Source organism: Mycobacterium sp. SA01, assembly GCF_041287105.1.
In the GTDB taxonomy this organism is placed as follows: domain Bacteria; phylum Actinomycetota; class Actinomycetes; order Mycobacteriales; family Mycobacteriaceae; genus Mycobacterium.
Genome location: NZ_JBGGNO010000015.1, coordinates 57672 through 115342 on the forward strand (window position 1 = coordinate 57672; position 57671 = coordinate 115342).

Annotated in this window: 47 protein-coding genes (2 of these 47 cut by a window edge); 28 read left to right on the forward strand and 19 right to left on the reverse strand. The window is 67.6% G+C overall.

Annotation, left to right across the window (positions count from 1 at the left end; all coding sequences use genetic code 11):
• The 4 genes from AB4879_RS06760 to trmB all read right to left on the reverse strand — a co-directional run.
• Window positions 1-2809: the 5' portion of an Ig-like domain-containing protein gene (locus AB4879_RS06760; RefSeq protein ID WP_370506976.1), read on the reverse strand. It extends 701 nt beyond the left edge of the window; 2809 of the gene's 3510 nt are visible here — the first part of the coding sequence; it begins with the start codon at window positions 2807-2809; its stop codon lies beyond the left edge, outside the window.
• A gap of 476 nt (window positions 2810-3285) precedes the next feature.
• Window positions 3286-6327 carry an MMPL family transporter gene (locus AB4879_RS06765; RefSeq protein ID WP_370506977.1) on the reverse strand — a complete coding sequence of 1014 codons (3042 nt, stop codon included), beginning with the start codon at window positions 6325-6327 and terminating at the stop codon, window positions 3286-3288.
• A 49-nt stretch (window positions 6328-6376) separates the two neighbouring features.
• Window positions 6377-7066, reverse strand: a complete 690-nt coding sequence (locus tag AB4879_RS06770; RefSeq protein WP_102807835.1) for an NYN domain-containing protein — start codon at window positions 7064-7066, stop codon at window positions 6377-6379.
• Entirely contained in the window at window positions 7063-7857 is a 795-nt protein-coding gene (trmB, locus tag AB4879_RS06775) for a tRNA (guanosine(46)-N7)-methyltransferase TrmB (RefSeq protein WP_370506978.1), read from the reverse strand. Before trmB ends, AB4879_RS06770 begins: the two co-directional genes overlap by 4 nt.
• A 93-nt stretch (window positions 7858-7950) precedes the next feature.
• Here trmB and AB4879_RS06780 point away from each other — a divergent pair, with 93 nt between their 5' ends.
• The 6 genes from AB4879_RS06780 to AB4879_RS06805 all read left to right on the forward strand — a co-directional run bounded on the left by AB4879_RS06780 (window position 7951) and on the right by AB4879_RS06805 (window position 15745).
• The gene (locus AB4879_RS06780) at window positions 7951-8859 is read left to right on the forward strand and encodes a hypothetical protein (protein WP_370506979.1); all 909 of its coding nucleotides are present in this window, start codon (window positions 7951-7953) and stop codon (window positions 8857-8859) included.
• Window positions 8856-10286, forward strand: a complete 1431-nt coding sequence (locus tag AB4879_RS06785; RefSeq protein ID WP_370506980.1) for a hypothetical protein — start codon at window positions 8856-8858, stop codon at window positions 10284-10286. Before AB4879_RS06780 ends, AB4879_RS06785 begins: the two co-directional genes overlap by 4 nt.
• A gap of 154 nt (window positions 10287-10440) precedes the next feature.
• On the forward strand, window positions 10441-12267 hold the full coding sequence (locus AB4879_RS06790; RefSeq protein WP_370506981.1) for a phosphoenolpyruvate carboxykinase (GTP): 1827 nt from the start codon (window positions 10441-10443) through the stop codon (window positions 12265-12267).
• A 48-nt stretch (window positions 12268-12315) separates the two neighbouring features.
• Complete coding sequence (locus AB4879_RS06795; protein ID WP_081845105.1) at window positions 12316-13221, forward strand: DUF4436 domain-containing protein; 906 nt, start codon at window positions 12316-12318, stop codon at window positions 13219-13221.
• Between the two features lie 52 nt (window positions 13222-13273).
• On the forward strand, window positions 13274-14806 hold the full coding sequence (fadD4, locus tag AB4879_RS06800) for a fatty-acid--CoA ligase FadD4 (RefSeq protein WP_370506982.1): 1533 nt from the start codon (window positions 13274-13276) through the stop codon (window positions 14804-14806).
• Window positions 14807-15745 (forward strand): enoyl-CoA hydratase/isomerase family protein, encoded by a 939-nt coding sequence (locus AB4879_RS06805; RefSeq protein WP_370506983.1) that lies wholly within the window; start codon window positions 14807-14809, stop codon window positions 15743-15745.
• Here AB4879_RS06805 and AB4879_RS06810 read toward each other — a convergent pair.
• Entirely contained in the window at window positions 15742-16497 is a 756-nt protein-coding gene (locus AB4879_RS06810) for a GntR family transcriptional regulator (RefSeq protein ID WP_370506984.1), read from the reverse strand. The genes AB4879_RS06805 and AB4879_RS06810 overlap by 4 nt on opposite strands.
• A 6-nt stretch (window positions 16498-16503) precedes the next feature.
• Window positions 16504-17661: an acyl-CoA dehydrogenase family protein gene (locus AB4879_RS06815; protein WP_370506985.1), complete on the reverse strand. Its 1158-nt coding sequence runs from the start codon at window positions 17659-17661 to the stop codon at window positions 16504-16506.
• Window positions 17662-17737: 76 nt separating this feature from the next.
• Here AB4879_RS06815 and AB4879_RS06820 point away from each other — a divergent pair, with 76 nt between their 5' ends.
• The 14 genes from AB4879_RS06820 (at window position 17738) to AB4879_RS06885 (ending at window position 31850) form a co-directional block, all read left to right on the forward strand.
• Window positions 17738-18751, forward strand: a complete 1014-nt coding sequence (locus tag AB4879_RS06820) for a MaoC family dehydratase (RefSeq protein ID WP_370506986.1) — start codon at window positions 17738-17740, stop codon at window positions 18749-18751.
• A 117-nt stretch (window positions 18752-18868) separates the two neighbouring features.
• Entirely contained in the window at window positions 18869-20047 is a 1179-nt protein-coding gene (locus AB4879_RS06825) for a CoA transferase (RefSeq protein ID WP_370506987.1), read from the forward strand.
• The gene (locus AB4879_RS06830; protein ID WP_370506988.1) at window positions 20041-21330 is read left to right on the forward strand and encodes an amidohydrolase family protein; all 1290 of its coding nucleotides are present in this window, start codon (window positions 20041-20043) and stop codon (window positions 21328-21330) included. Before AB4879_RS06825 ends, AB4879_RS06830 begins: the two co-directional genes overlap by 7 nt.
• A 415-nt stretch (window positions 21331-21745) precedes the next feature.
• On the forward strand, window positions 21746-21988 hold the full coding sequence (locus tag AB4879_RS06835; protein ID WP_370506989.1) for a hypothetical protein: 243 nt from the start codon (window positions 21746-21748) through the stop codon (window positions 21986-21988).
• A complete protein-coding gene (locus tag AB4879_RS06840; protein ID WP_370506990.1) occupies window positions 21985-22893 on the forward strand; it encodes an ABC transporter substrate-binding protein in 909 nt (302 codons plus the stop codon). The genes AB4879_RS06835 and AB4879_RS06840 overlap by 4 nt, the downstream gene beginning before the upstream one ends.
• Window positions 22890-23960: an ABC transporter substrate-binding protein gene (locus AB4879_RS06845; RefSeq protein WP_370506991.1), complete on the forward strand. Its 1071-nt coding sequence runs from the start codon at window positions 22890-22892 to the stop codon at window positions 23958-23960. The genes AB4879_RS06840 and AB4879_RS06845 overlap by 4 nt, the downstream gene beginning before the upstream one ends.
• On the forward strand, window positions 23957-24850 hold the full coding sequence (locus AB4879_RS06850) for an ABC transporter permease (protein WP_370506992.1): 894 nt from the start codon (window positions 23957-23959) through the stop codon (window positions 24848-24850). The genes AB4879_RS06845 and AB4879_RS06850 overlap by 4 nt, the downstream gene beginning before the upstream one ends.
• Window positions 24847-25665, forward strand: coding sequence for an ABC transporter ATP-binding protein (locus tag AB4879_RS06855; protein ID WP_370506993.1), 819 nt, complete (start codon window positions 24847-24849; stop codon window positions 25663-25665). The genes AB4879_RS06850 and AB4879_RS06855 overlap by 4 nt, the downstream gene beginning before the upstream one ends.
• The gene (locus AB4879_RS06860; RefSeq protein WP_370506994.1) at window positions 25662-26564 is read left to right on the forward strand and encodes a carbon-nitrogen hydrolase family protein; all 903 of its coding nucleotides are present in this window, start codon (window positions 25662-25664) and stop codon (window positions 26562-26564) included. The genes AB4879_RS06855 and AB4879_RS06860 overlap by 4 nt, the downstream gene beginning before the upstream one ends.
• Complete coding sequence (locus AB4879_RS06865; RefSeq protein ID WP_370506995.1) at window positions 26561-28084, forward strand: amidohydrolase family protein; 1524 nt, start codon at window positions 26561-26563, stop codon at window positions 28082-28084. Before AB4879_RS06860 ends, AB4879_RS06865 begins: the two co-directional genes overlap by 4 nt.
• Entirely contained in the window at window positions 28081-29463 is a 1383-nt protein-coding gene (hydA, locus tag AB4879_RS06870) for a dihydropyrimidinase (RefSeq protein WP_370506996.1), read from the forward strand. The genes AB4879_RS06865 and hydA overlap by 4 nt, the downstream gene beginning before the upstream one ends.
• Window positions 29460-30167 (forward strand): GntR family transcriptional regulator, encoded by a 708-nt coding sequence (locus AB4879_RS06875; RefSeq protein ID WP_115318180.1) that lies wholly within the window; start codon window positions 29460-29462, stop codon window positions 30165-30167. The genes hydA and AB4879_RS06875 overlap by 4 nt, the downstream gene beginning before the upstream one ends.
• A 35-nt stretch (window positions 30168-30202) precedes the next feature.
• Entirely contained in the window at window positions 30203-30613 is a 411-nt protein-coding gene (locus AB4879_RS06880) for a gamma-glutamylcyclotransferase (protein ID WP_370507117.1), read from the forward strand.
• The gene (locus AB4879_RS06885; protein WP_370506997.1) at window positions 30594-31850 is read left to right on the forward strand and encodes a Zn-dependent hydrolase; all 1257 of its coding nucleotides are present in this window, start codon (window positions 30594-30596) and stop codon (window positions 31848-31850) included. Before AB4879_RS06880 ends, AB4879_RS06885 begins: the two co-directional genes overlap by 20 nt.
• A gap of 32 nt (window positions 31851-31882) precedes the next feature.
• Here AB4879_RS06885 and AB4879_RS06890 read toward each other — a convergent pair whose 3' ends face one another.
• Genes AB4879_RS06890 through AB4879_RS06900 form a run of 3 tightly spaced genes read right to left on the reverse strand, consistent with a single transcriptional unit; the run spans window position 31883 to window position 35038 of the window.
• Complete coding sequence (locus AB4879_RS06890) at window positions 31883-33046, reverse strand: acyl-CoA dehydrogenase family protein (protein ID WP_370506998.1); 1164 nt, start codon at window positions 33044-33046, stop codon at window positions 31883-31885.
• Window positions 33046-34146, reverse strand: a complete 1101-nt coding sequence (locus tag AB4879_RS06895; protein WP_370506999.1) for an acyl-CoA dehydrogenase family protein — start codon at window positions 34144-34146, stop codon at window positions 33046-33048. Before AB4879_RS06895 ends, AB4879_RS06890 begins: the two co-directional genes overlap by 1 nt.
• Before the next feature lie 4 nt (window positions 34147-34150).
• Window positions 34151-35038, reverse strand: a complete 888-nt coding sequence (locus AB4879_RS06900) for an alpha/beta hydrolase (protein ID WP_370507000.1) — start codon at window positions 35036-35038, stop codon at window positions 34151-34153.
• Between the two features lie 128 nt (window positions 35039-35166).
• Between AB4879_RS06900 and AB4879_RS06905 the strand changes: the two genes are divergently transcribed.
• Together AB4879_RS06905 and AB4879_RS06910 are read left to right on the forward strand one after the other, a co-directional pair.
• Complete coding sequence (locus AB4879_RS06905; RefSeq protein WP_370507001.1) at window positions 35167-37110, forward strand: flavin-containing monooxygenase; 1944 nt, start codon at window positions 35167-35169, stop codon at window positions 37108-37110.
• A gap of 7 nt (window positions 37111-37117) precedes the next feature.
• Entirely contained in the window at window positions 37118-38143 is a 1026-nt protein-coding gene (locus tag AB4879_RS06910; RefSeq protein WP_370507002.1) for an alcohol dehydrogenase catalytic domain-containing protein, read from the forward strand.
• A gap of 21 nt (window positions 38144-38164) precedes the next feature.
• Here AB4879_RS06910 and AB4879_RS06915 read toward each other — a convergent pair whose 3' ends face one another.
• Complete coding sequence (locus tag AB4879_RS06915; protein ID WP_370507003.1) at window positions 38165-39802, reverse strand: amidohydrolase; 1638 nt, start codon at window positions 39800-39802, stop codon at window positions 38165-38167.
• A gap of 101 nt (window positions 39803-39903) precedes the next feature.
• Here AB4879_RS06915 and AB4879_RS06920 point away from each other — a divergent pair, with 101 nt between their 5' ends.
• The 3 genes from AB4879_RS06920 (at window position 39904) to AB4879_RS06930 (ending at window position 43703) form a co-directional block, all read left to right on the forward strand.
• On the forward strand, window positions 39904-40890 hold the full coding sequence (locus AB4879_RS06920; protein ID WP_370507118.1) for a glycoside hydrolase family 6 protein: 987 nt from the start codon (window positions 39904-39906) through the stop codon (window positions 40888-40890).
• 140 nt (window positions 40891-41030) lie between these two features.
• Complete coding sequence (locus tag AB4879_RS06925) at window positions 41031-42227, forward strand: alpha/beta hydrolase fold domain-containing protein (protein WP_370507004.1); 1197 nt, start codon at window positions 41031-41033, stop codon at window positions 42225-42227.
• 57 nt (window positions 42228-42284) lie between these two features.
• Window positions 42285-43703: a wax ester/triacylglycerol synthase family O-acyltransferase gene (locus tag AB4879_RS06930; RefSeq protein WP_370507005.1), complete on the forward strand. Its 1419-nt coding sequence runs from the start codon at window positions 42285-42287 to the stop codon at window positions 43701-43703.
• Here AB4879_RS06930 and AB4879_RS06935 read toward each other — a convergent pair.
• From AB4879_RS06935 to AB4879_RS06950, 4 genes are read right to left on the reverse strand one after another with little or no spacing between them, the layout of a single operon-like run.
• Window positions 43700-44641 (reverse strand): DUF4436 family protein, encoded by a 942-nt coding sequence (locus AB4879_RS06935; protein ID WP_370507006.1) that lies wholly within the window; start codon window positions 44639-44641, stop codon window positions 43700-43702. The genes AB4879_RS06930 and AB4879_RS06935 overlap by 4 nt on opposite strands.
• Window positions 44634-45920, reverse strand: a complete 1287-nt coding sequence (locus AB4879_RS06940) for an alpha/beta hydrolase (RefSeq protein WP_370507007.1) — start codon at window positions 45918-45920, stop codon at window positions 44634-44636. Before AB4879_RS06940 ends, AB4879_RS06935 begins: the two co-directional genes overlap by 8 nt.
• Window positions 45889-47526: an acyl-CoA ligase FadD12 gene (gene fadD12, locus AB4879_RS06945; protein WP_370507008.1), complete on the reverse strand. Its 1638-nt coding sequence runs from the start codon at window positions 47524-47526 to the stop codon at window positions 45889-45891. The genes AB4879_RS06940 and fadD12 overlap by 32 nt, the downstream gene beginning before the upstream one ends.
• Window positions 47526-48266, reverse strand: a complete 741-nt coding sequence (locus tag AB4879_RS06950; RefSeq protein ID WP_370507119.1) for a 1-acyl-sn-glycerol-3-phosphate acyltransferase — start codon at window positions 48264-48266, stop codon at window positions 47526-47528. The genes fadD12 and AB4879_RS06950 overlap by 1 nt, the downstream gene beginning before the upstream one ends.
• Window positions 48267-48421: 155 nt before the next feature.
• Between AB4879_RS06950 and AB4879_RS06955 the strand changes: the two genes are divergently transcribed.
• On the forward strand, window positions 48422-49204 hold the full coding sequence (locus tag AB4879_RS06955) for a crotonase/enoyl-CoA hydratase family protein (RefSeq protein WP_083117445.1): 783 nt from the start codon (window positions 48422-48424) through the stop codon (window positions 49202-49204).
• 1 nt (window position 49205) lies between these two features.
• Here the strand turns inward: AB4879_RS06955 and AB4879_RS06960 are convergent, their stop codons facing one another.
• The 3 genes from AB4879_RS06960 to AB4879_RS06970 are packed head-to-tail and all read right to left on the reverse strand — an operon-like array spanning window position 49206 to window position 52263.
• The gene (locus AB4879_RS06960; RefSeq protein ID WP_370507009.1) at window positions 49206-50255 is read right to left on the reverse strand and encodes an acyl-CoA dehydrogenase family protein; all 1050 of its coding nucleotides are present in this window, start codon (window positions 50253-50255) and stop codon (window positions 49206-49208) included.
• Entirely contained in the window at window positions 50252-51415 is a 1164-nt protein-coding gene (locus tag AB4879_RS06965; RefSeq protein ID WP_370507010.1) for an acyl-CoA dehydrogenase family protein, read from the reverse strand. The genes AB4879_RS06960 and AB4879_RS06965 overlap by 4 nt, the downstream gene beginning before the upstream one ends.
• 5 nt (window positions 51416-51420) lie before the next feature.
• Window positions 51421-52263, reverse strand: a complete 843-nt coding sequence (locus AB4879_RS06970; RefSeq protein ID WP_370507011.1) for a PaaI family thioesterase — start codon at window positions 52261-52263, stop codon at window positions 51421-51423.
• A gap of 274 nt (window positions 52264-52537) precedes the next feature.
• Between AB4879_RS06970 and AB4879_RS06975 the strand changes: the two genes are divergently transcribed.
• The gene (locus AB4879_RS06975; RefSeq protein ID WP_370507012.1) at window positions 52538-55051 is read left to right on the forward strand and encodes a hypothetical protein; all 2514 of its coding nucleotides are present in this window, start codon (window positions 52538-52540) and stop codon (window positions 55049-55051) included.
• A 52-nt stretch (window positions 55052-55103) separates the two neighbouring features.
• Here AB4879_RS06975 and AB4879_RS06980 read toward each other — a convergent pair whose 3' ends face one another.
• Window positions 55104-55733, reverse strand: coding sequence for a TetR/AcrR family transcriptional regulator (locus AB4879_RS06980; RefSeq protein ID WP_370507013.1), 630 nt, complete (start codon window positions 55731-55733; stop codon window positions 55104-55106).
• Window positions 55734-55871, reverse strand: a complete 138-nt coding sequence (locus tag AB4879_RS06985; RefSeq protein ID WP_199189913.1) for a hypothetical protein — start codon at window positions 55869-55871, stop codon at window positions 55734-55736. It abuts the gene before it with no gap.
• A gap of 262 nt (window positions 55872-56133) precedes the next feature.
• Between AB4879_RS06985 and AB4879_RS06990 the strand changes: the two genes are divergently transcribed.
• A protein-coding gene (locus AB4879_RS06990; RefSeq protein ID WP_102807809.1) for an acyl-CoA dehydrogenase crosses the window boundary here: on the forward strand, window positions 56134-57671 show its 5' portion. The gene runs 292 nt beyond the window's last position; only the first 1538 of its 1830 coding nucleotides appear in the window; the start codon lies at window positions 56134-56136; its stop codon lies off the right edge, out of view.

Sequence of the window (57671 nt, forward strand, 5' to 3'; positions counted from 1 at the left end):
CTGGCAGCGTGCCTGGCATTGCGGTGAGTCCGCTCGGTCCCACCTTGACGAGCGAGGTTTGGTGGCCGCCGGCGGAATCGGGGGTCTCGACCATCAGGTACGTCGTGTCGCCGACGACGATCACGTCGAAATCGCTGTGGGAATTCACTCGTCCCGACGCCGGTGCGCCGATCGGCGTGACACCGTGGGCCGTGACCGATACCAACTGGAGTTGATATCCGGTGGACGGATCGTCCGTCTCCATCACGAGATACGTGGTGTCGCCGATGGTGACCGGAGCGATGCCCGGATACCCGGCGAGCGGGTCACCCCATCGGGTCAGAGCGTTTTGCTCTACCGCGGTCAGGAAGGTCCTGGTGTAGGCGTAGGTCCCGTCGGAGTTCCAGTAGTACCTCGCCGTCGTGATCAGGTATGAGGTGTCGCCGACCACCACGACGAACGGATCGCCGCTTACCGTGCCGAGGATGGCCGTGCCTATCGGCGCCACACCGTCCGGCCGCAAGGCAGTCAGGTGGGTCTCGTATCCCACCGAGGAATTCCACGTTTCGGTCACCAGGTAGGTGGTGTCGCCGACGACGACCGGGCGCACCGCCCACCGGTATCCCGGGATCGGGTCGCCGATCACCGTGACCCCGCCTGGTATCGGTGCCAACGTCGTCACCACGGACTGCCACGTCTCGGTGGCACCGGAATCGCCGATATGCGAAATGAAGTACGTGGTGTCGCCGACGACGATTGGATCCCCGCTCAGCTCGCCGGGAATGGACCCCACTGGTATGGCGCCGGCAGACGTCAACGCCACCGCCTGGGTCACGTTGCCCGACTGCGTGGGCACAAGCAGATACGTGGTGTCGCCGACGATGATCGGATCGCGCCACGCCCAGCCGGGAATCGTCACGGTGGGCGCCCCACCGTCAGGGCCCAACGCCGTGACATTGGTGTCGTAGCCAGTTTCGTACGTGCCGGACTGCGTCACAACGTATGTGATGTCGCCCTTGACGATTGAATAACCGCTGGAGTCTTCGTAGAACTCCCCGGGTATCGACGTCGTCGACGTCACGCCGTTGGGTTCCACCGCGTTCAGATGGGTCTGGTAGCCGGTGTCGTACGTGCCGGCACGGGTCACCAAGTAGGTGGTGTCGCCGACGACGAGCGTGCGGCCGTAGAAACTTCCGGGTATCGACGTTGTCGAGGTCACGCCGTCGGGTCCCAGCGTGGTCAGCTGGGTTCGGTAGCTCCATTCGTCCGTGCCGACATCGGTCACGAGGTAGGTGGTGTCGCCGATGACGATCGTGCGGTCGTAGAACGCGCCGGGTACCTCTTGCGTTGAGGTCACGCCGTCGGGTCGCAGCACGGTCAATTGGGTCTGGTAGCCGGATGCGTACGTACCGGTCTGAGTCACCAGGTAGGTGGTGTCTGCCACGGTCAGCGGTTGCCTGGCGTAGCCAGGAATGGGGTCACCGAGGGGCGTCAGGCCGTCTGGGCCCAACGTCGAGAGGTGAGTCTGGAAGCTGGATTCGTCGCCGCCTGTCTGCGACGTGACAAAGGTGGTGTCGCCGATAACGAACGCCTGGCTCACCAACCCGGATACCGCGTTGCTCCCGTCGGGAGTGCTATAGCTGCCGTCGGCGTGGATGACCGCGGCCAGATACGAGACGGTCTGATCGTCGGGGCTGCTGAACAGGTCGCCACGGTAGGCGAAGACGTAGGCGTTGCCGGTGCGGGCATCGACGAACGACAGCACCGGTATCGTGTCAGCCGGCAGCGCGAGCGCAGCGCGCTCGACGCCGGTGATCTGTTCGCTCACCGCGATCGGTGCGGTACTCGCCACACCGTCGGTTGCCACGACGGCGAACGTGAGCTTCACCGCCGCAGGCGAATTCGGCGCAAAGGAAGCAGCCAAGACCCGGGTGCGCGGGTTCGGCGTGAAGATCCATTCGCCGGTCTGTTCGTCCAGTTCGAAGGCGCCCAGTGTGGGATCCGGTCCGGTGCCCACGTGATAGGTCAGGGCCTTGTCATGGGTGACGTTGAAATGCCCACGGATCGTTCCGGTGACGGGATCGGTTTCGTCGATCGAGTACGGCTGTGTTTGGTCGATGACGGGCGGGTGGGCGTTGACCGTGATCGAGGTAGTACCCACCGCCGTGCCACCGTGGCCGTCTGCCACGGTGTAGCTGAAAGTATCTGCACCGTAATAATTTTCAGCAGGTGTGTAGGTGAATGAGCCGTCGGAGTTCAGGGCGAGGCTGCCGTGGCTGGGTGCTTGGGCCACCGTGACGCTCAGCGTGTCACCGTCGGCGTCGGTGTCATTGGTCAGCACATTGCCGGTGAGTTGGGTGTTCTCGGTGACCGCGAAGCTGTCGTTCACCGGGGAGGGGGAGTGGTTGACCGGTGTGGGCACGGGCACCCGCGCCCGGTGGATCGTCGCGGCCACGGGAGCTCCGATGACCGGAATCATGCCGACGACATCAACCGCCATGTCCTGGATTTCGTCGCCCATGTCTGCGGTGTCGCCGCGCATCGCCGCGAGGGTGAAGTCGGCGAAGTCCGACAACAGGCTCAATCCGTTGACGACCGTTCCCACACCGGGGACCCAGCCGACCGACATGTTGATGTCGGCGACGGCCTTCTCGCGAGCAACTTCGGCCTGCGAGTTCACAAGGGCGGCCGAACGCGCTGGCGATGTCGGGGTGTCGCGGCGGTTGGTGGCAGCCAGCGCCGCCGCCAGCACCTCGGCACTCGGCGCCCGGCCCGGGGTTTGGTCGCCCGACGGTTTGGACGCGACGGCGACGGGCCGCTTTGACTTCACGGACCCGAGTGCGTTGAGCGCGCGCGACGGTTGAACACGAGCGCTGACCCCGGTCTTCGGTGAGCCTGTCCGCGAGGGCGTGGTGGTCGCCTTCGGCCCGGGTGATGCCGATGAGGCTCGACCAGCCGAGGATCCACCTGCGGCAGCGCCAGAATCACTATCGGCCTGCGCGATCCCGGTTGTGCCGGCCAGCGCCGCACCGATTCCCACGGTGATGGCTCCGGCACCCAGCCACTGGAAGGGGATCAAGCGGTGGTTGTTCTGACGTGAGGCGCGTGCGCGCTTGTGTGACTGCTGCCCCGGCACGGACTCCCCCGAGTTACCTGTGAGATGACTGAAAGTTACTTGTGAACAATTTTCAGCACTATGTATAACAGGCAACTACGCGCGAGGGAGGCACACACAGCAAATAGATTCGCCGAGTCGGAACTGAGAGCCACGTTCACGCCGAATCGTCGCTCCGAGGTCTGGATGGGCTACAGGCGCCCTTCGCGGCGCAGCAGATCCGCCGCGCTGACCCCGCCGGCCCCGCCGCCACGACGCGGACGATCCTCGCCCTCTTTCTTGCCGCGCGAGTTCAGCTTCTCGGTCGCCACCTCGGAGTCGCCCTGATCGGGCCGGCTGACCGGGATCGCGCGGGTCTCCTCGGCGCTGATCGCGGGGGAGACGTCGTCAGCGACGTTCTTGTCGCGCTGAGTGGGGATCGCGGTGGTGGCATCCTCCGGCCCTGACATGGCTTGGGTCGGTTGTGCCGACGGCTGCTGCGGCGGGGTGGCACCCGGCTTGGTCATTCCCCGGGCGCTTCGCTCCTGCCCACCGGTACCCCGCAGCTCACCCAGCCACGACTCGATCTCCCGATCCGGCGCCGGTGGCGTGGGCGGGCGGGTGCTCTTGGCGGCCGAGGCAGCGGTGTTCACCGCGTTCTTGACGGCGTTCTTGGCCACCGAGAATCGCGTGGTCGGTGCTTCGGCGATTCCCCGGTCGCTGCGCTCCTGCCCGCCGGCGGCGATCTCGGTGCGGGCTTCGACCGGATCGGGCATCCGCGCGGTTCCGGCGGCTGACGGGGCTTCCTGCGGCGGTGGCGGGTTGCGGTACTCGGCGCGGCCGACGACACGCGGCATCGCGCGGCCCTCGACGGGATGGGTCGGGTCGTGCGCCGGGCGTCGGGCCTCGGCTGCCGATACCGGCGCACCGGCACCCACCAGGGCGGGATCCGGTTCCCGCACGATCGGCCGCTTGCGCTCGTCGGTCAGGTGGGTCTCCCCAAGGCCGATGCGCACCTGCAGGCGCTTCATCCAGCGCGGCGCCCACCAGCAGTCGTCGCCGAGCAGCTTCATGATGGCCGGGACCAGGAACATCCGGATGACGGTGGCGTCCAGCAGCAACGCGATCAACAGACCGAAGGCCAGATACTTCATCACCACCAGGTCGGAGAACGCGAACGCGGCGACCACCACGGCGAGTACCAGCGCGGCACCGGTGATGAGGCGGCCGGTGGTGGCCGTGCCGATCCGGATGGCCTCCGCGGTGGACAGGCCGCGCTCACGGGCCTCCACCATCCGGGACACCAGGAACACCTCGTAGTCCGTGGACAGACCCCAGATCACCGCGATGATCAGACCGATCATCGGGGCGAACAACGGCTGTGGCGTGTAATTCAACAGCCCTGAACCGTGTCCGCCCTCGACGAACATCCAGGTCAAAATGCCCATTGTGGAGCCCAGCGTCAATGCGCTCATCAATGCGGCCTTGATGGGAAGCACCACCGAGCCGAACGCCAGGAACATCAAGACGGTGGTGGTGAGCACCAGGATCAGCACCATCAGCGGCAGCTTGTCGAACAGCGTCAAAATGCTGTCCTGAGCCAGCGCCTGGGTACCGCCGACCAGGACCGTGGTGCCCCTGGGTGGGGTCAGCGCACGCAACTGCTCGATCTTCTGGGGTGCGGTACTGCTGTCTATCAGGCCGTTCTGGATCACCCGTACGGACGGATCCTTTGATCCGCCGTTCTGGGCCGAGCGCTCCTCCCACATCTTCGACGGGTCGTCGCTGCCGGCGAAGCCGGACACCGTCTGCGCTTCGGCACGCAGATCGTCGAGCTGCTGTTCGGTGACCGGTGAGCCGTTGTTGGTTTTGATGACCAGGGTCAGCGGTTCGGTACGGAAACTGGAGAACTCTTTGTCGAACTGCTCCTGCGCGCTGCGCACCGGGTTGTCCGGCGGCAGGTATTTCTCGCTGAGCCCGCCCAACGCCAGCTGCCCCATCGGGATGATGAGCAACGTCATGATGATCACGATGGGAGCGGCAAAAGCGATCGGCCGCTTCATCACCACATTGACCAGGCGGCCCCAGAATCCCTTTTCGACCTCCTCGCGGGTCTTGGTCTTCTGGGTTTTCTCGATGAACCAGTCGATGATCTTTCGCGAGAACGGCCAGTTGGCCAGGAACGGCACTCGGAGCAGAGTCCGCACCCCCAGGGCGTCGACGTTGGCCCCCAGAATTCCCAGGACCGCGGGCAGCACCGTGATCGACAGGAAGGCCGCGAGCAGCACCGAAGCGATGATCGCGTAGGTAATCGACCTCAGGAAGCCAAGTGGGATCAGCAGAAGCGGTAGTGAGGACGCCACGATGATGACCGAGGAGAACGCGACGGTGCGGCCCGACGTCATCACCGACCGGCGTACCGCCGCTTCGACGTCGTAACCTTCGGCGAGTTCCTCTCGGAACCTGCTGACGACGAACAATCCGTAGTCGATGGCTATGCCGAAGCCCATCATCGTCACGACGGGTTGGGCGAAGAAGTGCACCGGTCCGAACTCGGCAGTCAGCCGGAGGATGCCGAGCGCCCCGCCGATGGTGAGGCCGCCGATGATGGCGGGCAACGCGGCCGCGACGGCGCCGCCGAAGACGAAGAACAGGACCACCGCCACCAGTGGGACGATCGCGATTTCGGCGCGGGCCTGGTCGGTGCCGATGGTCCCGGTGAGCTCGCTGGCCAGCGGATTGAGGCCGGCGAGTTGGATGGTGCCGCCGTTGACCTTCTTGAGCGCCGGCTCGATGGTCTGATAGTTCTTCAGGATCGTGTCGTCGTCGTCGCCCTTGAGCGGGATGCTGATGAAGGTATGACGTAGATCCGCCGTCTTCATCTGATTGACGGTCGGGTCGGTGGTGTCGGGGGCTTTCAGCCAGCCGACCCAGCCCACGATCTGATCGGGATAGTCCTTGACCACCTGGTCGAGCTCATCGGTGACTGTCTTCTGCCAGTTCTTGTCGGTCACCTTCTCGTCGCCCGGCGGCGTCAGGATGGCGACCACGTGGCTGGTGCGGTCACGGCCGTACACCTCGTCGGCGAGGGTCGACGCCCGCACCGACTCGCTGCTGTTGTCGTAAAAACCGCTCTGGGTGACGTGCTTGCCCAACGAGGCCCCGTAAACGGCGCCACCGAGGCATAGCGCGACCATGACCGCGATGACTATGTATCGATGTCGATACACAGTTCGACCCCACCAGGCGAACACCTAAGCTCCTAACCAAATCTTCTGCGACCTGCGCATCGGTTTCTCCTACTCAGACGCGCGATGTCAGTAATGAGGACAGCGGCCGGAACGGTTGTAGCCATGCCCCCTGCTCTGGGAGCGAATCTAGGCCGATTCGCGGCAGCGGCTCTCGGAAAACACCAGGAATGTCCTCCAGGTCGACAAACTCCAAGGTATCCGACGCTAACGCCCAGCTGGCATGTTCGCGAAATCCGAGCACGTAGGCGGGGGTGCCGGCCTTGGCGATTTCCTCCAGCGGCGCGCGGAACGCCTGTCCGTCAGCCGAGGCGACCAGCACGGCGGCCAGACCTTCGGTGCGACGCATCTCGATGTGGGCCAGCATGTCGGAGTCGACGTCGCTGTCCTCGTCGATCTTGGGCTTGGCGAACACCGCGAAGCCCACGTTGCGCAAGGCTTCCACCCAGGGGCGGACGACGTCCGCGCTGCCGGGCGCGATGTTGGTGAACACCGTCGCCTCCGGTTCCACCGAGACTTCCGGATGGCCGGCCGACAATTCGGCGGTGCGGTTCAGGAGCCAGCGGCCCAGCGCGTCGAATCGCGGCCGGTGCGCGGCCGTCGGTCGACCGCCGAGGATCGACCCCAGGCCCATGTCCAGGTTGGGCGCGTCCCAGACCAGAAGCACCCGCTGGATCGGCGGACTCACCGGCTGATCCCCGCTGTCCGGCAGTGCGGGCGCCGTCGCGTCTTCGATCACACTCATCGTTGCCTCAACCACAGAAGTTCGGCCACCGCGCTGCCCGCCTCAGCGGCCTTCGTCTCGTATTTGGTCGTCGGGCGCTGCACCGAGATCGGCAGCTCGTCACCGGGCTGTACGCGGCGCAGCAGGGGTTCGGCATCACCGGCCTCGGCGATCTGCTCGGCGTAGCCGGCGTGGTCGGTCGCGGCGTGGAGCACGCCACCCGGCCGCAGCCGGTCGGCGATCAGTGAGATCGTGGCCGGCTGCAGCAGCCGTCGCTTGTGGTGCCGTGATTTCGGCCACGGGTCGGGGAAGAACACCCGGACCCCGGTGAGCGAGCCGGGGCCGAACATGTTCTCCAACACGTCGAGCGCGTCGCCGCGGACCAGCCGGATGTTGGACACACCTTCGCGGCCGACAGCGCTGAGCAGCTGAGCCAGGCCGCGCTTGTAGACCTCGACCGCGACGACGTCGATGTCCGGTTCGGCCATCGCCATCGCCAGCGTCGACGTGCCGGTTCCGCAGCCGATCTCCAGCACGACGGGCGCCTGTCTACCGAACCACGCCGTGGTGTCCAGCAGCCCCGCAGGCTTCGCCGGGGTGAATCCCTGGTCGCTGCGCTCCTGCCCGTCGACCTCACGTGCCATGGTGCCCATCTCGGGCCACAGCCGGTCCCACGCGTCCTGCTGTGCGTCGGTCAGGGTCGAGCGCCGCGAACGAAAGCTGGTGATCCGGGGATAGGGATGCGCCGGCCAGGCATCGGGCGTGGCTGAGCCACCGTGGCGCTGCGCATGCATCCGTCCATGGTCGCTCATGAATAGAGGTGTACCCGCTCCGTGGTGCATATTGATACCCAACAGTTGCCTTCTCCTGGTAGTGGCTCGCGCCACACGCCCGCTGATGCCAGCATGTCCGATGTGGTGGGGCTGCCGGTGCGGGTCAGGGTGGTCGGCAGGCCCGGGTGCGGCCGGCGCACGGTGACCCGCGTGCTGCATGGGGCCGGTGTGGCGGTGCTGGCGCCGACCGAGGCTGCCGACCTGGACGTTCACGTGTTCGCCGAGACGCTGAAGCCCGAAGATCGGCGCGCGCTGACCACCTCGCCGCGGCCCGTCATCGCGGTCCTCAACAAAGCGGACCTGACCGGATTCGGCGGTCGCGGGCCGGTCGCGGCGGCCGCCGAGCGCTGCCGGCTGCTCGGCGATCGCGTGGGTGTGCCGGTCTATCCCCTGGCGGGACTGGCCGCGGCCGCCGCGGTGGACGACCGGATCCTGGACGACGAACTGCTCGGCGCGCTGCGGACGTTGACGGCCGACCCGGCCGACCTGGGTTCCACTGACCGGTTCGCGGCCGGTGAGCATCGGCTGCCCACTGCGGTGCGGCAGCGACTGCTCGTCGACCTCGATCTGTTCGGTATCGCGCACGCGGTGCTGGCGCTGCGCAACGGCGCGGATCGAGCCGGAGTGATCGCGGCGCTGCGCCAGGCGAGCGCGCTGGACGGACTGCTCGCCGGGCTCGCGGCGGCCGCGGCACCGGTGCGCTACCGCCGGTTGATCGAGGAGTTCGCCGATTCGGCGGCCGACGAGGTCGTCGCCGCCAGGATGGCCGCGGCGATCGAGGTGGTGCAGGCCACGGGGATGACCGTCGATGCCGGCGTCAGCGCCCACGCCCACCTGCGGCGCGCTGTTGTCTGGCAGCGGTATTCACGCGGGCCGGTGTCGCGGCTGCACAGCCGCTGCGGTGCCGACATCGCCCGCGGCTCGCTGCGGCTGTGGGAACGCGCGGGCGGCGTGCCGGAACCGGTGGAGCTGACGCCGTGACCGACGTCGAGTCCCTGGTGGCGCAGATCGATGCGGCCCTGCCGATGCCCTCGATCGTGCGGCGCGACGTGGTGCTGGTGGCCGGTCCGTGGCTGAGCGGGACCAGCAGTGTGGTCACCGCTCTGCGGGAGCGGTTGCCCGAACACACCGTGGTCGAAGCCGACGAGCTGGCTGCCGGCCAGGCGCCCGCCGCGGTGGTGTTCGTGGTCTCGGCCACCGCGCCGCTCACCGAGTCGGACTGTGCGCTGCTGGACGCCATAGCTGCCGACACCGCTGCGGTCATCGGGGTGGTGGCCAAGATCGACGTCCATCGCACCTGGCGTGATGTGCTCGATGCCGACCGTGCGCTGCTGGCGCAGCGGGCGCCCCGTTACCGCGACATGCCGTGGGTCGGCACGGCCGCCGCGCCCGATTTGGGCGCACCCGTCATCGACGAGCTCGTCACCGCGCTGCGCGAGACGCTCACCGACGAGACCCGAGATCGACGAAATCGCTTGCAAGCCTTGAAGAATCGGCTGTTGACGGTGCATCGGCGGCTGGAGCTCGACGTCGCAGGGGCCGGCCGGGAGGCACGGCTGGCCGCCCTGCGCACCGAGCGCACCGCGGCGTTGCACCGGTACCGGGTGGACAAGTCGCAGCGGTCCATCGCGCTGCGCGCCCAGGTTCAGCACGCCCGCGTTGCGCTGACCTATTTCGCCCGCAACCGGTGCGCCTCGGTGCGAACGGAGTTACAAGAAGACCTGGCAGGCGTGAGCCGGCGCGGCCTCGCCCATTTCCCCGACGAGGTGCGGCGCCGGGCGGCCGAGGTGGCCGACGACGTCGCCGCCGGCGTCGCCCGGCAGCTGGCCGACGTCGGCGAGGAGCTGGGTCTGGCGGTCGAGCCGGTGGACTCCCGTCCCGCGGTCGCGGTGGGCACCGCGCCGTCGCGGGCCCGCGGCGCGGAGACCCGATTGATGCTGCTGCTGGGCGGCGGCTTCGGTGTCGGGGTGGCGTTGACCCTGAGCCGGGTGTTCGCCGGCCTGGCGCCGCAGTGGGCGGTCGGCGGCACACTCGGCGGCGCCGTCATCGGGGTCGCCCTGACCGTGTGGGTGGTCGGGGTCCGCGGCCTCTTGCATGACCGGGCGGTCCTCGACCGGTGGGTGGTGGAGGTCGTCGGCAGGCAGCGCACCGCGCTGGAGGCATGGGTGGCCACCCGAGTGGTGGCGGCCGAGGCGTCACTGGGCCGTGCGGCCGCCGAACGTGACGCCGCAGACCGCGCCCGAACCGGCGACACCATTGCCCGCATCGACCGCGAGATCCGCGAACATACGACCGCCGGCGCCCGCGCGGTCGCGGCCCGCGCCCGGCATGTCCCAGTGATTGAGAGTGCGATGGCTGCGGTCCGCGATGAACTCGACGCGCTGAATACAGCCAAACAGGCCAATTAGTGGGCTTCTGAATCGTTCCTGTGAGTGATCGGACATAATCCCGATTAACCGCGGGTATCTCACCCGCGTTAACCTATTTTTCAGGGAGGACCGTGTCTCGGCGCGGAATCCGGCCTGCGTCCTGGCCATAAAAATAAGCAGGAGATTGACAGCGATGACTTCAGCGACCATCCCCGGTCTGGATAACGCACCGACCAAGCATCAGGGCCTGCTCGCTTGGGTCCAGGAAGTCGCCGAACTCACGCAGCCCGACCGGGTGGTCTTCGCAGACGGCTCCGAAGAGGAGTACACGCGGTTGTGCGACGAGCTCGTCGCCGCCGGAACCTTCACCAAGCTGAGCGACTCCGAGGAGCCGAGCTCCTATCTCGCGCGTTCGGCGCCGTCGGACGTGGCCCGCGTCGAGTCACGCACGTTCATCTGCTCGGAGCGGGAGATCGACGCCGGCCCCACGAACAACTGGATGGACCCGGCCGAGATGCGCGGCCTCATGACCGACCTGTACCGCGGCTCGATGCGCGGCCGCACCATGTATGTGGTGCCGTTCTGCATGGGCCCGCTCGGTGCCGATGACCCCAAGCTCGGCGTCGAGATCACCGACTCCGAATATGTGGTCGTCTCGATGCGGACGATGACGCGGATGGGCAAGGCCGCGCTGGAGAAGATCGGCGACGACGGATTTTTCGTCAAGGCGCTGCACTCACTCGGTGCGCCGCTCGCGCCGGGCGAAGAGGACGTGCCGTGGCCGTGCAACGACACCAAATACATCACCCACTTCCCGGAGACCCGCGAGATCTGGAGCTTCGGTTCGGGTTACGGCGGCAACGCGCTGCTGGGCAAGAAGTGCTACTCGCTGCGCATCGCCTCGGCCATGGCACACGACGAGGGCTGGCTGGCCGAGCACATGCTGATCCTCAAACTGATCTCCCCGGAGAACAAGGCGTACTTCGTCGCCGCCGCGTTCCCGTCGGCGTGTGGCAAGACCAATCTCGCGATGCTGCAGCCGACCATCCCGGGCTGGCGCGCCGAGACCGTCGGTGACGACATCGCCTGGATGCGGTTCGGCAAGGACGGCCGGCTGTACGCCACCAACCCGGAGTTCGGCTTCTTCGGGGTCGCGCCGGGTACCAACTGGAGCTCGAACCCGAACGCGATGAAGACCGTCGCGGCAGGCAACACCGTCTTCACCAACGTCGCGCTCACCGATGACGGCGGCGTGTGGTGGGAGGGCCTTGAAGGCGACCCGCAGCACCTGATCGACTGGAAGGGCAACGATTGGACGCCGGCCTCGGATGAGAAGGCTGCGCACCCGAACTCGCGCTACTGCACCCCGATGTCGCAGTGCCCGACGCTGGCCCCCGAGTGGGACGACCCGCAGGGCGTGCCGATCTCGGCCATCCTGTTCGGCGGCCGTCGTAAGACCACGGTGCCGCTGGTGACGCAGGCCCGCGATTGGCAGCACGGCGTGTTCATCGGCGCGACGCTCGGCTCCGAGCAGACCGCCGCCGCCGAGGGCAAGGTCGGCACCGTCCGTCGTGACCCGATGGCCATGCTGCCGTTCCTCGGCTACAACGTCGGCGACTACTTCGCGCACTGGATCAACCTCGGCAAGAACGCCGACGAGTCGAAGATGCCGAAGATCTTCTTCGTCAACTGGTTCCGCCGCGGCGACGACGGGCGCTTCCTGTGGCCGGGCTTCGGCGAGAACAGCCGGGTGATGAAGTGGATCATCGAGCGGGTCGAGGGCAAGGCCAACGGCTCCACCACGCCGATCGGCATCGTGCCGAGCGCGGGCGACCTGGACCTCGAGGGCCTGGACGCCGATCCGGCCGACGTCAACGAGGCACTGGCGGTCAACGTCCAGGAATGGCGCGACGAGCTCCCGCAGATCGAGGAGTGGTTCGAGTTCGTCGGGGAGAAGCTGCCGACCGGGGTCAAGGACGAGTTCGAGGCGCTCAAGCAGCGCCTTGCCGAAGCCGACTAACTTCCGTTACGGCCAGCTCGGCCCCTGACCCCAGCTAATATCCGTTCGGTGGGGGTCCCGTCGGCGGATGCGCCGGCGCCGGCGCGGAATGCGCCAGCGCCCGCCCAGTCGTGGTGGCGCCGGATCGCCACCGTCGGCGTCATTCTCGCCATCTATATCGGGTCGGTGGCGGGCTACTTCTGGATCGACAGCTCGGCGCACTCGCTGAAGCCCACCAATCTGGACACCGCCAACGAGACCGTTGTCCTGTTGGAGCTCACGGCCATTCATCCACTCGACAATCGGGTGGATGTCGAGGTTCTGGTGATACCGCAGAAGGGCTTCTTGGATCCCGAGTTCGGCAACCTCACCACCGACATGGTGGTGCGGCTGTGTCCGTGCATCGAGTTCGGGGAGCTGACCTTCCCCAAGGGTCAGGTCCCCAAAGTCGCCAAGACATCGCTATTGGCCACCGGCGACGCCGACAGGTGGCCGTTCGACAGGTACACCACCGACACCATCGGCGCCGACGTGTATGTCGGGTCGGGCGACCAGCGGCGTTATGTGCCTGCCCGGGTGGAAGTGAGCGGATCGCTGTACGGCTGGGATGTTCGCAGCGATCGGACGGGGCCCGCCACCCACTCCGGCGGCGCCGACGACAACGCGACCGTCACGTTCTCCCGATCGCGCGGCCCGCTGGCCCTGATCTTCGGGATCTGCCTGGTGCTGCTGATGCTGCCGGCGCTGGCGCTGTACGCCGCGATCGAAATGCTGCTGGGCAAGAAGAAATTCCAGCCGCCGTTCTCGACGTGGTTCGCCGCGATGCTCTTCGCGGTGGTCCCGATCCGCAACGTTCTGCCCGGCGATCCGCCGCCGGGGTCCTGGATCGACGAGGCACTGGTCTTCTGGGTGTTGGTGGCGTTGGTCGCGGCGCTGGTCATCTACCTGGTGTCCTGGGCTCGGCACAGCGACTGACTAGCGGCACCTAGTTGACGCCTGTCAATTCGGGCTGTCGTACAGTGCTCCCATGCAGATCCGCGAGCATGCGCAGGCCACTCCCGACAAGCCGGCAGTCATCCTGTATCCGTCCGGGAAAACCGTCACGTTCGGCGAGATGGAAGCCCGGGCCAACCAGCTGGCACACCTGTTCCGGCAGGCCGGGCTGCGTGAGGGCGACTCCGTCGCGATCCTCATCGAGAACAACGAACACTTCCACACCGTGTTGTGGGCGGCGCGGCGTTCCGGGCTCTACTACGTGCCGATCAACACGCACCTGACGGCGGCCGAAGCCGCGTACATCATCGACAACAGCGAGGCCAAGGCCGTCGTCGGCTCGGCCGGGCTGACGGACACCCTCGCCGGGCTCGCCGCGGAGCTGCCGGCGATGCCGCCGCTGCTCATCATCACCGACGGTGAGCTCGACGGCTGGCGCAGCTACCCGGAATGCGTTGCAGACCAGCCGGTTACGCCGATCGACGACGAGATCGAAGGCGACCTGCTGCAGTACTCGTCGGGAACGACGGGGCGCCCCAAGGGAATCAAGCGCGAGCTTCCGCACCTGCCGCCCACCGAGGTGCCCGGCATGATGGCCGGACTCATCGGATTCTGGATGAACCCCGATGCGGTCTACATCAGCCCCGCCCCGCTGTATCACACCGCTCCCTCGGTGTGGTCGATGCAGACGCTGGCGGCGGGTATCACCACCGTGGTGCTGGAGAAGTTCGACGCGCAGGGCTGCCTGGACGCGATTGCGCGCCACAAGGTCACCCACGGCCAGTTCGTCCCGGTGATGTTCACCCGGATGCTGAAACTGCCTGAAGATGTCCGTAATTCGTACGACATCTCGAGTCTGCAGCGGGTCATGCACGCGGCGGCACCCTGCCCGGTCGAGATCAAGAAGCAGATGATCGATTGGTGGGGCCCGATCGTCGACGAGTACTACGCCTCGTCCGAGGCCATCGGGTCGACGTTGATCTTCGCCGAGGACTGGCTCACCCACCCGGGGTCGGTCGGCAAGCCGATGATGGGCGGACTGCACATCCTCGACGAGGACGGCAACGAGCTGCCGCCCGGCCAGGCGGGGGAGATCTATTTCGAAGGCGGCATGGACTTCGAGTACCTCAACGACGCCGAGAAGACCGCCAAGTCGCGCGACAGCCACGGCTGGAAGACGGTCGGCGACATCGGTTATCTGGACGAGGAGGGTTACCTCTACCTCACCGATCGCCGACACCACATGATCATCTCGGGCGGGGTGAACATCTATCCGCAGGAAGCCGAGAACATGCTCGTCACGCACCCGAAGGTGATGGACGCCGCGGTGTTCGGCGTGCCCGACGAGGAGATGGGCCAAAGCGTCAAGGGCGTGGTCCAGCTGGTCGACTCCGCGGACGCGACGGAGGAATTCGCCGCCGAGCTGCTGGCGTGGTTGCGTGATCGGCTCTCGCACTACAAGTGTCCGCGGTCGATCTCGTTCGAGTCCGAGCTGCCCCGCACCGACACCGGCAAGCTGTACAAGCAGGAACTGATCGTCAAGTACTCGCCCGCGCCGACCGGCTAGATGCGTCTCGTCGACCTGTCCGACCCGCCGCCGATCGGGGTCACCGGTCCGCCGGGCGTCGTCGTTGCGGTCGGCGAGCCGTCGACGCCCGAGGGTGAATTCTGGCTTGACACAGCCACCTTCGCCTTGGCCGAGAAGGAGCAGGAAGACCGCCGCTACGTCGCGGTGGAGTCGGTGAGCGACACCGTGGCCCTGCTTCGGGACCGTTGCCGGCACTGGCCGCACGCCAGCGCTGTCTGCGACGACGTGTTGCGGTCGGTCGACGTGACCGGCCCGGCGCTCCCCGGCATCATCACCGAGTCGCTGGCGTACTCGACGCTGCAGTCCGGGCCGGAGTTCGCCCGTTGGCTTGACTCGCGGGGTCCGGCGTCGCTGCCTGACATCGCCGACCCGGTGCTCGCCGAGCGTGACGGCGGTACGCTGCGTATCCGATTCAACCGGCCGCAGCGGCACAACGCGTTCAGCACCGACGCCCGGGCGCTGTTGCTGGAGGCGCTGACCGTCGCGCTACTCGATGACACCGTCACCGAGATGGTGCTCAGCGGCAACGGCGCATCTTTCTGCAGCGGTGGGGATCTCGGCGAATTCGGCACCTTCGCCGACCCGGCTTCGGCGCATCTGGCACGGACCCGGCACAGCCCGGCCTTGGCGCTCGACGAGCTGAGCCGGCGCCTCGGCCGGGCCTGCCGGGCCGACATCCACGGTCGCGTTCTCGGCAGCGGACTGGAGATGGCGTCGTTCTGCGGCTGGGTGAGCTGCCATCCCGACGCGGTGCTGGGGCTGCCGGAGCTGACGCTGGGCCTGATTCCCGGCGCCGGTGGAACCGTGAGCATCACCCGGCGAATCGGGCGTTGGCGCACAGCCTATTTGGTGCTGTCCGGCCGGACCGTCGATCCGGCTACCGCGCTGGCGTGGGGTCTGGTCGACGAGGTCGCCTAGCCGGAGCGGCGTAGCGTGACTCGGTAGGTGTACTGCTCGGGCAGGAAGTGGCTGACCGACAGCTCCACCGGGGTGCCGGTGGTGTCGGAGTAAAGCCGGTCCACCCGCAGCATCGGATGGTCTCGCTCGCAGCCGAGCGCCTCGGCGACCAGCTCGTCGGCGGGTGCAACCGTGATCGACTGGGCCGCTTCGGCTATCGGCTGATCCAGGTGCGGTTCCAGGACACCGATCACGGTGTCGGTGCCGACCGCGCCGTCGGCCAGCTCCGGGGAGTCGAACACCAGCCGGGCGATGTGCTCCGGTAAGTGCACCGTGGTCACCACGAACGGAATCTCATCATGGACACGCCGGAACACCACGGTATAGACCACGTCGTGCTCCAGGCGCAGCCGGCTGGCCGCCGTCACGTCGACGCGGCGCGAAAGTCCCTGCAGCACTTCCATACTGGTGTCCTCGGACAGGCTCATCAGGTCCTCGATCGAACCGAGCTGCCGTAGATATCCCCGGGTCGCTGCGCTCCTGCCCGCCGGAAGATATCCCCGGTTGGCGTACGTGCCGCGGCCGGGCACCCGGTACACCACACCTTCGGCCACCAGATCCTGAAATGCGCGGCGGACCGTCTGCCGGGACAGCCCATGCTCGGCGACCAGCTCCGACTCCGTCGGCATCCGCACGCCGTCAGGATAGGCCCCGGCCGCGATCTCGTCGCGAAGCCGTTGCCGCAGAACCTGATACGCGGGTTCGGGTTTCATGGCCGGTCAGATGCCTCCGCGCGCGACGAGCTGACCCGCGATCACGTTGCGCTGGATCTCATTGGTGCCCTCACCGACGATCATCAGCGGCGCGTCACGGAAGTACCGTTCGACGTCGTATTCGGTCGAGTAGCCGTAGCCGCCGTGGATACGCACCGCGTTCAGCGCGATCTCCATCGCCACCTCGGAGGCGAACAACTTCGCCATCCCGGCCTCCATGTCGCACCGCTCCCCACTGTCGTACCGTTCGGCGGCGTAGCGGGTGAGCTGACGGGCGGCAGTCAGCTTGGTGGCCATGTCAGCCAGGTAGTTGCCGACTGACTGGTGCTTCCAGATGGGTTGTCCGAAGCTCTCCCGGTCCTGGGCGTAGGCCAGCGCGTCCTCCAAGGCCGCGGTAGCCACGCCGAGGGCACGCGAGGCGACCTGAATACGGCCGGTCTCAAGGCCTTTCATCATCTGGCCGAAACCGCGTCCGGGCGCACCACCCAGGATCGACGTGGCCGGCACCCGGCAGTCGTCGAAGGCCAGCTCGCAGGACTCCACGCCCTTGTAGCCGAGCTTCGGTAGGTCACGAGAGATCGTCAGCCCGGCGGTGGGCGACTCGACGAGCACCACCGAGATGCCCTTGTGGCGCGGCGTGGCCTGCGGATCGGTCTTGCACAACAGTGCGATCAGACCCGACCGGCGGGCGTTGGAGATCCACGTCTTGGCTCCGTTGATCACCAGGTCGTCGCCGTCGGCGCGGGCGACGCACGCCATGTTCTGCAGATCCGAACCGCCGCCCGGCTCGGTCAGCGCCATCGTCGCGCGCACCTCACCCGTGGCCATCCTCGGCAGGTAGGTCTGCTTCTGCTCCTCGGTGCCGAAGATCTCCAGCAGCTTGGCCACCACGGTGTGCCCGCCCATCGCGCCGGCCAGGCTCATCCAGCCGCGGGCGAGTCCCTGGGTGACCTCGACGTAGCAGGGCATCGACACCGGGTTGCCGCCGTACTGTTCGCTGATCGCGAGGCCGTAGATCCCGATCTGCTTCATCTGCTCGATCCATGCCTCGGGGTAAGTGTTGGCGTGCTCGACCTCGCGAACCGAAGGCTTGACGTCGCGGTCGATGAACGCCCGCACCGTCTCCACCAGCATGGTCTCTTCGTCGTTGAGTGCAGTGCTCACGTGGGCCGCTCCAAGAAGTCGTGAAATGTACGGCCATATTGACATGCAGGGCGAGGAAGCACCAGGATGAGCGACTGTGACTTTGTACGGCCATATTGGTGGAGGCGAGTCAGGCGGACCGTATTTCGATGATCTGGTGGTCGGCCAGGTCTTCGACTGGGCACCGTCGATGACGCTGACCTCGGGTGCCGCCGCCAGCCATCAGGCCATCGTCGGCGATCGGTTGCGGTTGTCCCTGGACGCCGGGCTGGCGTATGCCGTGGTGGGTAGCACCGCTGAGCTGGCCCATCCGGGGCTGGTGTGTGACGTCGCGATCGGCCAGAGCACGCTGGCCACCCAGCGGGTCAAGGCCAACCTGTTCTACCGGGGGCTGACGTTCTACCGCTATCCGGTCATCGGCGACACCATCTTCACGCGGACCGAGGTGGTCGGGCTGCGGCAGAACAGCGCCAAGCCCGGACGGGCGGCGACGGGACTGGCGGCGCTGCGGATGACCACCATCGACCAGGTCGGCCGGCTGGTCCTGGATTTCTACCGGTGCGCGATGCTGCCGATGAGCCCGAACGCCCTGGACACCGGGCACGCCGACGACCTGTCGGTGATCGGCGCCGAGTTGCCCGCGCCGCCGCAGCCGACAGCCGACTGGAACGCGGTGGCGTTCCGCGAGCGGGTTCCCGGCCCGCACTTCTACCCTGACATGGCCGGTTCGGTTCTGCGCAGCACCGGCGACGTGGTGAGCTCCGCGCCGGAGCTGGCCCGGCTGACCCTGAACATCGCTGCCACCCATCATGATTCGCGGGTGGGTGGCCGGCGCCTGGTGTACGGCGGGCACACCATCGGGCTGGCGTTGGCCCAGGCCGGTCAGCTGCTGCCGAATCTCGCGACGGTGCTGGGGTGGGCGTCGTGCGACCACACCGGTCCGGTGCACGAGGGCGACACGCTGTACAGCGACCTGCACATCGAGGCGGCCGATCCGCTGCCCGGCGACCGGGGCGGGGTGCTCACCCTGCGTTCGGTGGTCTATGCCGTCGCCGACGAGGGCGACGACCGGCAGGTGTTGGACTGGCGGTTCACCGCCCTGCATTTCTGATCCGAGAGACAAAACCCGAACGCAGTCCCGGCCGTCACCTATCTCGATACCGAGATCGATCCGGCTGTTGTCGCAGGATCTCTGCGGGGGCCGTCCGGCGCGCGCGACAATGGTCGGGTGAGCGACGCCGGCGCCGACTGGGCCAACAGTGGCCTGGCCTGGTTGACCGGCCGGTCTGACGGTCCGCCGGACCACTCCCGGGCGGCAATGCTGACCCGGGCCGACGCCGTCGCCGCCGAGCTGACTCATCTCCTGGGCATCCCGGTCGATGTCGCCACCATCCTCACCGGACGGGCCGCTCTGCTCGGCCTGCATCGCAACGGCCGCGTCTCGGCCGGCGGGGCCACCCACCTCATGCCGACCCGGGACGGCTGGTGGGCCCTGACCCTGTCGCGCGCCGACGACATCGAGGCCGTCCCCGCTCTCGTTGAAGCCGACTCGGTGCCCGACCTGTGGTCCGCGGTCCAGGAGTGGGCCGCCTGTCGTCGCGGCGACGAGGTTCTCGACCGGGCCACGTTGTTGGACCTGCCCGCCGCCCGCCTCGGCGAGACGACGCCGGCGGCGCCGGTGGTGCGAACTTCGGGGCCGCGCACCGGACCCCGCACGGCACAAGGCCTATTGGTCGCCGACCTGTCGTCGATGTGGGCTGGCCCGCTGTGTGGTCGGCTCCTCGCGACGGCGGGGGCCACCGTCGTCAAGGTGGAGAGCCCGAGCCGCCCCGACGGCACCCGCTCCGGGAACGCGGCCTTTTTTGATTGGATGAATCACGGAAAGCTGTCCTACGCAGTTGATTTCGACGGCGGGAGCCTGCGCGCACTGCTGGCGGCCGCGGACGTCGTGATCGAAGGCTCACGGCCCGGTGTGCTGCAGCGGCGGGGCCTGAGCTCCGAGTCGCTGCCCGGCCCGGCCGGCCGGGTCTGGCTTCGTATCACCGGTCATGGGTCGCAGTCGCAGCGTCCCGCCTTCGGTGACGACGCTGCTGTCGCGGGGGGACTGGTCGGCACCAGCTCGAACGACCCGGTGTTCTGCGCCGACGCCATCGCCGACCCGCTGACCGGTCTGGAAGCCGCACTGGCCGTTGCCCGTTCGCTGCGCCGTGGTGGCGGTGAGACCCTCGACGTGGCGATGGCCGCCGTCGCGGCCACATACGCGGCCTTGCCCACCGGGCCGTCGCTGTCACCGATCCAGGTGCGGCAGCCTCATGCTCCGCCGCCCAGCCCGCCGGCATCGGCGCTGGGCGCAGACAACGCCGCGGTGGAAGCACTTGTCCAGCAGCGGAACTCGGTGCCATGCTGATCCAGCGAGCCCACCTGTTGGACGGGCGAATAGTCGACATCAGGGTAGCCGCCGCCATCGACGAGATCGCCGACTCGTTGACCCCCCGCCGCGGTGAGGACACCTTCGACGCCGCGGGCGGCACCGTTGTCCCGGGCCTGCACGATCACCACGTACACCTGCGGGCCGCGGCTGCGGCGCTGGACTCCGTGCAGGTCGGCCCGGCGCTGGTCCATAGCCGTGCGGAATTCGCCGCCGTGCTCGCCGCCGCGCCGGTCGGCGAGGACGGCTGGATCCGGGCCGTCGGCTACCACGAGTCGGCCGCGGGCCCACTGGACCGCAGTCTGCTCGACGAGCTCACTCCTGCTGTGCCGGTACGCATTCAACATCGCAGTGGCGTGCTGTGGTACCTCAATTCCGCGGGCCTTTCCGCGGTGGGTTTGCCCGATCATCCCGACGGCAGGCTGCGCAGCTACGACAACTGGTCGGATGCGGTTGCGCGCCGCGACACATCGCTGGCCACGGTCAGCAGGCGGCTTCTCGGCTATGGCGTCACCGGCGTCACCGATGCCACCCCAAACCTCGGCGCCGACGACATCATCACCCTGACCGAGGAACACCGGCACGGCGGGTTGCGTCAGACCGTGCATTGGCTGGCGCCGGGAAAGCGCATCCTGCATGATGATTCGCTCGATCTCGAGGAACTCGCCGGGTGGATCGCCGCACAGCACCGCGACAACAGAGCTGTCGCCCTGCACTGTGTGACGGCGGCCCAGCTGGTGGTCACACTGGCGGCGCTGCGGGTGGCGGGCACCCACCCCGACGACCGGATCGAGCACGCGGCGGTGGTTCCCGACGACGCTCTCGCCGACCTCGCCGACATCGGTGTGCTGGTGGTGACCCAGCCGAACTTCGTCGCCGAACGTGGTGATCAGTACCTGATCGAGGTCGACGCCGCTGACCAGCCCGCACTGTGGCGACTGGCATCACTGCACCACGCTGGGGTACGGGTGGCCCTGTCGACGGACCAGCCGTTCGGTGATGCCGACCCGTGGGCCTGCATGCGCGCCGCGGTGCACCGCACCACCAAGACCGGGGCGGTGCTGAATGCAGACGAATGCGTCTCGGCCGCAACGGCACTGACGCTGTTCACCGGGCATGCCGAGCGCCCCGACGTGCCCAGGACCGTCGAACCGGGGCAGTCCGGTGACCTGTGCGTGCTGAGCGCAGCGCCCGCCGAGGTGCTCGACGCTCTCGACGCCGAACTCGTGACCGCCACCGTCATCGGCGGCCACCTGCACTAGCCGAACGGTCGGTGTCGGAGTAGTCGTGCGCCGGCGGCGGTCGGCGATCGTGGTGAGGAACCGTTAACACGGAGCGCCGGTCTGGGTAACGCGATCGAAACGGCCGCCGCCTCTAATAGCTGACATGCGTTGTATACAGGACACAACTGGTCGGCTGACCGTTGTCGAGTGGCAGGGTGTAGCCCCCGATCACGCATTCGAGCACCTTGACGGGGTACTGAGCCGACGCCTGCACATCGCGGCCGGTAGTAGTCGCCCGTGCTGCGGGGCACAGACCGAACTGGTCGCGGTGGACAGCGCCGACAGCACCCTGCCGGCTGGAATGCGTGAGGTCCTCGCTGAGCTGGTGCCCGGTAGCGCAGTTGCTTCCACGGATTTAGCAGAAGTCGTAGGCGGCTGGATCGCGGCGCCGGGCGTGAACATTCGCGTCCGCGCGGTCGCCGACCTCGGCGGCCCGGCGATCGCCATCAGCTACGACGATGCGGCGGCGCTACTGGCAGCGGACCGCGACAGTCGGTTCGTCGTGCGCACCGTCGCCGTGCTGGCCGGGGCACAGGAGCACACACCTCCGGGGTGGCGCCTCGTTGCTGTCGATGCGGAGTCGGTGGGCCTGCGAACCAGCTCGGCTGCCGGACACCGCGCGGGATGTGCGGCATGAGCGACACCCTCGTCCTGACCCACGGCTGTTCGCTGTCCAACCTTCCGCTGTTCGTTGCAGTCGGCGAAGGCTTCTTTGCTGACGAGGGGCTGCGGGTGGAAGCGCCCTACTTCGACGACATCACTTCCACCGCAGAGCTTCTCGCCACCGGCGTCGCCGATCTCGGAACCGCAGGCTTCACCCAGCCGCTCATCGACTCGTGCCGACCCGACCCGCCGATCCTGGTGGCCGGCAGCGGGTTGATGGGGGTCTTCGTGCTCACCCGCGAGCCGATCCCAGACGCCGCAGAGCTGGCCGGTGCACCGGTCGGCACCTTCCGCACCGACCCGATGGAGGTGCTGCTGCACGACGTCCTGGCCGCCGCCGGCCTGGCCATGACCGACGTCGAGATCCGCTATTTCGAGGTCCTCGACGAGGCCATCGAAGCGTTCCAGGCAGGTGAGCTGGCCGCGCTGACGCTGGCCGAACCCTACGCCGGCCGGGTGCGGGCCGCAGGTGGCCACGTCCTCAGCGACGGCACCGATGTGTGGGGAGATCCCTTTCCCGACACCACCCTCGTGGCATCCAGCCGGTTTCTGCGAGATCGTCCCGATCAGGTGCGTGCCGCCATCCGCGCGATGCTGCGCGGTTACGACTTGATCGTTGCCGATCTCCCGGCTGCCCTGCGTCACGCGCGTGCCTACTTCCCCGGCTACACCCTCGACGAACTTGCCGACGCCGTCGCACGGCAGCCCTCGATGGTCGACATCCGCGACCTCGCGGCCACCGTCTACGGGAGATGGGACACCCTGCGGTCTCTGGATCTGGTGCCTCAGGACGCCGAACTGCCGCTGCACGCGGTCAATCTCGACCTGCTCACCGTCGAGCTGGCCGCCCTACCCGCCGCCAAGGAGATAAACCGATGACAGACACATTCAACGCATCGCTGAACCGCCGCAGGTTCTTTCGCAACGCCGCGATTGCCGGCGCCGCGGTCGCCGTACCGGCTTGGCTGGTCAGCGGCTGCTCCGGAGCCGGTAGCGCGGGCAACGCACCCGCGCCCAACGCCGCCGGTTTGACCACGCTGAAGGCCACCCATGGCACCGGATTGTGCAACCTTGGCATTTTCTTGACCAAGGAACGCAAGCTCAGCGAACCCGACGGCGCCGCTATCGATTTCGTCGTCACACCCACCAATGCCGACATCGTCACGCTGTTCGGAGCCGGCCAAGTCGACATGTCGCTGATCCCGTACACCCAGTTCTTGACCCTCTACGACGCCGGCGCGCCGGTGACGATCGTCGCCGGTGGTGGTGTGGAGGGCTGTTCGATCGTTGCGCAACCGGGTATCACCTCGGCCGAGGACCTGAAAGGCAAGACGCTGGGCACGTTTCAGGCCGACACCCTCGAGATGCTGCCGTACGACTACCTCAAGAAGGCCGGCCTGTCCTTCAAGGACGTCAATGTCCGCTACTTCGGTACCTCGCCGGAACTCGCGCAGGCGTTCATCAGCGGCTCCATCGACAGCATGAGTCACATCGAGCCCTACGTCACCCAGGCGCTGAATGCCCGCAGCGGTTCGGTGCTGCTCTCCGACGGTAAGGACGTCTACGGCCCGGGCTACACCGATTGTGTTCTGGCCGTGCGCAATCCGTTGTTGACGGAGAACCCAAAGGCAGTCAAGGCGGTGATCAAGGGCCTGTTCGAGGCGCAGCAGCAGGCCGAGACCGATCGTAGGGCCGCGGTCGCGCAGGTAGTGGGCACGTACTTCAAGACCAGCCTGGACGACGCGCTGGCCGCATCGACCAAGCAACCCAATGTCGTCGACCAACGGAACAAGACCCAGTTCATGCTCGAGCGTGCGGTCGGCATGCAAGACCTCGGCTATCTCAAGAAGCTACCGGACGAGAAGATCGCCAACTGGTCGTTGCTGGAGGAAGTCATCAACGAGAACCAGGGCCTGTACGACTCACTGAAGATAAAGACCGCATGACCGCCATCACGCACTTCGACCTACCAGCCCAGCGGACCGCGGCAGCTACGTCGCGACGAACGCGCAGCCGATACCGCCGGCTGGGCGCCGCCGCCGCATGGTGGCTGGCGTCGGTGGCCCTGTTTGGCGGAATCTGGGAACTGGCCTGGCTGATGGGATGGGCGCCCGAACTGCTCCTACCACCGCCGCACATCTTCCTGCAGCACTTCAGCAGCCAGGCCAAGTTCTTCGACACCTCGACGATCGGTGCGCAACAGGCGAGTCCGATCGTCGCGGTGGCGACCACGGTGCTCGCCACCGTGTTGCGAGTTCTTGCCGGTCTGGGTCTCGGCTTCCTCGCCAGTCTCATCACCGGCGTGCTGATCAGCCAGTTCCTGACGGTTCGGGGCCTGGTGCTGCCCACGATCACGCTGCTCGCCCCGATCTCTCCCATCGCGTGGCTGCCGGTGGCGATCTTCCTGTTCGGCATCGGCAACGGACCCGCGGTGTTCATGGTGTTCATCGGCGTCTATTTCGTGATGACGCTGGCCACCATCGCCCTGATCAACGATGTGCCCGCGACCTACATCAATGTCGCGCGCACCATGGGCGCATCCCAGCGTCAGATCCTGTTTCAGGTAGTACTGCCCTCGATTCTGCCGGGGCTGCTCCAAAGCCTGCGGCTCAACCTCTTCGCCGCATGGATGGTGGTGTTGTTGGCTGAGGCGGTTGGCGTCGGCAGCGGGCTCGGCCAGGTGGTCATGCTCGCCCGCAACACCTTCAACTCAAGTCTGGTGTTCTTCACGATGACCGTCATCGGTATCTCCGGCTACCTGCTCGACATGGGATTCCGGCAGCTGCAGAGCCGATTGCTGTGGTGGCAGCCGACCGGCAGGGGAGCGCAGCGATGACTTCCGCAGCTGCCGAAGCAAAGCCGGCCACCGGGGCGGTGAGTTGCCGCGCCGTCAGCAAGGTGTTCGGCGACAACGGATCCGAAGTGGTCGCCGTCGACTCGGTCAATCTGGACGTCGCCCCGGGAGAGTTCGTCGTGATACTCGGCCCCAGTGGCTGCGGGAAGAGCACGCTGCTGTCGATGATCGCCGGCCTGGAGCCGATCACCTCCGGTGAGATCGTCGCCGATGGCGCACCGGTCACGGGTCCCGGACCTGACCGATGCATGATTTTCCAGCAGTCCTCGCTCTATCCATGGATGTCGGTCGTCGACAACGTCAGCTTCGGGCTGAAGCTGCGGGGTGTGCCGAAGGGCGAACGTCGCGAGATCGCGCGGGATCTGTTGCAAACCATGGGACTCGGTGATTTCGCCAATGCCCATCCAGACGGATTGTCCGGCGGAATGCGCCAGCGTGCCGCGATCGCCCGCGCCCTGGCGATGCAGCCCCGGGTGGTTTTGATGGACGAGCCTTTCGCAGCTCTGGACGTGCAGACGCGTGCAAAGTTGCAGAACTACGTCGCCTCGCTGCGCGAGGAGAGCGGAGCCTCGGTCCTGTTCGTCACGCACAGCATCGACGAGGCGGTAGCGCTGGCAGACCGCATCGTGGTGTTCACCGCGCGCCCTGGCCGGATCAAGGCGATGGTCGAGGTGGACATGCAGCGCCCTCGTGATCCGCGGTCGCCGGAGTACCACGCGCTGCACGATCAGCTCGTCGATCTGCTGGCCGATGAGGTCGACCGCGCCTTCGCCCAGCAGGAAAGGGCGCGTGGGTGAGCCCGATCGTCATTGCCGCGGTCCAACTTCCGGCGTGTGAAGAGGACTCCGAAAAGAACCTGGCGGTGGTCGAGGCAGCGCTCGCCGATGCGGCCGCCGCCGACGCCGACCTCGTCGTGTTCCCGGAACTGGCTACCACGCCGTACTTCTGCGGAGAACAGCCCGGCACCCACCGTGACCGAGCCCAGCCGGTGCCGGGCGCGCATGCGGATCGTGTCGCCGCGTGCGCGGCGGAACTCGGTGTGGCGGTGGTACTTCCGCTCTTTGAGCGCGACGGTCTCATCAATGACGGGACGGGCACCTACCACAATTCGGCCGTGGTTCTCGACTGCGAGGGCGCCGTCGTGCCGTGCGTCGACCGCGCAGGACAGTCCCACCGGGTCGCACGCAAACTGCACCTGCCGGTCGGCGACCACCCGCCACCCGGCTTCGACGAGCCCGCGCACTTCACCGCCGGACAATGGCTCGGGGTTCACACAGTGCGCGGCACGCGGCTTGGGGTCCTGATCTGTTACGACCGGCGCTTTCCGGAGTGCTGGCGCGAGCTGCGGGCGCTGCGCGCCGATCTGGTGGCCGTTCCGGTGGCAGGTAGTGGCGGCGACAGCGCCGATTTCTTCTTGGCCGAACTGCGCACCCACGCCCGGGAGAACGGACTGTTCGCCGTGGCAGCCAACAAGATCGGCGTCGAATGGGTGGGCGGCCAACCCGTCGACAACTTTGGCGAGTCCTGCATCGTCGGGCCTGACGGAAAACTGATCGCGCACCGGCCAGGCGCCGACGGCCCGGGGTTGGTGACCGCTGAGATCGACCTCGACGTCCTGACCCAAACGCGCCGCGCGCTGCGCTATTTCGAACACCGCCGCACCGACCTTTTCCCCAGTGCCGAGGAGATCGCATGAGCACCCTGTTCCGCAACGCCCTCGTCCTCGCGATGGACGACGCCCACCGCAGCAAGCCTTTTCGATCCGACGTCCTGGTGGTCGACGACCGGATCAGCGCCGTGGCGCCGAATCTGGCCGTGCCCGACCAGGCGGAGGTGATCGATTGCACCCATCGGCTACTGATGCCTGGGCTGGTCAACGCGCACGTGCACTCGTGGGAGGCGTTGTTCAAGGGCCGCTACGACAATCTGCCGCTGGAACTGTGGATGCTGTTGTCCTATCCGGTCCTCGGTCTGGAGCCGATGTCGGAGCGGCTGATCTACCTTCGCACCTTGCTGGTCGGCATGGAGTCGCTGCGCAACGGCGCCACCTGCCTGCTCGACGACGTCATCGAATCTCCCACGCAGAGTCTGGCCGCGCTGGAGGCCGTTTTCCGGGGCTACGAGGACATCGGGATCAGGGCCAACTGTTCGGGCAACATCGTCAACCGGCTCTACATCGACACGATCCCGTTCGTCGACGAGATGGTGCCGGCCGGGCTGCTCGCCGAGGCCCGCGCGGTCGCGCCGCGGACCACCGAGGACTACTTGCAGTTCAGCAAGGAGGCGCTGACGCGGTTTGACGGCCGCGCCGGCCGGCTTCGCTATGTGGTCGCCCCCAGCGGGCCCCAGCGGTGCACCGCCGAGTTGTTCGTCGCGGCCGACGAGCTGTCGCGCGAGCATGACACGACCTTCCATGTGCACGTCCTGGAAACCAAGATGCAGGCCGTGACCGGCCGGGAGTTCTACGGGTCGACCCTCGTCGAGTACCTGGACTCGCTCGGCGTGCTGACCGATCGGGCCACGCTCGCGCACGGAATCTGGCTCACCGAAAGTGACATCGAACGCCTCGGCGCAGCCGGTGCGTCGGTGGCGCACAACCCGATCTCGAATCTCAAGCTGGGTTCCGGCATCGCGCCGTGGCGTGCGTTGCTCGATGCGGGCGTCAACATCGGCTTGGGCTCAGACGGATTGTCCAGCAACGACTCTGCGCGAATGTTCGATGTGGTCAAGTCGGCGGCACTGTTGCACAAGGTGACCCAGCCCGACTTCGATACCTGGCCCACCGCCGACGAAGTCCTGTGGGCGGCGACCCGCGGCGGTGCCCGGTCGGCCCGGCTGACCGACGAGGTCGGCGCGATCGCTCCCGGCCGCAAGGCCGACCTGGTGATGCTGGACCTCAACTCGCTCAACTTCACCCCAGTCAACGACATCGCGCAGCATCTGGTGTACGTGGAGAACGGCGACTCGATCACCGAGGTGTGGGTGAACGGCGAGGTGGTGGTGCGCGACGGACGCTGTCTGCACATCGACGAGCAGGCGGTCTTGGCCGAGGTGCGGGAACTCGGCGGGCAATACCTGGCCCGCTACGCCGATATCGAGCTGCGCAACCGTGAGCTGATGCCACACTTCCGCGCGATCTACCAGCGGTGCTGTCGGGAGGCCATGGGCATCAACAGGTTCAGCGACGACGAGCGGGCATGGGTGGGGACGCTATGAGCTTGCTGATCACAGGCGCGCGGGTGGTCACCGCCGCCGACGACTATGTCGCCGACGTGTATGTGGCCGACGACAAGGTGACCACCATCGGTGCGGATTTGGACATTCCGGCCGATCAGGTGATCGATGCGGGCGGCTGCTATCTGTTGCCGGGCGGGGTGGATCCACACACCCACCTCGCGTTCAGCCTGGCCGGTACCACCACCGCCGACGACTACGGGTCCGGCACGATTGCCGCCGCGGCGGGCGGGACCACGACGGTGGTGAACTTCGCGCAGCAGCGCAAGGGACAACACCTGCGGGCCGCCATCGACGACGGGCTTGCTGCGGCGGAGGGCAATGCCGTCATCGACTACGCCCAGCACATCGTGATCACCGACATGGCAACCGAATCATTGAGCGAGATAGATGAACTCGTCGACGAGGGCGTCACCAGCATCAAGATGTTCATGGCGTACCCCGGGCAATTGATGGTCGACGACGCGACCCTGTTCGAGGTCATCGAACGGGCGGGTCAGCTCGGTGCGCTGTGCTGCATCCATGCCGAGAACGGTCCGGTCATCGACGTCCTGGTGCGACGCGCGCTGGCCCAGGGGCGAACCAACCCGTCCTGGCACGGTCGTACCCGGCCCGAACTAGCCGAGGCCGAAGCCACTCACCGTGCGATCGCGCTGGCCGAAATGGCGGATTCACCGGTGTATTTCGTCCACCTGTCGTGTGCGGAGGCGCTCAGTGAGGTGACCGGGGCGCGTGACCGTGGTCGCCCGGTGTTCGCCGAGACGTGCCCGCACTACCTGTTCCTGGACTCCAGCGTCTACGACGACGAAAGCTTCGACACCGCAAAGTACGTGCTTACCCCTCCGCTGCGGCCGGCGCACCACCACGAGCATCTGTGGCGGGGTCTGCGTACCGATGATGTTCAGGTGGTCTCCACCGACCACTGCCCGTTCTGTCTCAACGGGCAGAAGTCGATCGGCGCACACGACTTCTCCCAGATCCCCAACGGCGGGCCGGGCATCGAGCACCGTCTTCAGCTGCTGTATTCCGGTGGAGTTCTCGCAGGGCATCTTTCGCTGCGAAGGATGGTCGAAGTCTTCTCGACCACACCGGCGCGGCTGTTCGGCTTGTTCCCACGTAAGGGCACTATCGCTGTCGGGTCCGACGCGGACCTGGTGATCTTCGATCCGTCCGGCTCGACGACCATCAGCGCGCAGACTCATCATATGAAGGTGGACTACAGCCTCTACGAGGGCTGGACGCTGACCGGCGCGGTGCGCACCGTGGTCGCTGCGGGCCGGCCGGTGATCGTGAATGGCCTCTTCGTCGGTAAACACGGCTCGGGGCGGTACCTCCGGCGTGACGCGAGCGGTCAACTGTGAGCGGGTCGGAGCGGCTCGGTGCCGTCCCGTCGCTGTCGGCGCAGATTCGGCGCAAGACCTACGAGCACGTGTATCGGGCGCTACGGCATGCGCTGATCACCGGACAGATCCCGCACGGCACCCACCTGGTCGAGACCGAACTGGCCGCCCAGCTCGGGGTCAGCCGCACACCGGTGCGCGATGCGTTGCGCAGGCTGGAGAGCGACGGGTTCGCCGAGCGTGGCAGCGGCGGCGGCTTGTGGTCGCGCGGGATTGTCGCCGAAGAGATCGAGGACCTGTTCCTGGTCCGCGCCGAACTGGAGAAGTTGGCGGCCCGGCTGGCCTGCGAGCGTGCCAAACCCGAGCAGTGGGCCGAACCCCGCGCACTGCTGGCGACGATGGCCACGGTGATCGACACCCATGGAGTTGGCTCTGAGGAGTTCGCCGAGGTCCATCTGGCGTTCCACAGCTCGATCTATCGAATCGCATTCGGCGACAGGTTCGCCGGCCTTCTCGATGGCTATCTGCTGCAGTGCCTCGATGTCGCCGCGGAGTTGAGTTACCGCGACCCCGGACGCACTCTACCGGCAGTCGAGCAGCATGAGCACCTGCTCAACGAGGTGTGCAGCGGACATGTCGACCGCGCCGTGGCCGCCGCCGAGGCGCACGTTCGCCGCGGGGCCGACGACGCACAACGCGCCCATACCGACACCGCTCTGTCCTGAGCGACTCTCACCCGAAAGGTCTTCACGTGCAACACATGTTCCTCAACGGCACCGCTATGTCCGGACAGAAGGACCACGGCTGCATCGCCGGTCTGGCGACGCTTGTCGGCCCGGCCACCACCGCACCGAACTTCCGGTTCTTCGCCGTGCGCGACGAGTTCCCCGGTCTGTTTCCGGTGGAGCGCAGTGGGCTGGCCATCACCGGGGAGCTCTACGAGATGTCCGACGGGTTGCTGTTCGACATCCTGCTGCCGCAGGAGCCGAAGGAGCTCGAACTTGGTTCGATCCAGCTTGCCGACGGAACCACGGTTCGGGCGATGATCCTGCAGCCGGACCGGATTGCCACCGGAGACAAGGTTGTTGACATTGCCGACTTCGGTGGCTGGCGTGCCTATCAGGCGCACCTCGCTGCCAACGCCAGTGTCGATGCCGTTCTCGGGTTCTGATCTCGCCGTCGCCGGCGATGTCCTCCTCGACCGGTTGCGGCAGCTGGCTCGCATCGGCGCCGATCCCGCCGGGGGCGTGACCCGGCTGGCGTACTCCCCGGAGGACGTCCGCGCGCGCGACACGGTGGCGGCCTGGATGGTCGCGGCGGGTCTGGAGGTCTGGCTCGATGAAGCCACCAACCTGTTCGGCCGGCTACCGGGCCGAGATCCTCAGGCGGCAGCGGTGTTGACCGGGAGCCACCTCGACAGTGTATTGCGGGCGGGCACGCTAGACGGACCGGCCGGTGTGGTTGCCGCTCTGGCGGCCGCAGAGGCATTGCGCGCCAGCGGGCGGGCGCTGCGCCACGACCTCGTGGTGGTGGCGTTCGGCAACGAGGAAGGCGCCCGCGGAACCCCGGGCATGGTCGGGTCGAAGTCGATGGCCGGGCTGCTCACACCGGAAGATCTGGCGCGGCCCGGTGATGGAGGTGTGACCCTCGCGCAGCGACTGTGCGCGGCAGGCGGGGACCCCGACCGCATCACCCGCGCGGCCTGGTCACCACAACGAGTCGCAGCCTTCGTGGAGCTGCACATCGAGCAGGGACCCATTCTGGAGGCCGAGCGCGCCCGTATCGGGGTGGTCAGCTCCATCACCGGTCAGGTCGGTGTCACCGCGACGATCACCGGAGCGGCCAACCACGCCGGTTCGACCCCGATGACGCAACGACGTGATGCGGCGGTGGCTGCCGCGCACTTGGTGCTCGCCGTTGAGGCGCTGGCCAACGACGGTCACGTGCGGGTCGCGACCACCGGCATCCTTGAGCTCGCCCCGGGCGCCCGCAATGTCATTCCCGGCGCGGCGGTTCTCGGCATCGATATCCGCGACGGTGACGCCGCCCGGATGGTTGGTGCACTGGCGTCCCTCGACCGAGCGGCGGCCGAGGTCGCCGCGCGGACCGGGACCACGATTCGCTTGACGACAGGGCCGGTCCAGCGACCGGTGCCGACCGACCGGCAGCTGGCCGGGCACATCATCGACGCAGCCGAAGGGCTGGGGGCCCGGTGGTGCGAACTGACGAGCGGGGCGGGCCACGACGCGCAGGTGATGGCGACGCTAGCCCCGACGGCCATGGTGTTCGTGCCCAGTGTGGGTGGCGTCAGCCATTCCCCGTGCGAAGACACCGATCCCGACGATCTCGTGCTCGGCGCCGATGTGCTGTTACGCACGCTCGTTGCGGCCGACGCGGAGCTGCCCTGATCGCTGACGGATGGGGCTGCGTCCACTAGGCCCTAGCTCGACGTCGGCAACTCCCGGAACGCGGTATTGCGGTACGGCTCCGGCTCTTTCGGCAAGCCCAGCACGCGCTCGCCGACGATGTTGCGCTGAATCTGGTCGGTGCCGCCGCCGATCGAGGTGAAGTACGCATTCAAGGTCCGGAACGTGACCGCGTCGCCGACCGGATTGTCCGGCCCGGTCAGCATCGACTCCGGACCGGCGATCTCGGTCTGCACCTTCGCCGTCTCGTGCAGGATCCGCGACATCGCGATCTTGCCAAGCGCCAGCAGGGTGGCGGCCTCGGCGCGATCGGAGGTTGCCTTGGCCCGCTGGGTGTTCCACCGGTTCACCGCCGCGTACCCTTCGACCCGCGCGATCTCCTGGCGGACGAACGAGTCATCGAGCTTGCCGGCACTGCGGGCCATCGCCACCAGGCTGTCGGAATCGGCCTGCGGCTTGCGCGCCCCGCGCGATGTGCGGGCCAGGTCGCCCATCAGTCGCCGCTCGTAGGCCAGTGCCACCTGCAGCACCGACCAGCCGCCGCCGGGCTGGCCGACCAGGTTGGCGTCCGGCACCCGCGCCCCGGAGATGAAGACCTCGTTGAACTCCGACTCGCCGGTGATCTGATGGATCGGTCGGATCTCGACGCCGGGCTGTCGCATCGGGAACATGAAGAAGCTGATTCCGTTGTGCTTGGGCACATCCCAGTCGGTGCGCGCCACCAGCAGCCCATAGTCGGCGGTCTTGGCGAACGACGTCCACACCTTCTGGCCGTTGATCACCCAGTCGTCGCCGTCTCGTTCGGCGCGCGTGCGCAGCCCCGCCAGATCCGACCCGGCGCCGGGCTCGGAATACAGCAGGCACCACTTGGTCTCGCCGCGGATCGACGGCGGGATCAGCCGCTGCTTCTGCTCGTCGGTGCCGAGGTCGTGCAGGGTGCAGGCGAACAGATTCGCCCGGTCGTGGCCGGTGCCCGGTGCGCCCACCGCGGCGAATTCGGCTGCCACGATGCGGGATTGCGGGTCACTCAGGCCGCGCCCCCACCACTGCGGCTCCCAGCTCGGGACCGCCCAGCCGGCGTCGAACACCCGCTGTGCCCAGGCGCCGCGATCCAACTCGGGGTCCCAGTTGTCCGCCAGCCAGCCCCGGACCTCGGTGCGCACGTCGTCGTCGGTCATCACTGTGCCTCTCGCAGTCGCACGTAACGTTCCCGGTGCCAGGCCGGGTCGCCGAACAGTTCGGCGTCGGTCCGGGCCCGCCGCAGGTAGAGGTGGGCGGGATGCTCCCAGGTGAACCCGATACCGCCGTGCACCTGAATGCTGTTGGCCGCGACCGTGACGAATGCTTCCGAGCAATAAGCCTGTGCGGCAGCCAGATCCACACAGCGTGATTCGTCCGAGGCGTCGAATGCCGCCGCGACATGTCGAGCCGCCGACAACGCCGACTCGGCCTCCAGCAGCATGTCGGCGCACATGTGCTTGATCGCCTGGAAGCTGCCGATGGCCCGACCGAACTGGAACCGCGTCTTGGCGTAGTCGGCGGCCATCCGCATCGCACACATCGCGCCACCGGCCTGCTCGCCGAGCAGCGCCACCGATGCCAGGTCCAGGGCGTGGCCGAGCGCCGCCGCACCGGAGTCGGCCGCACCCACCAGCCGGGCCGGCGTGTCGTTCAACACGACTCGGGCCTGCTTGCGGGTCTGGTCAACCGTCGACAGCACGCTGACGTCGAGACCCGGGGCGTCGGCATCCACCGCGAACACCCCGTCCCCGGCAAGGACGTAGATCCGTCCGGCGCTCGCCGCGTCCAGCACGTAGGTCTTGCTGCCCGACAACCGCCAGCCCGACCCGTCGGCGCGCGCCGTCGTGGTCGAGGCCAGGGGCGGCCGTGCCGACCCCGCCTCGGCGAAGGCCACCGTCGTGATCAGCTCGCCCGCGGCGATCCGCGGCAGCACATCGGCCTGCTCGTCCGAATCGCCCAGTGCCGCAAGCAGTTGCGTGGTCAGCACGGCGGTGGACAGGTACGGCGCACAGAGCAGCGCCCGTCCCATGGCCTCCATCACCAGACCCACCTCGACGGCGCCGGCGCCGGAGCCGCCGAACTCTTCGGGTATCGCCAGACCCAGCAGGCCCATGCCGGCGAGTTCGGCCCACACCGCGGGGTCGTACCCGGCGTCGGTGGCCATCAGCCGGCGCACCTCGGCCTCCGGCGACCGCTTGGCCATCAGGTCGGTGACCGCCTCGGCAAGGTCTCGCTGTTCGGTGGTCAACGCTGTCATCGGCTCAGCTCCCGAAACTCATGCGCAGGCTGTCGCACTGGCTGGTGAAGAACGCCTTGGACACGTCGGCTTTGGCGACGATCCCGTCGAACCCGTGGAACGCGCCGGGCACCACGTGGACTTCGCACGGCACACCGGCAGCCTGAAGCCGCGCAGCGTAGTCGAGGTCCTCGTCGTGAAACAGGTCCAGTGTGCCGACGCCGAGCCAGGCCGGCGGTAATCCGGCGAGGTCGGTGCGGCGCGCGGGCGCCGCGATCTCGGGATCGGCGCCACCAAGGTAGGCCTGCCAGCCGAACCGGTTGCTGGTGGCGTTCCAGAGCCGCTGCCCCGGATCGTTGAGGTGCTGGCCCACGCTGCGGTCGTCGATCATCGGGTAGACCAGCAGCTGAAAGACCGGCTTCACGCCATCGCGATCGCGGGCCAGGAATGCCAGTGCGGCGGCAAGTCCGCCGCCGGCGCTGGCCCCGCCGATCGCGATCCGGTCGGCGTCGACAGCGGGCAGGCCGGCCAGCCACTGCAGGGCGGTATAGCAGTCCTCCAACGGCGCGGGGTACGGATGCTCCGGTGCCAGGCGATAGTCGACGGAGGCGACCGTGATGCCCAAGGCCTGGACGAATCGGCGGCACAAGGCATCGTCTTGCGCCGCGGTCCCCAGGACGTAACCGCCGCCGTGGATCCACAGCAGCGCCGGCGTGGTCGTGGTCGCGCCGGCAGGCCGGTAGAGGCGGATACCGACCCCCGACTCCAACGTCAGCACCTCGACGGCGTCGTTCTTCGGCCGTTGCAGGCCCGTCAGCCGCCGCAGGACCGGCAGGGTCCGGGCGGAGATCAGCGCGCGTGGGGTGAACCGCGCGGCTTTGCGCAGTTCGGGATGGATGTCGGTGTTGGCCACGCCGCCCAGTATGGCAAGACCGCTTTCAGGACTGGACCTTGATCCTCGACGGCGCCGACAGTATCGTGGTGGCGGCAATTACGGAACGCTGCGTAGCGTAATTGCCGCTGGGTGAGAGGACACCGTCGATGACGACCAATCCGTATGCGGGCCAACCGTTCACGTCTTCCGATGAGGAGATCGCGGCGGCTTTGGAGCAGGTCAGCATTCCCACGCTGCTGTTGTCGTTGGTACACATCACCGGTGATCCGCGGTTCATCCGGGAGTTCAGCCAGGCCGGCGTCTTCCTCAACGAGGTCCAGGGCTTCATGTCCGAGGAGGACAAGGCCAAGGCGCGGGCGCTCGCCCTGCCGATCATCGCCGACTACCGCGACCGGGGCTGCCCGGGGCCGGTGCCGCTGAGCCCGGAACTGATCGGGGAGATGCTGGACTGGACGGCCTGCGAGCACGTCGACGACGAGTACCGTCCGATGGTGCTCGAGGAGATGGACCTCGAGGACGTCGACCCACGCCGCCCCGTCGCGCTGGACCCCGCCGCGACCGCCGACTTCCCGGTCGTCGTGATCGGCTGTGGGGAATCGGGTCTGCTCGCCGGCATCCGGCTCAAGCAGGCCAACATCCCGTTCACGATCGTGGAGAAGAATGCCGGCCCGGGCGGAACCTGGTGGGAGAACAGCTATCCCGGTGCCCGGGTGGACGTGGCGAATCACTTCTACTGCTACAGCTTCGAGCCGAGCAACGACTGGTCGCACTACTTCGCCGAACAACCCGAGCTGCGGGCCTACTTCGAGACCGTCCTGGACCGGCACCAGCTCGACGCCAATGTCCGCTGGCAGACCGAGGTGGTCTCGGCCGCATGGAGCGACGCCGACGGCATCTGGCGAGTCACCGTGCGGGACAAGGACGGAACCGAATCCACGATTGACGCCCGCGCCGTCATCACCGCGGTCGGCCAGCTGAACCGGCCCGCGCTGCCCGACATCGAGGGCGCCGATGAGTTCGAGGGGCCGGCCTTCCACTCCGCGGCGTGGGACCACTCCGTGGACCTGACCGGCAAGCGCGTCGCACTCATCGGCGCGGGGGCCAGCGGCTTCCAGATCGCGCCGGCGATCGCCGACCAGGTGTCGCACCTGACGGTCTTCCAACGGACCGCACAGTGGATGTTCCCCAACCCGATGTACCACGACAGCGTCCCCGACGGCGTGCGGTGGGCGATGAATCATCTTCCCTACTACAACCGTTGGTACCGCTTCCTGCTCCTGTGGCCCGGTGCGGACAAGGGTCTGGAGGCGGCCCGATCCGACCCGGACTACGTCCACCCCGACGACCCGAACTACGCGGTCAGCGAGGTCAACGCGCTGGCCCGGCTGATGTTCACCGATTGGATCGCCACCCAGGTCGGCGACGACCAGGATCTGCTGGCCAAGGTGCTGCCCGACTATCCGGCGACCGGTAAACGTACGTTGCAGGACAACGGAACCTGGCTCACCACCCTGCGCCGCGACGACGTCGAATTGGTGCGCACTCCGATCGAGCGGATCACGCCGCACGGTGTGGTGACCGCCGACGGGGTGGTCCACGACATCGACGTCATCGTCTACGCGACCGGTTTCCGTGCCACCGAGGTGCTGTACCCGATGCAGATCACCGGGCGCGACGGGGTGGACCTGCGTGCCTCCTGGGGTGAGCGGCCCGCCGCTTATCTCGGCATCACCGTGCCCGGGTTCCCGAACTTCTTCATGCTCTACGGGCCGGGTAATCATCTGGCGCACGGCGGCAGCCTGATCTTCAACTCCGAGCTGCAGATGCGCTACATCGACAGTTGTCTGGCCGATATAGTCGAAAATGATTGGAAAGCAATCGAACCGACGACCGAGGCCACCGAGGCATGGCACCGCAAGCATCAGGACGAGATCAACCAGATGGTGTGGGCGCACCCCTCGATCGAACACTCGTACTTCAAGAACCCGGACGGGGAGATCCACACCGTGAGCCCGTGGCGGCTGCCGGTCTACTGGAATGCGATTCGCACCCCGGACTGGTCGAACTTCGTTGTGACAAAGGGAGAGTGAGGACACCATGCGCGCGGTGCTCATCGACACGCCGGGGTCGGTCCGGGTCGACGACTGGCCCGACCCGGTGCTACCCGGATCGACCGGCGCGATCGTCAAGGTGACGGCGGCCGCCATCTGCGGCTCGGACCTGCACTTCTACGAGGGCGACTATCCGCTCTTCCAGCCTGTCTCGCTGGGCCACGAGGCCATCGGCACCGTCGTCGAGATCGGCTCGGACGTGCGCACGGTGACGGTCGGCGACCAGGTCATCGTGTCGTCGGTGGCCGGCTGCGGCGCCTGCACCGGGTGCGCGACCAAGGATCCGATCCTGTGCGCGTCGGGTCCGCAGGTCTTCGGTTCCGGGGTGCTCGGCGGCGCGCAGGCCGAACTGATGGCCGTGCCGGCGGCCGACTTCCAGCTGCTGAAGATGCCGGAGGGCATCGACACCGAGCAGGCCCTCCTGCTCACCGACAACCTGTCCACCGGCTGGATCGCCGCCAAGCGTGCCGACATCCCGCTCGGCGGTACAGCGGTGGTCATCGGGCTTGGTGCGGTCGGGCTGTGCGCGGTGCGCAGCGCGCTGTTTCAAGGTGCGGCAAGGGTTTACGCCGTCGACCCGGTCGCCGAACGCCGGGATCGGGCCGCCCGCCTGGGTGCGATCGCGATCGAACCGGCCGCTGCGCAGACCGTCATGGACGCGACCGGCGGTCTCGGGGCGCACTCGGTGATCGACGCCGTCGGCAACGACACGACCATCGACGACTCGCTGGCCACCGTGCGTGCCGGCGGCACGGTGTCGGTGGTCGGGGTGCACAACCTCAACCCGTACCCGTTCCCGGCGCTCACCGCCCTGCTGCGCAGCCTCACCTTCCGGATGACCACCGCGCCGGTGCAGCAGACCTGGCCGGAACTCATCCCGCTGTTGCAGAGCGGTCGCCTCGACGTCGACGGCATCTTCACCACCACAATGCCGCTGGAGCAGGCCGCCGACGGCTATGCCGCCGTCGCGGCGCGGTCGGGGGAGGTCGTCAAGGTCCTGCTCACGCCGTGACCTCGGGCGCAACGCCCCGACCTATGCCCGGTAGACGGTCGAACCTTCCTTGATCGTCTCGACAACGGTGATGTCCTTGATCGCCATGGGGTCAACTGTCAGCGGATTGTCGTCCAGCACAACGAGATCGGCGAGCTTACCGACCTCGAGCGAGCCTTTGGTATCCGCCTCGCGGTACTGGCGTGCGGCGTTGATCGTGATGGCCTTCAACGCCTCCAGTGCGGTGACGCGCTGGTCGGCGCCGATGGTTTCGCCGCTGCGCGAGATCCGGTTCACCGCGGTCCACACCACGAACATCTGATCCAGCGGCGTGACAACGAAATCCGTGTGGTTGGTGGGGTGCAGCCCCATATCGATCGCCGCGCGCATCGGGGACAGGAAATCTGCCTGGGCCTTCCCGCGCAACCGGACGTGCGCGTCGCCGAAGTAGAAGGTGTGAGGGGTGAAGAACGACGGGGTGATCTGGTAGTCGACGTAGCGCCGCAGCTGATCTCGACGAACGAACTGCGAGTGCACCATGACCGTGAGACGGTCCTTGCCGAGATCGCCGGCGCCCGCGAATTCATGGGCGGCCAGCGCGACGTCGATGGCCGCATCTCCGTTGGCGTGGATGTCCAGCGGTAGGCCGAGATCGTAGACCTTCTTGAACCAGCCGTTGACGGTCTCCTGGGAGAAGCCGAGCTCACCGCACCAGTTGTGTTGCCCGTCCGGGCCATCGGTCAGGTACGGCGTCGTGAAATATGCGGTGCGGCCTTGCGGTGAGCCGTCAAGTGTGACTTTCACCCCGCCGAGCTTGACCCGGTTGTGATAGCTGCCGAACGTCTCCGCAGGGTGCCGTTGCAGCACCTCATCGAGTTCCAGAATGAACGGGTAGGCCACCACGTCGATCAGGGTTGCTCCGCCTTCGGCGGCCCGGTAGATCAATTCCACGTCGGCGGCGTGGGTGGCGCCTTCATGCGCCGTCGTGATGCCTGCCGCGGCATAGAGCATCTGGCCCGCCTTGCTCCAGGCGATCTCCTGCGACGGTGTCGGCTTGGGCATGGCGGCGAAGATCGGTAGGAACGCGGTCTCCATCACCAGCCCGTCCGGCTCGGTGGAGCCGTCCTTGCGGACGATCACCCCGCCTGCCGGGGTGACGGTGTCCGCGGTGATGTCGAACATCCGCATTGCCGCCGAGTTGAGCACCGCGCCGTGCATCGAAACATGCCCGACCAGTACGGGATTGGCGGGGAAGTCGACGTCGAGGTCGTCCTTGTGCAGTGTCCGCCCGTCGGGCATCAGGGTGTCGTCGTAGCCGTAGGCGACGATCATCTCGCCCGGTGGCACCCGATGCGAGTCCCGAAATGCCCTGAGGGAATTCAGGATTGCCTCGACATCCGCGCCCGGTCCGGCCGGCGGCGCAAAGACGTTCACCTGATTGGCGACGGTCAGGGAGTTGATGTAATGGCTGTGCGGGTCGAGGAAACCCGGCAGCAGCGTCGCCCCGTCGAGGTCGACCATTCGGGTGCCCGGCCCCTGGTGCGCCGCCACCACGTCGTCCCGGTCGCCCACCGCGGTGATCCGCCCGGCGCGAACCGCCAACGCGCTCGCCGACGGGTTGCGGTCGTCGATGGTGACGATATCGCCACCGGTGTAGATCACATCTGCGGCCTCGGTCATCTGGGCCTCCTTCAGGGTCACCTGAGTCTAGGGAAGTAGTGCCGTTCGGTGCGGCTGACAGTTGGCGTTTGCCGCCGGTGCGCATTAGCTTTTCTCCGGTGATGTCCTTCGCTGCCGGTGCCGTCGCACGGTGGATCGCCCCGTTCATGACCCTCGCCGTCGTCGCCGGGCTGGTAGTCAGCACCGCGTCGGTTCACACCGGCCCCATCCGCCTCGCGGATGACGCCGCCCCGATCGGTGGATCGCCGTTCTACGTCGACCCGAACTCGGCAGCCATGCGGGCGTCCAAGGCCAATCCGGACAGCCCTGAACTGGCGTACATCGCCAACACTCCGCAGGCCTACTTCATCGACAATCTGGTGCCGGCCGCTGCGGTGAGCACCTATCTCAATGGGGCCTGGGCGGCCGGCGCCATGCCGATGCTGGCCATCTACTCCCTGCCGAATCGCGACTGCGGAAGTTTCGCGGCAGGCGGGTTCGGCTCGGGTGAGGCCTATCGCGGGTGGATCGACCGCGTCGCCTCCCAGATCGGCGGCGGCCCGGTGACGATCATCCTGGAACCGGATGCCCTCGACATGGCCGACTGCCTGTCCGCCGGCGCACGCCAGGAACGCTTCGACCTGATCCGCTACGGCGTGGACACGCTGACCCGCAACCCCGCCGCCGCGGTGTACGTCGACGCAGGCCACTCGCGGTGGCTGCCCGCCGACGAGATCGCCAACCGGCTCAACCAGGTGGGTATCGAGAAAGCCCGCGGCTTCAGCCTCAACGTCTCCAACTTCTTCACCACTGACGAGGAAATCGGTTACGGCGAAGCAGTTTCCGGCATGACCGGCGGAAAGCCGTATGTCATCGACACCTCGCGCAACGGGAACGGGCCGGCCGACGGCGAACTGTACTGGTGCAACCCGAGCGGCCGCGCGCTCGGCGTCCAGCCCACCACCGACACCGGAAACGGCCACATCGACGCGTTCCTGTGGGTCAAGCGTCCGGGTGACTCCGACGGGTCGTGCGGTCGGGGCGATCCGGGCCCGGGCCACTTCGTGAACTCGTTCGCGATCGAACTGGCGCGAAACGCCGGGCACTGAGCGAACACTGACGTTCGGGCAAACGTCCGGGCACGGTGGGAATCGCTGGGCACGACTGAATCTCGATTCGGCCAGCAAAGCAGTGAACATTCCGAAGAATTTGTCGTTTCAGAAAGTGCCAGCGGGGTACGCTTCGCGCCATGACGGTTAGACCGTGGACGACGGCCCGCTGGCTGATGCAGGCGGGTCCGGCCGACTATCTGATGGCGATGAGCATGGCGTCTGCCCAGCTCCCCGTAGTCGGCAAGCACCTCGAACCGCTGGGCGCACTGAGCGCCATGAGTGTCTGGGGCGCCAAGCAGATGCCTGAGCTCCTCGGTGCGGCCGCCAAGTCGTGGCTGGCGCCCGACGCGGGCCGCGTGCGCCGGGTCCAGCGGGAGAGCACCCGCCAGGTCGCCGAAACCGGGCTGCGAGGTGTGGTGCTGCCCGAGGACCTGCAGATCGACTGGCCGGCACCCGACACCAAGCCGCCGGTGGCGAGGGCCCTGGAGCACCGCAAGCATCTCCACCGTTCTTCGGTCCGCTACGGCGATCACCCGACCCAGGTTCTCGATGTCTGGCGTCGCAAGGACCTGCCCGCCGAGCCCGCACCGGTTCTGGTGTTCGTCCCGGGCGGCGCCTGGGTGCACGGCAGCCGCATCCTGCAGGGCTACGCGCTGATGTCGCACCTGGCCGCGCAGGGCTGGGTGTGCCTGTCCGTGGAGTACCGCGTCGCACCGCACCACCCGTGGCCGCAGCACATCCACGACATCAAAGCCGCGATCGCCTGGGCCCGCGCCAACGTCGACCGGTTCGGCGGCGACCGTGACTTCGTCGCCGTCGCCGGGTGTTCGGCCGGTGGCCACCTGGCCGCTCTGGCCGGACTGACCATCGACGACCCCGAGTTCCAGGAGCACCTGCCAGAGGGCTCGGACACCGCCGTCGACGCCGTCGTGGGCATCTATGGCCGCTACGACTGGGAAGACCGCTCGACGCCGGAACGCACCCGGTTCGTCGACTTCCTCGAGCGCGTGGTGGTCAACAAGAAGCAGAGCAAGTACGGCGACGTGTTCCGCAAGGCGTCGCCCATCGCGCGGATCCATCCCAAGGCCCCGCCGTTCCTGGTGGTGCACGGCTCCGGTGACAGCGTGATACCGGTCGCGCAGGCCCAGAGCTTCGTGGAGCGGTTGCGCAGCGTGTCGCACTCGCCGGTCGGATATGTCGAATTGCCCGGTGCCGGACACGGTTTCGACATGACCGACGGTGCTCGCACCGGGTCGGTGTCCACCGCAATCGGCCTGTTCCTCAATCGGATTCACCGCGACCGCGCGGCGATGTCCACCAAAGAGGTCATCTGAGACCTACTCGGCTGTATCGTCCCGAACGGGACGGGGCAGGGGCGGAGAGGCGCACGGATGAAAAGATTGCGTGGCTGGGATGCTGTGCTGCTGTACAGCGAGGCTCCCAATGTGCACATGCACACCCTCAAGGTGGCGATCATCGAACTGCAGGACCTCGGTGGCCGAACCTTCGGTGTCGAAGATTTTCGCGAGGTCATCCGTGGCCGGCTCTACAAACTCGACCCGTTCCGCTATCAACTGGTAGACATCCCGTTCAAGTTTCATCACCCGATGTGGCGGGAGAACTGCGACGTCGACCTCGACTACCACATCCGCCCGTGGCGGGTGAAGGAGCCGGGTGGCCGGCGCGAACTGGATGAGGCGATCGGCGAGATCGCCAGCACCCCGCTGGACCGGGACCGCCCGCTGTGGGAGATGTACTTCATCGAAGGTCTTGCCAACGGCCGCATTGCCGTTGTCGGCAAGATCCACCACGCGCTGGCCGACGGAGTCGCCTCCGGGAACCTGATGGCGCGCGGGATGGACCTGCAGAGCGGTCCAGACCCGGACCAGGACTTCTCGACCGACCCCTCACCCCGGCGTGGTGAGCTGGTGCGCTCGGCGTTCGCCGACCATTTCCGGCAGATCGCCAAGCTGCCCGGTGTCATCAAGTACACCGCCGACGGCATGGCCCGGGTCCGCCGCAGCAGCCGCAAGTTGTCGCCCGAGCTGACCATGCCCTTCACACCGCCGCCGTCCTTCCTCAACCACATGCTCACCCCCGAACGACGTTTCGCCACAGCGACTTTGGCGCTCGCCGAAATCAAAGAGACCAGCAAGCTCCTCGGCGTCACGATCAACGACATGGTGCTGGCCACCGCCGCGGGCGCCTTGCGAACCCTGCTGCTGCGCTACGACGGCGTGGCTGATCACCCGCTGCTGGCGTCGGTTCCGGTGAGCTTCAACTTCGACCCGGACCGCGTGTCGGGCAACTACTTCACCGGCATGATGGTGGCCGTCCCGGTCGACGTGGCCAATCCGCTGGAGCGGGTGCGGCAGACCCACGATGCCGCGGTGCTGGCCAAGGAGAGCCATCAGCTCATCGGGCCGGAACTGATCAGCCGGTGGTCCACCTACCTGCCGCCGGCGCCCGCTCAAGCGCTGTTCAAGTGGTTGTCCACCAAGGACGGCCAGAACAAGGTCCTCAATCTGCCGATCTCGAATGTGCCCGGCCCGCGTGAACACGGCCGGGTCGGCGGCGCACTGGTCACCGAGATCTACTCCGTCGGTCCGCTGACCACCGGCAGCGGGATGAACATCACCGTGTGGAGCTACGTCGACCAGCTCAACATCTCGGTGCTCACCGACGGTGTCACCGTCGGCGACCCGCACGAGGTCACCGAGGCCATGCTGGCGGCGTTCTCCGAAATACGGGTGGCGGCAGGACTTTCCGGTGAGCTGGCAGTCGTCGAGACGGCGATGGCGCAGGCCTAGAGGCGGTCAGTAGCCATCGTCGCGGTGTCCTCGGACGGGATGTCGTCCAGCACCTCGGTGGGGGTACTTTCGGCGATCTCGATCTTTCGCTGGTGACGGAAGCCCACCACGATGCTGGAGATCAGCGAGATCGAGATCACCGCTTCGGCGATGAAGAACGACCCGAAGTCGATGATGGACCCGATCGGCGGGTTGCCGGGCACCGCATTGCGCAGTGGGATCAACGCGAACAGGATGGCGGCCATCATCGAGCAGGCCGGGAAGACCAGGCCGCGTCGCCAATTCAGGACGTAGAAGGCGGCAACCACCGCCCCGATCGCCAGGCCGAGCATCAGCATCATGATGAAGACCGCGAAGATGATCGTGGGCATGCTGCGGTGCAGACCGAGATTCACCAGCACGCCGCCGCTTTGGGCGGTGCCTGCCGAGGTGTTCAGGCCGAAGAACGGATCGGTGTTGACCACAGTGAGGGCCACCGGAACATTGGTGCCGTCGGTGTTGTAGACATGGACTTCGAGGCGGCCGGTGTATCGATCGAACGGATAGTCGGTGACCGCTCCGTCCACGCTCACTCTCTGCTCGATGTCCGGCGCGGGATTGCCTGCCTTGATATCCGCCTTCCAGTTACCGATGGCGGCCGTCGTCAGCGTCACGTCCTGGGCGAAGTTGCCGTCCGGGTCGGCCAGCGTCCCACTCGGTGCCACATCGACGATCGTCACCGAAAGCTGTTGTGTCGTCGAGTCCACCTTCGTGATCCAGACGGTCACGTTCACCCGGTCCGGATTGTCCCCGTCGCCGAAGTAACTCTCCTGATCGGTGTTGTTGCGGCTGGTGAGATACCCCGCAACACTCGCCGCGATCACCGCCACCAGCAGCGCGGAGGCGATGATCAATCGGCGCAGCCCGACATCACGGACCCGTCGGATGTGATTACGCATGCTCCCCCTTGTTCATCCTCTTCGCGTATACCCAGGACAGGAACTGTCCGACCGCTTCGGCGGACTGATGCGCCCGTGGGGAGGAGAAAATGTCGAAAGCGTGTTGCGCACCGGGCAACTCGGCATAGAGCACCGGCGCTTGCGAGACCGTGCGGAATTCGCCGACGAAATCCCGCGCCTCGTCCACCGGGATCACCGAGTCGTGCTCGCCGTGCAGGACGAAGAACGGCGGTGCGTCCGCGCGTAGCCGGCGGATCGGTGATGCGGCGGTGTAGATCTCCCGGAACCTGCTGAACTGCCGCTTGACGACGAGGCGTTCGAGGTAGCCGATGAACTCGCGGCGGCCGTTGCCGTGCGTGGTGTACCAGTCGTAGCGGCCGTACACCGGGACCGCGGCCACCACGGAGGTGTCGGCGTCGGTGAACCCCGGCTGGTACTCCGGGTCGTTGGGTGTCAGGGCCGCCAGCGCCGCCAGGTGACCGCCGGCCGAACCACCGGTGATGGCAACGAAATCGGGGTCACCGCCGTAGTCGGCGATGTTCTCCTTGATCCAGGCCAGCGCACGCTTGACGTCGACGATGTGGTCCGGCCAGGTGTGCGCCGGGCTGACCCGGTAGTTCATCGCCACACAGATCCAGCCCCGGTCGGCGAGGTGGCTCATCAACGGGTAGGCCTGCGGACGGCGCCAGCCGATCGCCCACGCTCCACCGGGCACCTCGAGCAGCACCGGGGCCTTGCCCTCCCGGGGTAGATCGCGGCGGCGCCACACGTCGGCCAGATTGGCGCGGCCGTGTGGCCCGTAGCTGATCGTGCTCGTCTTGTCGACAAAGCGTCGCCGCGACCACGTCGTCCGCCATGCGGTGGGCCGGCCCGACGGCGACGGTGTGCTCGGCAAGGTTTCCAGAACGTCGGCGAAGTTCTCGCCGAGCCCCTCAACCAGCGCGGCGCGTAAAACCGGTCGTGGTGTGGTCACGTTGCGGCGTTGAATCGCCAGCAAGAACAACCACGACGCGGCCGTCAGCGCGAGGGCCGCGACACCCCGCCGGCCACGGAAGTCGCCGCGCAGGCCGCGCCGCGCGGCGTCGAGGACGGAGCCGCCCAGGTAGAGCATCGGCACTTCCGAGGTGGGCCAGCCGAACGAGAAGACTGCCAGCGTCTTGTAGCCCTGGCGCCCCAGTGGGCGAAATCCGTTGGCGGCATTGACCGCTTCGACGATCGCGCGTACCAAGGGGCGCGGCCGCCGAAGCTCAGCCGTCAGCCGTGTGAGCGATGAGTTCATTACGCAGGATTTTGCCAGTGCTTCCGCGCGGCAGTTCGCTCAGGACGGTGATCTCCCGCGGAACCTTGTAGTTGGCCAAGTTCTCCCGGACGTGCGCCTTCAGGTCGTCGGGGCTCGCGGTCGCACCGTCGGTGAGCACCACGAACGCCACCAGTCGCTGGCCGAACTGTTCGTCGTCGACGCCGAGCACCGTGGCTTCGGCCACCTCCGCGTGCCCGGCCAACGTCTTCTCCACCTCGATCGGGTACACGTTCTCACCGCCGGAGACGATCATCTCGTCGTCGCGGCCCACCACGAACAGCCGGCCCGCGTCGTCGAGGCGGCCGATGTCGCCCGACGACATGAAGCCGTCGTGAAAGTCCTTGGTACTGCCCCCCGGACCAGATGATGTGTAGCCGTCGAACTGGGTGGAGTTCTTCACGAAGATCCGCCCGACCTCGCCGGTCGCAACGGTGTTGAACTCGTCGTCGTAGATGCGGATCTCGGTGCCCGCGGCCGGCTTTCCCGCGGTGTCGGGTGCGGCCCGCAGATCGGCCGGGGTCGCGGTGGCGATCATGCCCGCTTCGGTGGCGTTGTAGTTGTTGTAGATCACGTCGCCGAACTCGTCCATGAACTTGATGACGACGTCGGGCCGCATCCGCGATCCCGAGCACGCCGCGAACCGCAGAGTGCGCCCGCTGTAGCGCTTTCGGACGTCCTCGGGAAGATCCATGATGCGGTCGAACATCACCGGGACCACACACAATCCGGTGGCTTTGTATTGGTCGACCAGTGCCAGCGTGGCCTCCGGGTCGAACTTGCGCCGGGTCACCACCGTGCATGCCATCGCCGAGGCGAACACCAGCTGCGAGAAGCCCCACGCGTGGAACATCGGGGCGACCACCACGGTCGTCTCACCCAGCCGCCACGGCGTGCGGCTCAAGATCGCGATGAGATTGCTGGCCCCGCCGCCGGAGTGCTTGGCGCCCTTGGGAGTTCCGGTGGTACCGGAGGTCAGCAGGATGAGCTTGCTCTTGCGGCCGCTCGAGGTGGCCCGCTGACCCGAATGGGCTTCGATCAGCTTCTCGACCGTCTGCGCCTCGGTCGGGGCGTCGGTCCAGGCCAGGACGCGAGTGGCCTCGGGGCGGTCTTGCACGGCCCGGTCCACCGACGCGGTGAACTCCTCGTCGTAGATCACGACATCGGCGCGTTCGCGATTGACGACCTCGGCCAGCGCCGGGCCGGCGAACGAGGTGTTGAGCAGCAGCACGTCCGCACCGATGCGGGTGGCGGCGATCAGCGATTCGACGAACCCGCGGTGGTTGCGGGCCATGATGCCGACCACTTCTGGCGTGCCGCCGGGCAGCTGCTGCAGCGCGGCCGCCAGCGCGTGCGCTCGCTGGTCGAGTTCGCGCCACGTCAGGGTGCCCAGTTCGTCGATCAGCCCGGGGCTGTCAGGGCGGCGGGCGGCGGCCGTCGCGAACCCGGTGGCGATCGACAATCCCTCGGCGCGCGCGGCGTTCACCATCGCGAGCGTCCGGTCCGGACGCATCGGGGTCAGGAAGCCGGCCTTGGCCAGCGTGACAACGGCGTCGCCGACGGACGTCAGCCGGGACAGCAGGTCCATCAGCCGATCACCGGTAGGCGACGTTCGGAGGCCAGTTCGTCCAGGGCCCGTTGCATGACGCCGCGCACGTGGGCGTCGACGGCATGGATGTCGGGGTCCTCGCCGAACTGCGCGGTGATGTCGATGGGCTCGAGCACCCGGACGACGATCTTGGTGGGCAGCGGCACGTTCAGCGGAACGACAGCGCTCAACCCGAACGGGAAACCGAACGAGATCGGCAGGATCTTCGCGCGCAACAGCTTGTCCAGCCGCAGCGCCTTGGCCACGCCGGTGCCGCGGGTGAGGAAGATCTGGCTCTCCTGGCCGCCGATCGCGACCGTGGGCACGATCGGAACCCCGGCATTGATGGCGGCTTTCACATAGCCGGTGCGCCCGTCGAAGTCGATCTTGTTCTGGGACAGCGTCGGCCGGTAGACGTCATAGTCGCCGCCGGGGAACACCACCACCACGCCGCCGGAGCGCAGCGCCTCGTCGGCGTTCTCGTGATTGGCCCGGATGAAACCGTTGCGCTTGAAGAAGCCGGCGGTCGGACCGGTCAGCACCAGATCGTGGCTCAGCGTGTAGACCGGCCGGTCGTAGCCGAAGTGGTCGTAGAACCCCAGGGCGAACACCGGCACGTCCATCGCGAACAGGCCGCCGGAATGGTTGGACACCACCAGGGCGCCGCCGGGCGGGAATGACTCCAGTCCGCGGACCTCACTGCGGTGGTAGAGCTTGAGGAACGGGCGCAGTACGCCCATGGTCCTCTCGACCAGGCCGGGGTCCCACTTCTCCGTCTCGGCGGGTGTCGCGTCGCTGGTGCTCACACATCCTCCTAGGAATTGGAACGTGTTCTAGTTTTCTATGCTACCGGGCTCGCGACTCGCGTCGTACCTCGATAGTTACCATTCCGGACGTGACTGAAAACGCCGTTACCGAAGAGCCCGCCGTCCTCACCGAGCGCCGCGGCCGAATTCTGATCATCACCATCAACCGGCCCAAGGCCAAGAACGCCGTGAATGCCGCGGTCAGCAATGGTCTGGCCGCCGCGATGGACGAGCTCGACGACGACGCCGGACTGTCGGTCGGCATCGTCACCGGGGCCGGCGGTTCGTTCTGCGCAGGGATGGACCTCAAGGCGTTCGCCCGAGGAGAGAACGTGGTGGCCGAGGGTCGCGGCCTGGGCTTCACCGAGCGCCCGCCGCTCAAGCCGCTGATCGCCGCGGTCGAGGGGTACGCGCTGGCCGGCGGGACGGAGCTGGCGCTGGCCACCGACCTGATCGTGGCGGCCAACGACTCGGCGTTCGGCATCCCGGAGGTCAAGCGGGGCCTGGTGGCCGGCGGCGGCGGATTGCTGCGCCTGCCGCAGCGCATCCCGTATCAGATCGCGATGGAGCTGGCGCTGACCGGCGAGAATCTGTCCGCGGTACGTGCCCACGAGCTGGGTCTGGTCAACGCGCTGGCCGAGCCGGGCCACGCGCTCGATGCGGCGATCGAGCTGGCGGAGCGGATCACCGTCAACGGCCCGCTGGCGGTGGCCGCCACCAAGCGGATCATCACCGAGTCGCGCGGCTGGTCGCCTGAAGAGCAGTGGAAGAAGCAGGCGAAGATCATGATGCCGGTGTTCGGGTCGAAGGACGCCCAGGAAGGCGCGATCGCGTTCGCCGAGAAGCGGGCCCCGAACTGGACGGGCAGCTGAGTCAGACCGCGCCGACGACGAAGTCCCACGGGTCGTTGCCGGAGGCCAGCGCCATCCGGCCCAACTTCCGTGCATGCCAGGCGGTGTCACCGAATTCGTCGATCCAGCTGCGGGCTCGCATCGTCGCCAGCCACAAGCGGTGCTCGATCGTCACGCCGATGGCACCGTGCAGCTGGTGGGCGGCGGTGACCACGCTCGGCACCACCCGGCCCAGCACCACCTTGGCGACGGTGACGGCGTAATCGGCTTGGGCGCTGTCGAATCCGTGAACGGCCACGGCGGCGACGGCCAGCTCGGTGGCCGCGCGCGCCCGTTCCACCTCACCTGCCATCGAGGCCAGCGTGTGTTGAACCGCCTGAAACGCGCTCAACGGACGGCCGAACTGCACCCGCTCCCGAGTGTGTGCCACCGAGGACTCGACCGCGGCGTCCAGCGCGCCGAGCGCCTGGATGCAGCGCGCCCAGGCGCCGCGCCGCGCCAGCTCCTCGGCGGCTCCCTCGACGGTGACGAACCCCTCGGCGGGCACGGCGATGGTGTCGCGTGGTTCACCGCCCAGGTTGTGCCCGGTCGCGGTGGTCGCGGGCTCGGTGATCGCCACCGAGAGTGCGGCGCCGTCGCGTACGGCCACCACCACCGCGTCGGCGGAGCCCGCATACGGAACGCCGCTGATGCTCGTCGCCCCGGCCGGGCCGATCGCGATCGTCAGCGGCCCCTCGCCGGGGACCTCGAGCCCGGCCCTCGCGGCCAACCAGGCCGCCAGCACATCGGTTTCAGCGATCGGGACGGTGACGGCATGGCGGGCCAGCGCCCGTAGCACAACCGCGGATTCGGTTGGGCCACCGCCTGATTCGGGATCGCTGGTCAGACGGGTCAGGCCGGCGTCCTGCAGATGCCGCCATGCGGCGGTGTCGACGTCGTCCGGCAGGCCGCGTCGGCCGATCCGCTCGTCGAAGGAGCGGACCCCGATATCCTCCGCCAGCTGGCGCAGGTCAACCAATTCATCTGTGCCGCTGGTGGTTACGAAGACACCACCGATCAACGCCCGCGTCATCTCAGCCCCATTCCGCGGGCCACCACACCACGCAGCACCTCGTTGGTTCCGCCGCGCAGGGTGAACAACGGCGCGTGCAGCCGTGCCACATTCAGCAGCGCGGCCACCCGGTCGCGATCCGGTAAGTCGGTCGCGGCGTAGCCGAACAGGTCGGCCGCCAATTCCACCGACTCCTGCTCGAAGCGGGTGCCCAGGTCCTTGACCAGAGCGGCCTCGTTGACCGGTGACTGACCGGCGGCCAGCGCCCTGGCCACCGACACCGACAGCTGCCGCAACGAGATCACCCGGGCCAGCAAGTCGCCGACGGCCGCGGCGGCGTGGTCGTCGAGATCGTCCTGGCCGGCCAGCAGGCGCACCAGTGCCGTCAGTAGCGCAGCGGTGCTCAGGATGCGTTCTGGGCCGCTGCGTTCGAAGGACAGTTCGGCGGTGACCTGATGCCAGCCGTTGCCGATCTCGCCGAGCAGGTTGTCGTCGCTGATGAACACCTCGTCGAAGGTCACCTCGTTGAAATGGTGTTCGCCCGACATGATCACGATGGGACTGATCGTGATCCCCGCGCTGTCTGCCGGCACGATGAACTGGCTGAAGCCGGCGTGGCGACGGTCGGGGTCGACCGGGCTGGTGCGGGCCAGCACCACGATCTGGTGGGCCAGGTGCGCTCCGCTGGTCCACACCTTGGTGCCCGACAGCAACCAGCCACCGTCGGTCTTGGTCGCCTTGGCGGCCGAGGCGGCCAGGTCCGAGCCGGCCTGCGGCTCGCTCATGCCGATCGCGGAGAAGTATTGCCCAGCAGCAATTCTGGGTAGTAACCGTTGCCGTTGCTCTTCGGAGCCGTAGGCCAGCAGCCCGGGTGCGACCTGTCGGTCGGCGATCCAATGCGCAGCCACCGGCGCACCGACGGCCAGCAGCTCTTCGGTCACCACATAGCGATGCAGGTGGCTCAGTCCCTGCCCGCCGTACTCGCGCGGAATGGTCAGGCCGAGGAATCCCGCCGCACCGAGACGGGCGCTGAACGCCTCGTCCCAGCTCGACAGCCACGCGTCGACGGTTGGCTGCCAACCGAATTCGTCGCGGTCGGCGGCCAGGAACGTCCGGATCGAGGCCCGCAAGCGGGCCAGCTCGGGCTCATTGGCGCACAGCGCCCCGAAGTCGTCGGTCATGGTGCTCACCGGTAGCCCGTGACACGCGCCAGGATGGCCACCTTGCCATCAGCACCGACAGCCTGGGCGTCGCCGACCGCGGAATTGCGCCCGACCCGCAGTGCGGTTCCCTCGTAACGGGATTGGTCGCCGGCGAAGAACGGGCGCAGGAAGTTCACCCGCAGCGATGCGGTGCGCAGCGGTTCGGCCTGCCCATGGTTGATCGCCGCAGACGCCGCGAGTTCCAGCCCGGCGCTGCTGACCCCGCCGTGGACGATCCCGATCAGGTTGTTGATGATCGGATCCGGCCGCTGGTCCAGCCGGTAGGTGCCATCCTCGTCCGGCCGTGGGTCGGCGGACATCAACTGCGCCAGCGTCGTCTGCGGTGTGCGCGCCAGGGTGTCCGGTCCCCGTTGGATCGGTGCATCGGGGCCACCGGTGATGGCGACCGTGCGCACGGTGCCGCCGCCGATCGTGGTGCCGCGGTGGCTCAGCGTGCAGATGGACAACAGCGTCGCACCGTGCGGTCCGAGCGGGCGACTGCTCGCCACGACCGGTTCGTCCGGCGCGGCCTGCAGGCTGTCGATCCCGTCGGGGCTGAGTTCGACGGAGAGCTCGCTCGAGACCGTCCACTGACCGGCGCCGCGGCGATAGAAGTTGGCCCGGCCGCCGACATCGTCGACCAGGATGGCCAGCGGACCGATCGTCGGCATCTGAGTGAACGGGTTGGTCAACCGGCCCACCGGCATCGAGGCGACGACCGTGAACTCGGTGAAGTTCTCGTCGAGCGTCTCGATGCCGAACCGGGTGATGACACTTTCCGGCGTCTCCGGGTCCTGCATGCCGGTCGTTCGGTCGGGCGTCGTCACCCTCGTATTCCAGCATCAGCGGCCGTCGTGGTGCGCAGGCAGGTCCGCGCAGTTCGGGTTGGACGGCGGAATTGCGGATGATGGCGCGCTGAACTCCGGGTGTGCGGATGGCGAAATATCGCGCGGCACAGGTCTTTGTCGAGGTGTCGGAAGCCGGAGAATCGCCGCCGGTCCCGGCAAAACTCCGAAATACGCCCTGTGCCGGTGAGCTTTCGGTAACTTCCCTGTAACGGGCGGGGGCACGGGGTTCTCGCATGAAACGGCGAGGAATCACATGACTGTGCGCAATCTGTCGCAGAGCACCGACCACACCGATCCGTCATCGTCCGGATACGGCCGCTGGGTAGGCCGGGTGGGCGTGCTTGCGGTCGCTCTCGGTGTCGGTGCGGCGTCGGCAGCCCTGCCGGTGGCCGCGGCGGATACCGGCGGTGCGGGCGGCTCCAGCGGTTCGGGTTCGGGGCGATCCTCGACCGGTTCGTCCCACGCAAGCGGGGACTCGTCGAGCAAGGGCTCCTCGAAGGCAGGCACAGGGCGCAGTGCCCCGCGGAGCCGAGCCGCAGCCAAGCCGTCGACCTCGACGGGCGGTTCTGACTCGACACCGGATGTCAAGGACGATGCCCCGGCGGCCGCAGCCAAGCCCGCCGGCGCGACCGAATCCCCCAGCGCCGCAGCCAAGCCGACGGCGCCCGCTGCCAAGACGGCCGGGGTGGCGTCGCCCGGAGCGGCCGCGATGGCCGCGCTGGCCGGCAACCCGATCACTGACTTCATCCGGATGTACGTCGGCAACGGCACCGCCGACCATCCCAACGCGGGCATCCTCTTCGGAAACGGCTACAGCTTCACCTCGGACTCGTGCACCGGCACCACCGCGTGCAACGGCGGCAACGCGGGTCTGTTCGGTACCGGCGGCAACGGTTTCAACGGCGGTAACGGCGGTGCGGCCGGCTGGTTCGGCACCGGCGGTAACGGCGGAGCGGGCGTGGCCACCGTCAACGGTGGCAAGGGCGGCAACGGCGGTGCCGGTGGCCTGATCACCGGCAGCGGCGGCGACGGCGGCGCGGGCCTGGACGGCAGCGGCGCCGACGGCGGCGACGGCGGCAGCGTCGGTGGATTGTCGATCAGCGGCAGCGGCGGCTTCGGCGGCGCGGGCGGATCCGGTGTGACCGGGACAACCGGCGGCACCGGCGCGGGCGGCGGCAAGGGTGAGGCCGGTGGCAATGGTGGCGCCGGCGGCAAGGGCAGCATGATCTTCGGCTCGGGCGGCGGCGGCGGTGCGGGCGGCAAGGGCGGCACCGGTGGCACCGGCGGCACGGGTGTCGACGGCGTCGATGGTGTCAGCGCAGCCGGTGACGGTGGTGCCGGCGGCGAAGGCGGTGTCGGCGGTGTCGGCGGCGCGGGCGGCGCGGGCGGATTCCTCTTCATTTTCGGTTCCAGCGGTGCGACCGGCAGCGGCGGGGTCGGTGGCACCGGCGGCACGGGCGGTGTCGGTGGTGCCGGCAAGGGCGTGCTGGCCGACGGGTCGACGCAAGCCGGCGGTAACGGCGGCTCGGGCGGCAAGGGCGGAACCGGAACTGACGGTGCGGCGTTCGGCACGGGCGGTGTCGGAGGCGCCGGCGGTGCCGGTGCGAGTGACGGCGTCGGAGCCACCGGCGGCAAGGGCGGTTCGGGCGGCAAGGGTGCTGTGGGCACCGCGGCTGCGGCCGGCCTCGGTGGTGGCGGCGGCGGTGGCGGTGGCGGCGCCCACGTCGAGGGCCTCAATGGTGGCGCGGCGGCGGGTACCGCCACCGGCGGTGCGGGCGGTGCCGGCGGCGACGCGACCACCGTGGCGGGAGTCGCGGGCGGCAAGGGCGGCGGCGCCAGCATTGTCGCGGACGGTGTGCTGAGTTCGGCCACCGGTACCGCCACCGGCGGTGCCGGTGGTAAGAGCGGTCCCGGGGGTGCCCAGGGCGGCGCCGGTGGTGCCGCGGGAATCCAGTCCGGCACGAACGGCACCGCTTCGGGAAGTGCCAAGGGCGGCAGCGGCGGTGACGCCACCGGCGCGGACAGCGTTGGCGGCAACGGCGGTTCGGCTCAGCTGCAAGCAGGCATCGTCGGGACCAACGCCGGTGTGGTAAACGGCTTCTCCACCGGCGGCAACGGTGGGGCGGCCAGCGCCGGTGGCACCGGCGGCGCGGGTGGTGACTCCTCGGTCACAGCCGCAGGTCTCATCGGTTCCGCTATCGGCATCACGTCCACCGGCGGCAATGGCGGCGCCTCCAGCGTCAACGGCAAGGCCGGCGGCGACGGTGGTTCCTCGGAGGTAATCGGGCTCAACGGCACGATCACCGGCGGCTCGGCGATCGCAGGCAATGGTGGTGCCACCAAGGGCGCTCTCGGTGGTGACGGTGGGTTCGCCACGCTCACGGCAAGCGACGCGGCTGCCGCGGGCACCGCGATCGTCAACGGCACGTCGACCGGCGGCAACGGCGGCGACGGCGGTGCCAATGGCACCGGCACGAACGCTGCGGCCGGTGGCGCCGGCGGCACCGGTGGCAACAGCACCTTCCAGCTGTCCGGTGGCCAGACGTCGACCGACGGGGTCAATGCGGGCGGTAGCGGTGGCGCCGGTGGCAAGGGCACCAACTCCGGCACCGGCGGCACCGGAATCGGTGGTGTCGGCGGTAACGGCGGCAACGGTGGCAACAACTCAGGCGTCCTGGGCGTGGGCACCGCGGGCACCGCCGGTGGCGATGCGCAGGCCAATGGCACGCCGGGCACGGCGGGGACCAACGGCACTGACAACCCCTGATCTCTGTTGGAAACCAACGGGCACAGCCATTTCGGCTGTGCCCGTTGGCCATTCAGGGGTTCAGGGTCGGCACACCGAACTTCGTCACGAATTCCTTTGCCTTGATCAGGAATTCCATCTGGGCGGCGACGTCATGAAGGGGCTGCAGGCTGCGCACCGAGCGGCACAGCACCACTGCACCTTCCATCGCGGACAGGGTGGTGTCGGCCAATGCACTGGCGTCGGCGGCGTCGAAGCCTTCCCGTAGGTAGGCCTGCTTGGACGCCTCGCGCCAGCGGCTGAAGATCTCACCGGCGACTGCGGTGAGCTGTTGTTCGTCCTCGCCGGATCCGATGGCCGCGGCCAGCACCGGACAGCCGGCGGTGTAGTCGCTGGTGATCAGGGCGTCTTCCCAGAGTTGTACATAGCGGCGCAGAAGCACCCCGGCGTTCTCGCATGCCGCCTCATCGATGGCGGTCGTGATCGCGTAGCCGGCGTATTCCAGTGCCTCGCGCAGGATCTGGCTTCGCCCCTCGGGGAAATGGTGATAGACCGAACCGCGCGGCGCACCGCTGCGGGCCAGCACCTCGTCGATCGTCACGCCGGCGGCGCCGCGTTCACGCAGCATCTCGGCGGCACTCACCAGCATCTTGGTGCGGGTGGAGCCGCGGCTCTTTCGATCGGGTGTCGGGGTCCGGGTCATTCAGGCGGCGGGGGTTTGACGGAAATGGCTACCCCGCCACGCCAGCGCCCGAGCTCCGCGACCGAACAGCTGACGGCGCTTGTCGGGTACGTGGCGCGTGAACCGGTGGCCGGCGATGTTCAGCTCGATCAGCCACATATCTCTCTCCTTGCGGGGTAGGTCTGGAGACCAACTCCATAACTATGGTTATGACCATAAGTTAAGAACGGGGTGAGCGCAACATAGAGCCTGACGCCGACGTTAACAGCAGGCAAACAGCCAGATAGGCCGCACTACCGAGGGTCCGGACGTGCACTTATATGGTCCAGACCATATTTCAGGACGCTGGATGAACACCCTGATCAGTGCAGGTGAACCGAGCTAGGCTCGGGCTCAGCCGGCGATGAGGAGGACGCACGCGATGAGCCACTACAAGAGCAATGTCCGCGACCTCGAGTTCAATCTCTTCGAGTTCCTTGATGTGGAGAAGGCTCTCGACGCCTATCCCGACCTGGACGGGGATTCGATCCGGGAGATGCTGGCCGAGGCAGCCCGGCTGGCCGAGGGGCCGGTCGCCGAATCGTTCGCCGAGACCGACCGTCATCCGCCCACATTTGACCCCGGTACCCATGCGGTGTCGTTGCCCGAGCCGTTCTGCACGTCGATGCGGGCCTGGCAGCAGGGGGAGTGGTTCCGCATCGGGCTGTCCGAGGAGGTGGGCGGCGTCCCGGCGCCTGCGATGGTCACCTGGGCGATCGACGAACTCGTGCTCGGGGCCAATCCCGCGGTGTTCATGTACATGGCCGGGCCGATCATGGCCAACATCCTGTTCCACATCGGCAACGAGCAGCAGCGGCACTGGGCCGCCCTGGCAGCCGAACGCAACTGGTGCGCCACCATGGTGCTGACCGAGCCGGACGCCGGCTCCGACGTGGGTGCGGGCCGCACCAAGGCGGTCGACGCCGGCGACGGGACCTGGCACATCGAAGGCGTCAAACGGTTCATCACCAACGGTGACACCGGCGACTTCTTCGAGAACATCCTTCATCTGGTGCTGGCCCGCCCGGAAGGCGCCGGCCCCGGCACCAAGGGCCTGAGTCTCTTCCTGGTGCCCAAGTTCCTGCTCGATCCCGAGACCGGCGAGCCGGGCGAGCGCAATGGCGCGTTCGTCACCAACCTCGAACACAAGATGGGGCTGAAGGCCTCGGCCACCACCGAACTCAGCCTGGGCCTGAACGGTAAGCCGGCGATCGGCTGGCTGGTGGGCGATGTGCACAACGGCATAGCCCAGATGTTCAAGGTCATCGAGTACGCACGAATGTTCGTGGGCACCAAGGCGATTGCGACGCTGTCCACCGGTTACCTGAATGCGCTGGAGTATGCCAAGACCAGGGTGCAGGGCGCCGACCTGACCCAGATGACCGACAAGACGGCACCTCGGGTGACGATCATCCATCACCCCGACGTGCGACGTGCCCTGATGACGCAGAAGGCATACGCCGAAGGGCTGCGCGCGCTCTACCTCTACACCGCGGCACACCAGGATCCCGCGGTGGCACAGATCGTTTCGGGTGCCGACGCCTCGATGGCCGAGCGGGTCAACGATCTGCTGTTGCCGATCGTCAAGGGTGTCGGCTCCGAACGCGCCTACCAGTGCCTGACCGAGTCGCTGCAGACGTTCGGCGGATCCGGCTTCCTGCAGGACTACCCGATCGAGCAGTACATCCGCGACGCCAAGATCGACTCGCTCTACGAGGGCACCACCGCGATCCAGGCCCAGGACTTCTTCTTCCGCAAGATCGCCCGGGACCAGGGTGGGGCACTGGGGCATGTCGTCACCCAGATCGAGAAGTTCATCGACAGCCCCGACCCGCGGCCCGAGCTGGCCGCCGCGCGCGCATCGCTGACCGACGCGCTGGACAACGTGCGCGCGGTCGCGACCGTGATGACCGGTTATCT

What these genes read in the sequence shown, in the direction of transcription:
- AB4879_RS06985 (WP_199189913.1), bottom strand. Translation starts at nt 55,871, where the DNA reads ATGTGGCTGATCGAGCTGAACATCGCCGGCCACCGGTTCACGCGCCAC.
- AB4879_RS06840 (WP_370506990.1), top strand. Translation starts at nt 21,985, where the DNA reads ATGAGCGACACCCTCGTCCTGACCCACGGCTGTTCGCTGTCCAACCTT.
- AB4879_RS06865 (WP_370506995.1), top strand. Translation starts at nt 26,561, where the DNA reads ATGAGCACCCTGTTCCGCAACGCCCTCGTCCTCGCGATGGACGACGCC.
- AB4879_RS06805 (WP_370506983.1), top strand. Translation starts at nt 14,807, where the DNA reads ATGCGTCTCGTCGACCTGTCCGACCCGCCGCCGATCGGGGTCACCGGT.
- AB4879_RS06960 (WP_370507009.1), bottom strand. Translation starts at nt 50,255, where the DNA reads ATGACGCGGGCGTTGATCGGTGGTGTCTTCGTAACCACCAGCGGCACA.
- AB4879_RS06880 (WP_370507117.1), top strand. Translation starts at nt 30,203, where the DNA reads ATGTTCCTCAACGGCACCGCTATGTCCGGACAGAAGGACCACGGCTGC.
- AB4879_RS06930 (WP_370507005.1), top strand. Translation starts at nt 42,285, where the DNA reads ATGAAAAGATTGCGTGGCTGGGATGCTGTGCTGCTGTACAGCGAGGCT.
- AB4879_RS06965 (WP_370507010.1), bottom strand. Translation starts at nt 51,415, where the DNA reads ATGACCGACGACTTCGGGGCGCTGTGCGCCAATGAGCCCGAGCTGGCC.
- fadD4 (WP_370506982.1), top strand. Translation starts at nt 13,274, where the DNA reads ATGCAGATCCGCGAGCATGCGCAGGCCACTCCCGACAAGCCGGCAGTC.
- AB4879_RS06915 (WP_370507003.1), bottom strand. Translation starts at nt 39,802, where the DNA reads ATGACCGAGGCCGCAGATGTGATCTACACCGGTGGCGATATCGTCACC.
- AB4879_RS06830 (WP_370506988.1), top strand. Translation starts at nt 20,041, where the DNA reads ATGCTGATCCAGCGAGCCCACCTGTTGGACGGGCGAATAGTCGACATC.
- AB4879_RS06855 (WP_370506993.1), top strand. Translation starts at nt 24,847, where the DNA reads ATGACTTCCGCAGCTGCCGAAGCAAAGCCGGCCACCGGGGCGGTGAGT.
- AB4879_RS06975 (WP_370507012.1), top strand. Translation starts at nt 52,538, where the DNA reads ATGACTGTGCGCAATCTGTCGCAGAGCACCGACCACACCGATCCGTCA.
- AB4879_RS06980 (WP_370507013.1), bottom strand. Translation starts at nt 55,733, where the DNA reads ATGACCCGGACCCCGACACCCGATCGAAAGAGCCGCGGCTCCACCCGC.
- hydA (WP_370506996.1), top strand. Translation starts at nt 28,081, where the DNA reads ATGAGCTTGCTGATCACAGGCGCGCGGGTGGTCACCGCCGCCGACGAC.
- AB4879_RS06885 (WP_370506997.1), top strand. Translation starts at nt 30,594, where the DNA reads ATGCCGTTCTCGGGTTCTGATCTCGCCGTCGCCGGCGATGTCCTCCTC.
- AB4879_RS06845 (WP_370506991.1), top strand. Translation starts at nt 22,890, where the DNA reads ATGACAGACACATTCAACGCATCGCTGAACCGCCGCAGGTTCTTTCGC.
- AB4879_RS06925 (WP_370507004.1), top strand. Translation starts at nt 41,031, where the DNA reads ATGACGGTTAGACCGTGGACGACGGCCCGCTGGCTGATGCAGGCGGGT.
- AB4879_RS06920 (WP_370507118.1), top strand. Translation starts at nt 39,904, where the DNA reads ATGTCCTTCGCTGCCGGTGCCGTCGCACGGTGGATCGCCCCGTTCATG.
- AB4879_RS06905 (WP_370507001.1), top strand. Translation starts at nt 35,167, where the DNA reads ATGACGACCAATCCGTATGCGGGCCAACCGTTCACGTCTTCCGATGAG.
- AB4879_RS06780 (WP_370506979.1), top strand. Translation starts at nt 7,951, where the DNA reads ATGTCCGATGTGGTGGGGCTGCCGGTGCGGGTCAGGGTGGTCGGCAGG.
- trmB (WP_370506978.1), bottom strand. Translation starts at nt 7,857, where the DNA reads ATGAGCGACCATGGACGGATGCATGCGCAGCGCCACGGTGGCTCAGCC.
- AB4879_RS06935 (WP_370507006.1), bottom strand. Translation starts at nt 44,641, where the DNA reads ATGCGTAATCACATCCGACGGGTCCGTGATGTCGGGCTGCGCCGATTG.
- AB4879_RS06895 (WP_370506999.1), bottom strand. Translation starts at nt 34,146, where the DNA reads ATGACAGCGTTGACCACCGAACAGCGAGACCTTGCCGAGGCGGTCACC.
- AB4879_RS06770 (WP_102807835.1), bottom strand. Translation starts at nt 7,066, where the DNA reads ATGAGTGTGATCGAAGACGCGACGGCGCCCGCACTGCCGGACAGCGGG.
- AB4879_RS06910 (WP_370507002.1), top strand. Translation starts at nt 37,118, where the DNA reads ATGCGCGCGGTGCTCATCGACACGCCGGGGTCGGTCCGGGTCGACGAC.
- fadD12 (WP_370507008.1), bottom strand. Translation starts at nt 47,526, where the DNA reads ATGGACCTGCTGTCCCGGCTGACGTCCGTCGGCGACGCCGTTGTCACG.
- AB4879_RS06890 (WP_370506998.1), bottom strand. Translation starts at nt 33,046, where the DNA reads ATGACCGACGACGACGTGCGCACCGAGGTCCGGGGCTGGCTGGCGGAC.
- AB4879_RS06790 (WP_370506981.1), top strand. Translation starts at nt 10,441, where the DNA reads ATGACTTCAGCGACCATCCCCGGTCTGGATAACGCACCGACCAAGCAT.
- AB4879_RS06940 (WP_370507007.1), bottom strand. Translation starts at nt 45,920, where the DNA reads ATGAACTCATCGCTCACACGGCTGACGGCTGAGCTTCGGCGGCCGCGC.
- AB4879_RS06810 (WP_370506984.1), bottom strand. Translation starts at nt 16,497, where the DNA reads ATGAAACCCGAACCCGCGTATCAGGTTCTGCGGCAACGGCTTCGCGAC.
- AB4879_RS06950 (WP_370507119.1), bottom strand. Translation starts at nt 48,266, where the DNA reads ATGGGCGTACTGCGCCCGTTCCTCAAGCTCTACCACCGCAGTGAGGTC.
- AB4879_RS06850 (WP_370506992.1), top strand. Translation starts at nt 23,957, where the DNA reads ATGACCGCCATCACGCACTTCGACCTACCAGCCCAGCGGACCGCGGCA.